This is a genomic window from Pimelobacter sp. 30-1, from assembly GCF_018831735.1.
In the GTDB taxonomy this organism is placed as follows: Bacteria; Actinomycetota; Actinomycetes; order Propionibacteriales; family Nocardioidaceae; genus Nocardioides.
This window is the reverse complement of sequence record NZ_NHTS01000006.1, coordinates 168,625-226,295: the sequence shown is the minus strand read 5'-3', so window position 1 is coordinate 226,295 and position 57,671 is coordinate 168,625. Positions and strand designations below refer to the sequence as shown.

At 72.3% G+C, this 57,671-nt stretch carries 50 protein-coding genes and 1 tRNA gene (2 of these 51 only partly in view); 42 read left to right on the top strand and 9 right to left on the bottom strand.

What is annotated here, in order from left to right:
* Both hisF and CCO04_RS15980 read left to right on the top strand, forming a co-directional pair.
* Positions 1-433 carry the 3' portion of an imidazole glycerol phosphate synthase subunit HisF gene (hisF, locus tag CCO04_RS15985; protein ID WP_215815130.1) on the top strand. 350 nt of this gene lie to the left of the window's left edge, so the window shows 433 of its 783 coding nt (coding positions 351-783); its start codon lies off the left edge, out of view; it ends in the stop codon at positions 431-433.
* A 4-nt stretch (positions 434-437) separates the two neighbouring features.
* Positions 438-812 carry a hypothetical protein gene (locus CCO04_RS15980; protein WP_215815129.1) on the top strand — a complete coding sequence of 125 codons (375 nt, stop codon included), beginning with the start codon at positions 438-440 and terminating at the stop codon, positions 810-812.
* A 7-nt stretch (positions 813-819) separates the two neighbouring features.
* Here CCO04_RS15980 and CCO04_RS15975 read toward each other — a convergent pair whose 3' ends face one another.
* Positions 820-1,185 (bottom strand): MmcQ/YjbR family DNA-binding protein, encoded by a 366-nt coding sequence (locus CCO04_RS15975; RefSeq protein WP_215815128.1) that lies wholly within the window; start codon positions 1,183-1,185, stop codon positions 820-822.
* Between the two features lie 23 nt (positions 1,186-1,208).
* On the opposite strand from CCO04_RS15975, the gene CCO04_RS15970 reads away from it, so the two are divergent.
* From CCO04_RS15970 to CCO04_RS15940, 7 genes are all read left to right on the top strand, one after another.
* Positions 1,209-2,072, top strand: a complete 864-nt coding sequence (locus tag CCO04_RS15970; protein WP_215815127.1) for a hypothetical protein — start codon at positions 1,209-1,211, stop codon at positions 2,070-2,072.
* A 95-nt stretch (positions 2,073-2,167) separates the two neighbouring features.
* Positions 2,168-3,949: an ABC transporter ATP-binding protein gene (locus tag CCO04_RS15965; RefSeq protein ID WP_215815126.1), complete on the top strand. Its 1,782-nt coding sequence runs from the start codon at positions 2,168-2,170 to the stop codon at positions 3,947-3,949.
* Positions 3,946-5,763, top strand: coding sequence for an ABC transporter ATP-binding protein (locus tag CCO04_RS15960; protein WP_215815125.1), 1,818 nt, complete (start codon positions 3,946-3,948; stop codon positions 5,761-5,763). Before CCO04_RS15965 ends, CCO04_RS15960 begins: the two co-directional genes overlap by 4 nt.
* Complete coding sequence (hisI, locus tag CCO04_RS15955; RefSeq protein WP_215815124.1) at positions 5,763-6,110, top strand: phosphoribosyl-AMP cyclohydrolase; 348 nt, start codon at positions 5,763-5,765, stop codon at positions 6,108-6,110. The genes CCO04_RS15960 and hisI overlap by 1 nt, the downstream gene beginning before the upstream one ends.
* Positions 6,103-6,711, top strand: a complete 609-nt coding sequence (locus CCO04_RS15950; RefSeq protein WP_215815123.1) for a Trp biosynthesis-associated membrane protein — start codon at positions 6,103-6,105, stop codon at positions 6,709-6,711. Before hisI ends, CCO04_RS15950 begins: the two co-directional genes overlap by 8 nt.
* A 224-nt stretch (positions 6,712-6,935) precedes the next feature.
* Positions 6,936-7,136 carry an HGxxPAAW family protein gene (locus CCO04_RS15945; RefSeq protein ID WP_215815122.1) on the top strand — a complete coding sequence of 67 codons (201 nt, stop codon included), beginning with the start codon at positions 6,936-6,938 and terminating at the stop codon, positions 7,134-7,136.
* A gap of 19 nt (positions 7,137-7,155) precedes the next feature.
* Positions 7,156-7,593, top strand: a complete 438-nt coding sequence (locus tag CCO04_RS15940) for a DUF2752 domain-containing protein (protein WP_215815121.1) — start codon at positions 7,156-7,158, stop codon at positions 7,591-7,593.
* 79 nt (positions 7,594-7,672) lie between these two features.
* Here CCO04_RS15940 and CCO04_RS15935 read toward each other — a convergent pair whose 3' ends face one another.
* On the bottom strand, positions 7,673-8,008 hold the full coding sequence (locus CCO04_RS15935) for a DUF4190 domain-containing protein (RefSeq protein WP_215815120.1): 336 nt from the start codon (positions 8,006-8,008) through the stop codon (positions 7,673-7,675).
* A gap of 152 nt (positions 8,009-8,160) precedes the next feature.
* On the opposite strand from CCO04_RS15935, the gene trpC reads away from it, so the two are divergent.
* The 17 genes from trpC to pyk all read left to right on the top strand — a co-directional run bounded on the left by trpC (position 8,161) and on the right by pyk (position 32,397).
* Entirely contained in the window at positions 8,161-8,967 is an 807-nt protein-coding gene (gene trpC, locus CCO04_RS15930; RefSeq protein WP_215815119.1) for an indole-3-glycerol phosphate synthase TrpC, read from the top strand.
* A complete protein-coding gene (trpB, locus tag CCO04_RS15925; protein WP_215815118.1) occupies positions 8,964-10,178 on the top strand; it encodes a tryptophan synthase subunit beta in 1,215 nt (404 codons plus the stop codon). Before trpC ends, trpB begins: the two co-directional genes overlap by 4 nt.
* On the top strand, positions 10,175-10,972 hold the full coding sequence (gene trpA / locus CCO04_RS15920) for a tryptophan synthase subunit alpha (protein ID WP_215815117.1): 798 nt from the start codon (positions 10,175-10,177) through the stop codon (positions 10,970-10,972). The genes trpB and trpA overlap by 4 nt, the downstream gene beginning before the upstream one ends.
* Entirely contained in the window at positions 10,965-11,579 is a 615-nt protein-coding gene (locus tag CCO04_RS15915; protein WP_215815116.1) for an SCO family protein, read from the top strand. Before trpA ends, CCO04_RS15915 begins: the two co-directional genes overlap by 8 nt.
* Before the next feature lie 4 nt (positions 11,580-11,583).
* Entirely contained in the window at positions 11,584-12,603 is a 1,020-nt protein-coding gene (lgt, locus tag CCO04_RS15910; RefSeq protein WP_308281267.1) for a prolipoprotein diacylglyceryl transferase, read from the top strand.
* A 96-nt stretch (positions 12,604-12,699) separates the two neighbouring features.
* Positions 12,700-13,770, top strand: coding sequence for a phosphate ABC transporter permease subunit PstC (pstC, locus tag CCO04_RS15905; protein WP_215815115.1), 1,071 nt, complete (start codon positions 12,700-12,702; stop codon positions 13,768-13,770).
* Complete coding sequence (pstA, locus tag CCO04_RS15900) at positions 13,767-14,879, top strand: phosphate ABC transporter permease PstA (RefSeq protein ID WP_308281265.1); 1,113 nt, start codon at positions 13,767-13,769, stop codon at positions 14,877-14,879. The genes pstC and pstA overlap by 4 nt, the downstream gene beginning before the upstream one ends.
* A complete protein-coding gene (locus tag CCO04_RS15895) occupies positions 14,876-16,540 on the top strand; it encodes a substrate-binding domain-containing protein (protein WP_215815114.1) in 1,665 nt (554 codons plus the stop codon). The genes pstA and CCO04_RS15895 overlap by 4 nt, the downstream gene beginning before the upstream one ends.
* Positions 16,537-19,326, top strand: coding sequence for a hypothetical protein (locus CCO04_RS15890; protein WP_215815113.1), 2,790 nt, complete (start codon positions 16,537-16,539; stop codon positions 19,324-19,326). Before CCO04_RS15895 ends, CCO04_RS15890 begins: the two co-directional genes overlap by 4 nt.
* Positions 19,323-20,234 carry a sortase gene (locus CCO04_RS15885; protein ID WP_215815112.1) on the top strand — a complete coding sequence of 304 codons (912 nt, stop codon included), beginning with the start codon at positions 19,323-19,325 and terminating at the stop codon, positions 20,232-20,234. The genes CCO04_RS15890 and CCO04_RS15885 overlap by 4 nt, the downstream gene beginning before the upstream one ends.
* A 157-nt stretch (positions 20,235-20,391) precedes the next feature.
* Entirely contained in the window at positions 20,392-21,684 is a 1,293-nt protein-coding gene (locus CCO04_RS15880; RefSeq protein ID WP_215815111.1) for a substrate-binding domain-containing protein, read from the top strand.
* Between the two features lie 29 nt (positions 21,685-21,713).
* Positions 21,714-22,322, top strand: coding sequence for a hypothetical protein (locus tag CCO04_RS15875; protein ID WP_215815110.1), 609 nt, complete (start codon positions 21,714-21,716; stop codon positions 22,320-22,322).
* A gap of 34 nt (positions 22,323-22,356) precedes the next feature.
* Complete coding sequence (locus CCO04_RS15870; RefSeq protein WP_215815109.1) at positions 22,357-23,559, top strand: Ig-like domain-containing protein; 1,203 nt, start codon at positions 22,357-22,359, stop codon at positions 23,557-23,559.
* A 115-nt stretch (positions 23,560-23,674) separates the two neighbouring features.
* Positions 23,675-24,496, top strand: coding sequence for a phosphate ABC transporter ATP-binding protein (locus tag CCO04_RS15865; RefSeq protein WP_215815628.1), 822 nt, complete (start codon positions 23,675-23,677; stop codon positions 24,494-24,496).
* A gap of 222 nt (positions 24,497-24,718) precedes the next feature.
* Positions 24,719-29,293, top strand: coding sequence for a glutamate synthase large subunit (gene gltB / locus CCO04_RS15860; RefSeq protein ID WP_215815108.1), 4,575 nt, complete (start codon positions 24,719-24,721; stop codon positions 29,291-29,293).
* A gap of 62 nt (positions 29,294-29,355) precedes the next feature.
* A complete protein-coding gene (locus CCO04_RS15855) occupies positions 29,356-30,825 on the top strand; it encodes a glutamate synthase subunit beta (RefSeq protein ID WP_215815107.1) in 1,470 nt (489 codons plus the stop codon).
* A 108-nt stretch (positions 30,826-30,933) separates the two neighbouring features.
* Positions 30,934-32,397, top strand: coding sequence for a pyruvate kinase (pyk, locus tag CCO04_RS15850; protein ID WP_215815106.1), 1,464 nt, complete (start codon positions 30,934-30,936; stop codon positions 32,395-32,397).
* A 14-nt stretch (positions 32,398-32,411) separates the two neighbouring features.
* Here the strand turns inward: pyk and CCO04_RS15845 are convergent.
* Positions 32,412-32,484, bottom strand: a tRNA-Leu gene (locus tag CCO04_RS15845).
* A 73-nt stretch (positions 32,485-32,557) separates the two neighbouring features.
* On the opposite strand from CCO04_RS15845, the gene CCO04_RS15840 reads away from it, so the two are divergent.
* The 6 genes from CCO04_RS15840 (at position 32,558) to CCO04_RS15815 (ending at position 38,264) form a co-directional block, all read left to right on the top strand.
* Positions 32,558-33,187 carry an ANTAR domain-containing response regulator gene (locus CCO04_RS15840; protein ID WP_215815105.1) on the top strand — a complete coding sequence of 210 codons (630 nt, stop codon included), beginning with the start codon at positions 32,558-32,560 and terminating at the stop codon, positions 33,185-33,187.
* Between the two features lie 298 nt (positions 33,188-33,485).
* Positions 33,486-34,568, top strand: coding sequence for a branched-chain amino acid ABC transporter substrate-binding protein (locus CCO04_RS15835; RefSeq protein ID WP_215815104.1), 1,083 nt, complete (start codon positions 33,486-33,488; stop codon positions 34,566-34,568).
* Positions 34,569-34,657: 89 nt separating this feature from the next.
* Positions 34,658-35,647, top strand: a complete 990-nt coding sequence (locus CCO04_RS15830) for a branched-chain amino acid ABC transporter permease (RefSeq protein WP_215815103.1) — start codon at positions 34,658-34,660, stop codon at positions 35,645-35,647.
* Positions 35,644-36,783 (top strand): branched-chain amino acid ABC transporter permease, encoded by a 1,140-nt coding sequence (locus CCO04_RS15825; RefSeq protein ID WP_215815102.1) that lies wholly within the window; start codon positions 35,644-35,646, stop codon positions 36,781-36,783. The genes CCO04_RS15830 and CCO04_RS15825 overlap by 4 nt, the downstream gene beginning before the upstream one ends.
* The gene (locus CCO04_RS15820) at positions 36,776-37,555 is read left to right on the top strand and encodes an ABC transporter ATP-binding protein (RefSeq protein ID WP_215815101.1); all 780 of its coding nucleotides are present in this window, start codon (positions 36,776-36,778) and stop codon (positions 37,553-37,555) included. The genes CCO04_RS15825 and CCO04_RS15820 overlap by 8 nt, the downstream gene beginning before the upstream one ends.
* The gene (locus tag CCO04_RS15815) at positions 37,545-38,264 is read left to right on the top strand and encodes an ABC transporter ATP-binding protein (RefSeq protein WP_215815100.1); all 720 of its coding nucleotides are present in this window, start codon (positions 37,545-37,547) and stop codon (positions 38,262-38,264) included. The genes CCO04_RS15820 and CCO04_RS15815 overlap by 11 nt, the downstream gene beginning before the upstream one ends.
* A gap of 76 nt (positions 38,265-38,340) precedes the next feature.
* On the opposite strand, the gene CCO04_RS15810 is transcribed toward CCO04_RS15815, so the two are convergent.
* From CCO04_RS15810 to CCO04_RS15795, 4 genes are all read right to left on the bottom strand, one after another.
* The gene (locus CCO04_RS15810) at positions 38,341-39,117 is read right to left on the bottom strand and encodes an amino acid ABC transporter ATP-binding protein (RefSeq protein ID WP_215815099.1); all 777 of its coding nucleotides are present in this window, start codon (positions 39,115-39,117) and stop codon (positions 38,341-38,343) included.
* The gene (locus CCO04_RS15805) at positions 39,114-39,920 is read right to left on the bottom strand and encodes an amino acid ABC transporter permease (RefSeq protein ID WP_308281260.1); all 807 of its coding nucleotides are present in this window, start codon (positions 39,918-39,920) and stop codon (positions 39,114-39,116) included. Before CCO04_RS15805 ends, CCO04_RS15810 begins: the two co-directional genes overlap by 4 nt.
* A gap of 30 nt (positions 39,921-39,950) precedes the next feature.
* Positions 39,951-40,745 (bottom strand): ABC transporter substrate-binding protein, encoded by a 795-nt coding sequence (locus CCO04_RS15800; RefSeq protein WP_215815098.1) that lies wholly within the window; start codon positions 40,743-40,745, stop codon positions 39,951-39,953.
* Positions 40,746-40,824: 79 nt separating this feature from the next.
* Positions 40,825-41,571, bottom strand: a complete 747-nt coding sequence (locus tag CCO04_RS15795; protein WP_215815097.1) for a DUF554 domain-containing protein — start codon at positions 41,569-41,571, stop codon at positions 40,825-40,827.
* A 149-nt stretch (positions 41,572-41,720) separates the two neighbouring features.
* Between CCO04_RS15795 and CCO04_RS15790 the strand changes: the two genes are divergently transcribed.
* A complete protein-coding gene (locus CCO04_RS15790; protein ID WP_215815096.1) occupies positions 41,721-42,284 on the top strand; it encodes a GNAT family N-acetyltransferase in 564 nt (187 codons plus the stop codon).
* Between the two features lie 10 nt (positions 42,285-42,294).
* Here CCO04_RS15790 and CCO04_RS15785 read toward each other — a convergent pair whose 3' ends face one another.
* A complete protein-coding gene (locus CCO04_RS15785; RefSeq protein ID WP_215815095.1) occupies positions 42,295-42,720 on the bottom strand; it encodes a PaaI family thioesterase in 426 nt (141 codons plus the stop codon).
* Between the two features lie 63 nt (positions 42,721-42,783).
* Here CCO04_RS15785 and polA point away from each other — a divergent pair, with 63 nt between their 5' ends.
* Complete coding sequence (gene polA / locus CCO04_RS15780; protein WP_215815094.1) at positions 42,784-45,483, top strand: DNA polymerase I; 2,700 nt, start codon at positions 42,784-42,786, stop codon at positions 45,481-45,483.
* 30 nt (positions 45,484-45,513) lie between these two features.
* Entirely contained in the window at positions 45,514-45,897 is a 384-nt protein-coding gene (locus CCO04_RS15775) for a hypothetical protein (protein WP_215815093.1), read from the top strand.
* A 9-nt stretch (positions 45,898-45,906) separates the two neighbouring features.
* On the opposite strand, the gene CCO04_RS15770 is transcribed toward CCO04_RS15775, so the two are convergent.
* The gene (locus CCO04_RS15770) at positions 45,907-47,172 is read right to left on the bottom strand and encodes an oligosaccharide flippase family protein (RefSeq protein ID WP_257750566.1); all 1,266 of its coding nucleotides are present in this window, start codon (positions 47,170-47,172) and stop codon (positions 45,907-45,909) included.
* 100 nt (positions 47,173-47,272) lie between these two features.
* Here CCO04_RS15770 and CCO04_RS15765 point away from each other — a divergent pair, with 100 nt between their 5' ends.
* The 7 genes from CCO04_RS15765 to CCO04_RS15740 form a co-directional block, all read left to right on the top strand.
* A complete protein-coding gene (locus CCO04_RS15765; RefSeq protein WP_215815092.1) occupies positions 47,273-51,316 on the top strand; it encodes an alpha-(1->3)-arabinofuranosyltransferase family protein in 4,044 nt (1,347 codons plus the stop codon).
* On the top strand, positions 51,313-53,079 hold the full coding sequence (locus CCO04_RS15760) for a hypothetical protein (RefSeq protein WP_215815091.1): 1,767 nt from the start codon (positions 51,313-51,315) through the stop codon (positions 53,077-53,079). Before CCO04_RS15765 ends, CCO04_RS15760 begins: the two co-directional genes overlap by 4 nt.
* Positions 53,076-54,761, top strand: coding sequence for a hypothetical protein (locus CCO04_RS15755; RefSeq protein WP_215815090.1), 1,686 nt, complete (start codon positions 53,076-53,078; stop codon positions 54,759-54,761). Before CCO04_RS15760 ends, CCO04_RS15755 begins: the two co-directional genes overlap by 4 nt.
* 36 nt (positions 54,762-54,797) lie before the next feature.
* Entirely contained in the window at positions 54,798-54,932 is a 135-nt protein-coding gene (locus tag CCO04_RS29255) for a hypothetical protein (protein WP_256448555.1), read from the top strand.
* A 95-nt stretch (positions 54,933-55,027) separates the two neighbouring features.
* Entirely contained in the window at positions 55,028-55,816 is a 789-nt protein-coding gene (locus tag CCO04_RS15750) for a glycosyltransferase (protein WP_215815089.1), read from the top strand.
* Positions 55,813-57,036 carry a glycosyltransferase family 4 protein gene (locus tag CCO04_RS15745; RefSeq protein ID WP_215815088.1) on the top strand — a complete coding sequence of 408 codons (1,224 nt, stop codon included), beginning with the start codon at positions 55,813-55,815 and terminating at the stop codon, positions 57,034-57,036. The genes CCO04_RS15750 and CCO04_RS15745 overlap by 4 nt, the downstream gene beginning before the upstream one ends.
* Positions 57,037-57,071: 35 nt before the next feature.
* A protein-coding gene (locus CCO04_RS15740) for a DUF3068 domain-containing protein (protein WP_215815087.1) crosses the window boundary here: on the top strand, positions 57,072-57,671 show its 5' portion. It continues 381 nt past the right edge of the window; only the first 600 of its 981 coding nucleotides appear in the window; its start codon is at positions 57,072-57,074; its stop codon lies off the right edge, out of view.

Here is a 57,671-nt window from a genome sequence, read left to right as displayed (position 1 = left end):
CGCCGACCGCTTCGGCAACCAGGTGCTCGTCCTGTCCGTCGACGCCCGGCGGGTGCCGGCCGGCTCCGAGGTCCGCACCGACTCGGGCTTCGAGGTGACCACCCACGGCGGGCGCCAGTCCGCCGGGGTCGACGCGATCGCCTGGGCGGTCCGCGCGGCCGAGCTCGGCGCCGGCGAGATCCTGCTCAACGCCATGGACGCCGACGGCACCACCGACGGCTTCGACCTCGAGCTCATCCGCAAGGTCCGCGCCGAGGTCTCCATCCCGGTCATCGCCTCGGGCGGCGCGGGCGCGGTCGAGCACTTCCCGCCCGCGGTCGAGGCCGGCGCGGACGCCGTCCTGGCGGCGACCGTCTTCCACTTCGGCACCCTGCGCATCGCCGACGTCAAGGCGTCGCTGAGCGGGGCCGGCCTGCCGGTCCGGGCAGGATGACCCGATGAGCTACGAGGTCTACGACCCCAGCGGCAGCCCGGCCGCGACCGACGCGCCCGCGGCGATCGCCGAGGGTCTCGGCGAGAACGGCCCCTGGCGGGTCGCCATCGAGTACTCCAACCAGGGCCAGGCCAAGCCGCCGACCCTGGTCCAGATCGGCCGCACCGCCCACGCCGACCGCGCCCAGGCGCTGCTGGCCGCGCGGCGTGCGGCGTTCGAGTTCGACCCGCCGGACCCGTGGGCACCCCAGGGGCGCGAGGTCTTCCGGGACGGGCCCGACGGCTTCCTGGTGGTCATCCAGGGCGCGACGACGACCTTCCACATGCGGGTGCGGATCGTCGCCCAGATCGCCGCGCCGGCACCGGCCGCGGGCGCCTAAGGCCCGCTCAGGCGTCCCAGCCGTCGGGCCGCAGCGACTTCGGCAGCTTGGCCACGACGGCGCGGTAGGACTCGTCGACCGCCTCGAGCAGCTCGTCGTCGGGGATCGCGCCGGTGAGCGCGAGGGTGTTCCAGCCGGAGCGCCCGATGTAGGCCATCACCGTGGCGTCCTCGGGATAGCGGTGGAGCCACTCGTCGGCGACCTCGCGGGTGGCGCCGGCCTTGACGCCGACGCTGCCGGGACCGAGGAAGGCGAAGATCTTGCCGCGCTCGGCCGGGCCCACCTTGATCACGGGCAGCTCGTGGTCCCAGGGGTTGTCGGCCCAGGCCCCGGGGCGGGCCAGGCAGTGGGCCTGCAGGTCGGCGACGTCCACGCGCCGAGGCTACGCTCATCGGCGTGACCCGGCTCGAAGGTGCGGACGGTGACGTGCTCGCCGTCGCCCGGGAGGCGGTCCGGGTGCTGCGCGAGGACCGGGCCACGCGCCGGGCGCTGTTCCCCCGGCTCGCCCGCCTGCACCACGAGCGCCGCGCGCTCCAGGACCTGCCGGAGCTGCCGCGCACGCCGCTCGCCGCGCGGGTCGGCACGGTCCTGTGGTGGCTGCTGCACGCCGCCGGGCTGACCGCCGTGCTCACCAGCGCGGTGATGCTCGGTCCTTCGGGACGCCGCAACGCCTACCTCGGCGCGGACGACGCCCTCGCGGTCGCGCTGCCCGCGGGGGTGGTCGCCCTGGTGCTGCTGGCCGGGCTGCTCGTCCTCCCGGTCCCCGCGGGGGAGACCCCGCGCTCGGCCGTGGGGCTGGCCGTCATCACCGGGCTCGTCGTGGCCGGCCTGGTCGGCTACCGGCTCGTCGCCGGGACCTCGGACAGCCGTGGGTTCTCCGGCGACCAGGTGCGCTCGTGGACGCCGTGGGCCCTGGCGGGCCTGGCCGGGCTCGTCCTGCTCGTGGTCCGCCTGGAGCGCGCCCGGCGCCGTACGCCGCCCCGGGCCGTGCGCCGCGACCCGGCCCAGGCCCGGCGGCACCTGCGCCGCCAGGCGGACCGGCTCGCTGGGACGCCCACCCCGGCGGGGACCACCGCCGCGTGGGAGCGCCGGCTGACCCGCCTGGAGGAGCGCGGTGTGCCGGCCACGACCATCGCCCAGGCCCGGTCGCTCTCGCCCGCCGCATGGCTGGCGTGGACCTTCGACGACCCGCGCCTCGACGTGTCCGGCGTCCTCGCCGGCACCGAGGGCGGCCGACCGCCTGTCGGCGCCGCGGAATAGTCTCCGCACGACCGGGGGTTGTGCCTGGTTGCGCCCCTGCCCACGCGAGGCGCGGGTGTGCGGGTGCGGTGCGGTGGAGCGGAGAGCAGGAGCGGGTGGCGAGCGAGAGCAGCAGCGGCACAGGGACGACATCGGCAGGGTTCGGTGTCCTCTGGGTCGCGATCAAGCGCGAGCCCTGGATCTTCACGGCGTCCACGGTCGGCAGCGTGCTCTTCGGAGCGCTCACCGTCGCCGACGCGTGGGTGCTGGGATGGGCGACGGACCACGTCGTGCTCCCCGCCTTCCGCGACGGCGAGATCGGCTCCGGCCTGCTCTGGGCGGTGCTCGGGCTGTTCATCGGCGTCGCGATCCTGCGCGCGGTCGGCATCGTCGCGCGCCGCCTGGGCGCGGGCGTCATGCAGTACCGCATGCAGGCGCACAGCCGCCGCGCGGTCACGCGCCAGTACCTGCGGCTGCCGATGGCCTGGCACCAGAAGCACCCCACCGGTGAGCTCCTCTCCAACGCCAACGCCGACGTCGAAGCGGCCTGGGGCCCGATCGCGCCGCTGCCGATGGCGGTCGGCACCGTCGCGATGATGGTCATCGCCGTCGTCCAGATGCTCCTCACCGACCTGGTCCTGGCCGCGGTCGGGCTGCTCGTCTTCCCGCTCGTGATCGGCGTCAACGTCGTCTACCAACGCCTCGCCCAGGGCTGGGCCACCCGGGCCCAGGAGCTGCGCGCCGAGCTCTCCGAGATCGCCCACGAGTCCTTCGACGGCGCGCTCGTCGTCAAGACCCTCGGGCGCGAGCCCGAGGAGACCGCGCGGTTCAAGGCCAAGGCCGAGCAGCTGCGCGAGGCCAACATCCGGGTCGGCCGGATCCGCGCCGCCTTCGACCCGACGCTCGCCGCGCTGCCCAACCTCGCGGTGCTCGTCGTCCTGGTCGCCGGCGTCCACCGCGTCGTGTCCGGCGCGACCGTGGCCGGCGACGTCGTGACGGTGGCCTACCTGCTGACCGTCGTGTCGTTCCCGATCCGCTCCATCGGCTGGCTGCTGGGCGACTTCCCGCGCAGCGTGGTCGGCTACCGCCGGGTGGCCGCCGTCCTCGGCGCCACCGGCGCCATGGAGTACGGCGACGCGCCCGCCCCCCGCGCCCCCGGAGGCGCCCGGCTCGAGGTCGAGCGCGCCGCGTTCGCCTACGACGCCGACCGCACCCTGCTGCGCGACCTGTCCTTCGACGTCGAGCCCGGCCGCACGGTCGCGCTCGTCGGCGCGACGGCGTCCGGCAAGAGCACCCTCACCACGCTGCTCTCGCGCCTGGTCGACGTCGACGAGGGCGCGATCCGGGTCGACGGCACCGACCTGCGCGAGCTGCGCCACGGCGCGCTGGCCCAGGTGCTCGCCGTGGTCCCGCAGACGGCGTTCCTCTTCGACGACACCGTGCGCGGCAATGTCACCCTCGGCGCGGACGTCGGCGACGACGACGTGTGGGCGGCGCTGCGCACGGCCCAGGCCGACGGCTTCGTCGCGGCCCTGCCCGACGGCCTCGACACCCGCCTCGGCGAGCGCGGCACCTCGCTCTCCGGCGGCCAGCGCCAGCGGCTCTCGCTCGCCCGCGCGCTCGTCCGGCGCCCGCGGCTCCTCGTCCTCGACGACGCCACCTCGGCCGTCGACCCCGAGGTCGAGGCCCGCATCCTGGCCGGCCTGGGCGAGGGCGACACGACGCTGGTCGTCGTCGCCTACCGCAAGGCGACGATCGGCCTGGCCGACGAGGTGCTCTTCCTGGTCGACGGCCGGATCGCCGACCGCGGCCCGCACGACGAGCTGGTCGCGCGCAACGCCGACTACGCCCACCTCGTCAACGCCTACGAGACCGAGGCCGCCGAGGTGACCCGATGAGCACCACCCTGCGCGCCCCCGAGCAGACGCGGCTCAGCACCGGTGACGAGATCGGCGCCTGGGAGACCATCCGCCGCGGCATCCGGCACTCGCCCGAGCTCACCGAGGGCATCGGCTGGACGCTGACCCTCGCGGTCATCGCCTCGGTCGGCCAGGTGGTCGTCCCGATCGCGGTCCAGCAGACGATCGACAAGGGGCTGCACGGTCCCGACGGGCCGGACGTGTCGTTCACGACCTGGCTCGCGCTCGCGGCGGGGCTGGCGATCGTGGCGACCAGCTGGGCGTCGTACGCGATGACGGCGCGGCTGTTCTCGACCGCCGAGCGCGGCCTGGCCACGCTGCGGGTCAAGGCGTTCCGCCACGTCCACGACCTCCCGCTGCTCACCCAGAACACCGAGCGCCGCGGCGCCCTGGTCTCGCGGGTGACCAGCGACGTCGACCAGGTCAGCCAGTTCCTCGTGTTCGGCGGCCTGTTGTTCGTGGTCAGCATCGGCCAGATGCTCATCGCGACCGTGGTGATGGTGGTCTACAGCTGGCAGCTCACGATCGTGGTCTGGGTCTGCTTCGCGCCGCTGTTCCTGAGCCTGCGCTACTTCCAGCGCAAGCTGGCCGCCGCCTACGGCACCGTACGACGCCAGGTCGGCCTGCTGCTCTCGGCCGTCTCCGAGCCGGTGGTGGGCGCGACCGTGGTCAAGGCCTACGCCATCGAGGACCGCACCCAGGAGCGCATCGACACCGCGATCGCCGTGCACAAGGCGGCGAGCACGCGGGCCCAGGGGTTCACGGCCTTCTCGTTCAGCCTCGGCGGCATCTCGGCCGGCTTCGCCAACGCGGGCGTGCTCATCGTCGGCATCTGGCTGGGCCAGGGCTTCGCCTGGGGCGACGGGATCACCGCCGGCGAGGTGCTGGCGTTCGCCTTCCTGGTCACCCTGTTCGTCGGCCCGGTCCAGATGGGCACCCAGATCCTCACCGACGCCCAGAACGCCATCGCCGGCTGGCGCCGCGTGATCGGCATCCTCGACACCCCGGCCGACCTGGTCGACCCGGGCCCCGACGGCAAGACGCTGCCCCGGGGCGCGATCGACGTCCGCTTCGAGGGGGTCGGCTTCGCCTACCCCGGTGGCGCGGAGGTCCTCTCCGACATCGACCTGGTGATCCCGGCCGGCCAGCGGGTCGCGGTCGTCGGCGAGACCGGCTCGGGCAAGTCCACCGTCGCCAAGCTGCTCACCCGCCTGATGGACCCCGACCGCGGCCGGGTCCTGCTCGACGGGATCGACCTGCGCGAGGTCGCCGAGAGCGCCCTGCGCAGCAGCGTGGTGCTCGTGCCCCAGGAGGGCTTCCTCTTCGACGACACCCTGGCCGCGAACGTCCGCTACGGCCGGCTCGGCGCGAGCGAGGCCGAGATCCTCGCCGCCGCCGACACGATCGGCCTCGGCGACTGGGTGGCCGGCCTGCCCGACGGCGTCGCGACCCGCGTGGGCCAGCGCGGCGAGTCGCTCTCGGCGGGGGAGCGCCAGCTCGTCGCGCTGCTGCGCGCCCAGCTCGCCGACCCCGACCTGCTCGTGCTCGACGAGGCCACCAGCGCCGTCGACCCCGCCCTGGAGACCCGGATCGCCCGGGCCCTGGAGCGCCTGATGAGCGGGCGCACCTCGGTCACCATCGCGCACCGGCTCTCCACCGCCGAGGCCGCCGACGTGGTGGTCGTCGTCGACCGGGGCCGGATCGTCCAGCACGGGCCGCACGCCGCGCTCGTGGCCCAGCCGGACACCCCTTACGCGAGGCTGCACGCCTCGTGGGTGGCCCAGCACGGATAATGGAGCCCGTGAGCCTTCCCTCCGCCGTTGCCGACCGCCTCAAGCGCACCTCCGACGGGCTGGTGCCCGCGATCGTGCAGCAGCACGACACCGGCGAGGTGCTGATGCTGGCCTGGATGGACGACGAGGCGCTGCACCGCACGCTCAGCACCGGGCGGGCGACGTACTGGAGCCGGTCGCGCCAGGAGTACTGGGTCAAGGGCGAGACCTCGGGCAACCCCCAGCAGGTCAAGGAGGTCCGCCTCGACTGCGACGGCGACACCCTGCTGGTCAAGGTCGACCAGGTCGGCGTCGCCTGCCACACCGGGGCGCGCACCTGCTTCGACGAGGGCCTCATCGATGGCTGAGTCCCGCGCCCGTCGCGCCTTCGGCCCCGTCGTCCTCCTCGGCCTGGTCGGCAGCGGCGCCGCCGCCATCGGCGGCCACAAGGAGATGCTCACCATCCCCGAGGCCACGCTCCGCGCGGCCGGCGGCATCGCCCCCAGCGTGGCCGACCGCTCGGTCGAGTTCCCGCTCGCGGGCGCCCTGGCCCTCGTCGCCCTGGCCTGCTGGGGCGTGCTGCTCGTGACCCGCGGCTGGGTACGCCGCGTGGTCGCCGCGCTCGGCCTCCTCGCGGCCGCCGGCATCTTCGCCGTGGTCGTGGTCGGCGGCTTCGTCCAGGACGACCAGGCCTCCACCGACCTCGCCGCCCGCCTCGGCCTCGACGGCTCCGCCGTGGACGCCGGCCGTACCTCCTGGCTCTGGGTCGCCCTGCTCGGCGCTCTCGTCGCGCTCGTCGCGGCCGGCCTCGCGGTGCGCCTGGTGCCCTCGTGGCCCGAGATGGGCAGCCGCTACGACGCCCCGACCTCGGGCGCCGCCACGACCGCGGCCGGCAAGGAGCCGGAGGAGCAGTCGAACCTCGACCTGTGGAAGTCCCTGGACGAGGGGGGCGACCCTACGGCCGACTGAGGGGCCGCGTGGGGAGGACATGCCGGCGGTGCGCCGCCCCAGCACGCACCTGAGCACCTTCTCCTCGGTCGACGGGCCTCCGGCCCGCCTCCCTCGTCGGCGGCACTCATGCACGCACCGGGACGACGCACCGCACGACAGCCCCTCCCCACGCGGCCCCTGCCGGAGCCGTAGCCCTAGAATCGGACCCGCACGACCCGACCGACTCATCGAGGAGCACTTCCATGGCCGACAACCACGGCAACACCCCTGCTGCCTGGACCGCCGTCCTTGTCTCGCTGGTCGGCTTCGTCGTGGGCGCGATCGGCATGTCCATCACGCCGCTGAGCTGGCCGCTCTTCTGGATCGGCACCGCGGTCGTGCTCGCCGGCGGCGTCGTCTTCGTGGTTATGGCCAAGATGGGCTTCCACGAGGCGGGCCACTGAGCCAGGGCGCTCCTCGGAGATGACCCTCACGGCCGCACCCGCTCCCACCGGCGCTCCTTCGCGCCGGCGGCGGATGCTGCCGCCGCTGCTCGTGGCCGGCGGGATCACCGCGGCCACGGTGGCCCTGCACTTCCGTGACCCGCACGACCAGGGCACCTGGGGCATGTGCCCGACCGCGGCGCTGGGCTTCTCCTGCCCCGGCTGCGGTGGCCTGCGCGCGGTCAACGACCTCAGCAACCTGCGGCTGGCCGATGCGGCGTCGAGCAACCTGCTCTTCCTGGCCGTGATCCCCCTGTTCGCGTGGGTGTTCTGGCGCTGGAGCGCCGGACGCTGGACCGGTCGCGCCTGGGACCCCGACAGCGGCCGGGTCGCCCGGGTCAGCGCGGTGGTGATCGTGGTGATGGTGGTCTTCACCGTCCTGCGCAACACGCCCTACGGCGCCTGGCTCGCCCCCTGATCCTCTGGCCCCCTGACGCACCGACGCCCCCTGTCCCGACCGGGACAGGGGGCGTCGGCGTTGCGTACGGCGGGCTCGGTCAGCTGTTGCCGAGCGCGATGATGAAGATGATGCCGTAGACCACGATGCCGACGACCATGAGGATCGAGGCGATCATGCCGCAGATCCGGCCGGCGTTGACCGTGCCGCGGTTGTTGTAGGCGCTGGGGTTGGCGTCGATCTCGGCGATCGCCTTGTTGCCCATGACCCAGGCGGCGATGCCGAGCGGGCCACAGCAGACCAGGCCGAGGATGCCGAGGATCAGGATGGTGGTGCCCTGGGGGTGGTCTCCGCCACCGCCATAGCCACCGGCGCCGTACCCACCGGGCGCGGGCGGCGGGGGAGTGCCGTAGTTGGGCGGCTCGTTGTAGCTCACGTCGGTTCCTCCTGCGTGTTTCAGATGTCATTCGGCCGGCCGAGTTCCGGGCGGTGTGTGGAACCCTAACCGTCGCGTGCCACACTCGACACCACCGCCGGCGCTTTGCCGCCGTCGGACCCTGCCCGCAAGAGAGACGTGACGGAGGCGCAATGTCGGCCCCCCAGGCTTCCCAGCCCACGGTGCTCGACGGGATCGTCGCCGGAGTGCTCGAGGATCTCGCCGTGCGTCAGGCCACCACCTCGGAGGCGGACCTGCGTGCCGCCCTGGCGGACGTCGATCCGCCCCGGGACCCGATGCCGCACTTCCGCGGGGCCGGGTCGAGCGTGATCGCCGAGGTCAAGCGCAAGAGCCCGAGCAAGGGCGCGCTGGCCGAGATCCCCGATCCTGCCGCCCTGGCCGCTGAGTACGCCGCCGGCGGGGCCGGCGCGATCAGCGTGCTCACCGAGCAGCGCCGGTTCGGGGGCAGCCTCGACGACCTGCGCACGGTGCGCGCGACGGTCGGCGTACCGGTGCTGCGCAAGGACTTCATCGTCACCGAGTACCAGCTGCTCGAGGCCCGTGCGGCCGGCGCCGACCTGGCGCTGCTCATGGCGGTCTCGCTGCCGGGTGCCCGGTTGGCCCAGCTGCACGACTACGCCCGCGAGCTGGGGCTGACCGTGCTGATGGAGGTCCACGACGAGGAGGAGACCGCTCGTGCGGTCGAGGTGGGCGCCGAGCTGATCGGTGTCAACGCGCGCAACCTCAAGACGCTCGAGATCGACCTCGACGTCTTCGGCCGGCTCGCGCCCCTCATCCCCGACGACCGGGTCAAGGTCGCCGAGTCCGGCATCTTCGGACCACGAGACGTCGAGCGGTTCGTCGCCGAGGGTGCCAGCGTGGTGCTCGTCGGTGAGGCGCTCGTCAAGGACGGCGCTCCGCGCGAGGCGGTCGCCGCGATGACAGGAATCACCCGATGAGCAAGTTCGACGCCGACCCGCTCGGCTGGTTCGGTGGAGCGGGCGCCTTCGGCGGCCGCTTCATGCCGGAGGCGCTGATCGCAGCGCTCGACGAGCTCGACGTGGCCTGGCGCGAGGCGATGGCCGACCCGGCGTTCACGGGTGAGTTCGAGCGGCTGCTCGTCGACTACGCGGGTGTGCCGAGCATGCTCTACGACGCCACCCGGCTCTCCGAGCACGCCGGCGCCCGGATCCTGCTCAAGCGCGAGGACCTCAACCACACCGGCGCCCACAAGATCCGCAACGTGCTCGGCCAGGCCCTGCTCACCCAGCGGATGGGCAAGACCCGGGTCATCGCCGAGACCGGCGCGGGCCAGCACGGCGTCGCCAGCGCGACCGCCGCGGCCTACCTCGGGCTCGACTGCACCGTCTACATGGGCGAGGTCGACACCGAGCGCCAGGCGCTCAACGTGGCCCGCATGCAGCTCCTCGGCGCCGAGGTGATCCCGGTCAAGAGCGGCTCGCGCACGCTCAAGGACGCCATCAACGAGGCGCTGCGCGACTGGGTCGCCAGCGTCGACGAGACCGCCTACCTCTTCGGTACGGCGGCCGGCCCGCACCCGTTCCCGAGCCTGGTGCTGAGCTTCGTGCGCGGCATCGGCGACGAGGCGCGCCAGCAGTGCCTCGACCAGTACGGCGCCCTCCCGGACGCCGTCGCCGCCTGCGTGGGCGGCGGGTCCAACGCGATCGGCCTGTTCGCCGGCTTCGTCGACGACCCCGAGGTCGACATCTACGGCTTCGAGGCCGGCGGTGACGGCGTCGAGACCGGCCGGCACGCCGCGACGATCTTCGCGGGTTCCATCGGCGTCCTGCACGGGGCGCGCACGTTCGTGCTCCAGGACGAGGACGGCCAGACCGTCGAGTCGCACTCGATCTCGGCGGGCCTGGACTACCCGGGGGTCGGGCCGCAGCACTCCGCGCTGGCCGCGGGTGGGCGGGCGACGTACCTGCCGGTGACCGACGCCGAGGCGATGGAGGCGATGGCGCTGCTGGCCCGGACCGAGGGGATCATCCCCGCGATCGAGTCCGCGCACGCCGTCGCCGGCGCGCTGCGGGTCGCCCGGGAGCGCCCGGGCCAGACGATCCTGGTCAACCTCTCGGGGCGAGGCGACAAGGACATGGGCACCGCGATGGAGTGGTTCCACCTGGGCGAGGCGGGGGAGAAGAAGTGACCGTCAGCAGCACCGCGTTCGACCGGGCGCGGGCCGAGGGGCGCGCCGCGCTGGTCGGCTACCTGCCGGCGGGCTTCCCCGACGTCGAGGGCAGCATCGCCGCGCTCACCGTGATGGTCGAGTCCGGCTGCGACGTGATCGAGATCGGGCTGCCCTACAGCGACCCGGTGATGGACGGTCCGACCATCCAGGCCGCCGCCCAGCAGGCGCTCGACGCCGGTGTCCGCACCGCCGACGTGCTCCGCGTCGTCGAGGCGGTCGCCGCGACCGGCACGCCCACGCTCGTGATGACCTACTGGAACCCGGTCGAGAAGTACGGCGTCGAGCGGTTCGCGCGCGACCTGGCCGGCGCCGGCGGCGCGGGCCTGATCACGCCCGACCTGACCCCCGACTTCGCGCCCGAGTGGATCGCCGCCGCCGACGCGCACGACCTCGACAAGGTCTTCCTCGTCGCGCCCTCCTCGACCGACGAGCGGATCGCAATGACCACGGCCGCCTCGCGCGGCTTCGTCTACGCCACCGGCATCATGGGCGTGACCGGCACCAAGCAGGCGACCGCCGAGGGCGTGGCCCCGCTGATCGCGCGGACCAAGGCGACCACCGACCTGCCGGTCGGCGTGGGCGTCGGGGTCAGCTCCGGTGCCCAGGCGGCCGCGCTGGCGGCGTACGCCGACGGGGTGATCGTGGGCTCCGCCTTCGTGCGCACGCTGCTCGACCACCCCGGCGACCGCGCCGCCGGTCTCGCCGCGCTGCGGTCCCTGACCGAGGAGCTCGCCGGGGGCGTGCGTGCGTAGCCCGTTCACCCGGGGCGGCGCGCTGACCGCGCTGCTCGTCGTCCTCGGCCTCGGGCTGGCCGCCTGCGCCGGCAGCGACCCGGCGAAGTTCACCGGGAGCCGGCTCGACAACCCCTACACCGCGCCGGACATCGCGCTCAGCGACACCGCGGGCCACGACTACTCGCTGGCCGCGACGGACAAGCCGATGACGCTGGTCTTCTTCGGCTACACCCACTGCGCGGACTACTGCCCGATGGTGATGAACAACATCGCCGCCGCGCTCAACCGGCTCGACGACGCCGACCGGGCCAAGGTCGACGTCGCCTTCGTGACCACCGACCCCAGCCGGGACACCGCCAAGGCGCTGCGCAAGTACCTCGACGGCTACAACAAGTCGTTCATCGGCCTGACCGGGGACCTCGACACGATCATCGCCGTCGGCAAGCCGCTGGCGGTCTACGTCAACGACGGCAAGAAGCTGCCCTCCGGCGGCTACGACCTGGGCGGGCACTCGACGTTCACCCTGGCCATCGACCACGGCGGCAAGGCCGTCGCCCTGTGGAACCAGGAGACCTCCAGCACGGAGTTCGCCGCGGACATCCACACCCTGCTGACCGAGGACTGAGTCCGTGACCCCAGGAGCCGACGTGCTGCCCCAGATCATCGCCGCCAGCATCCCGAGCCCGGCCAACGGCGTGTGGCACATCGGTGCCTTCCCCCTGCGCGGCTACGCGCTGTGCATCATCCTCGGCATCGTCGTGGCCATCTGGATCGGCGAGAAGCGCTGGAAGGCCCGCGGCGGCACGATCGGCGAGGTCCAGGACATCGCCATCTGGGCGGTGCCCTTCGGCATCGTCGGCGCCCGGCTCTACCACGTCGCCACCGACTGGGAGAAGTACTTCGGCGAGGGCGGCAGCCCGATCGACGCCCTCTACGTGTGGCACGGCGGCCTCGGCATCTGGGGCGGCGTCGGCCTCGGCGCGCTCGGTGCCTGGATCGGCGCGCGCCGCAAGGGCATCAAGCTGCTCCCGCTGCTCGACGCGCTGGCGCCCGGCGTCCTGGTCGGCCAGGCGATCGGCCGCTGGGGCAACTGGTTCAACCAGGAGCTCTACGGCCGCCCGACCGACCTGCCGTGGGGCCTGAAGATCGACAGCGACCACTTCAGCGCTGCCTACAAGGCCAGCTCGGACTACCAGGACCGGCTCGCCGCCAGCGGCGGCGTGGTGCCGGACTTCGTCACCTTCCACCCGACCTTCCTCTACGAGTGCCTGTGGAACCTGGCCGCCTTCGCGCTCATCATCTGGCTCGACCGCCGCTTCCGCCTGGGCCACGGCCGGGTGATGGCCGTCTACGTCATGGCCTACACCCTGGGCCGCGGCTGGATCGAGGACCTGCGGATCGACGACGTCCAGCTCAACGACGTGCTCGGCCTGCGGTTCAACGTGTGGACCTCGATCGTGCTCTTCGTGATCGCCGCCGCCTACTACGTCTGGGCGACCAAGAACCGGCCCGGCCGCGAGGAGAGCGTGTACGTCGACGGGCGGGTGCCCGGCGACGAGCCCGAGGCGCCCGACGCGGTCGAGGAGCCCGACGCGGTCGAGGAGCCCGAGGCGGCCGAGGAGCCCGAGAACGGCTCGTCCACGATCTGATCTCAATTTAACAACTTAATACAGCCGATCTACTAGACTTAGCGTCACGAGTTGGATCGGCCATCGGGGGCCCCGAGCGGGTAGGGGTGCCCCGTCATGCCGTACAACGCCACGTCGCCACCGGCGGCGACCTCGCCGGACGAGCCGTGGGACGGCGGTGACCACGCTGAGCACGGCGAGCAGGACGTGCCGCGCACGCTGGCGGTCCGCTACTCGCTCCAGGACCGGACCTTCCTGCACGTCGTGCGGGTGCTCGCGTTCCTGGTCCTGGTGATCACCGGGAGCATCGGGGTCTTCCTGGGCTACCAGTCGATCCCGACGCTCCAGCACTACGGGCTCTCGTTCTTCACCGAGTACCGCTGGCTGCCGAGCCAGGACATCGTCGGCATCGCCGCGGTGCTGCTCGGCACGATCCAGGTCGCGGTCATCGCGCTGCTGCTGGCGTTCCCGCTCTCGCTGCTGACCGCGCTGTTCATCACCGACTGGGCACCGTCGTGGGCGCGTCCGCTGCTGGTGCGGATGGTCGACCTGATGGCTGCGGTGCCGGGGATCGTGTTCGGCCTGTGGGTGCTCATCGTCATCCAGCCGCACGCGACGCGGGTGACCCACTGGATCAGCAGGTACTTCGACTGGATCCCGTTCTTCCACGTGCGCACCGACGTGGACTACCCGATCTGGAACCAGGCGCCCGGCTACCCGGCGTACGCCGGATCGGCCGCGATCGCCGCGCTGGCGGTGGCGATGATGATCTTCCCGATGGCGACCTCGGTGATGCGCGAGGTGTTCTCCGAGGCGCCGGTGGGGGAGAAGGAGGCGGCGCTCGCGCTCGGCGCGACGCGCTGGTCGATGGTGCGCACGGTCGTGCTGCCGTTCGGCCGCGGCGGCATCATCGGCGGCACGATGCTCGCGCTGGGCCGCGCGCTCGGCGAGACGATCTCGGTGGTGATGGTCATCTCGCAAGCCTTCGAGATCAAGCCCTACGTGCTGGAGTCCGGGACGGCGACCATCTCGGCGCTCATCGCCTCCGGCTTCAAGGAGGCCTCGCCGGCGCAGCTCTCGGCGCTGCTGACCGCGGGCTTCGTGCTCTTCGTGATGACCCTGGTCGTCAACAGCCTGGCCGCGGTCGTCGTGGCCCGCTCGCGCGGGGGCGGGGTGACCGAGCTGTGAGCGTCACCTCGCCCCCCGCGCCGCGCCACCTCGCCGAGCCGGCTCCGGAGCCGCCGCCCGCTCCGGTCGAGGAGACCCTGCGCGCCGCCGGGCACCGCACCCGCGAGGATGTGCTGACCCTGCTCGGCGCCCTGGTCGGCTCGACCGCGACCACCTGGCTGCTCTACACCCGGATCCTGCCGTTCTCGGGGGCGGTCGGCTTCGTCGTCGTCTGGTACGCCGTGTTCGTCGCCTTCTACGCCGCGCTGACCGCGCTCACCCAGCCGCGCCGGATCGTCATCGACCGGGTGGTCGCGGCGATCGTGATGGCGGCGCCCGCCCTGGTCGGCCTGGCGCTGCTGAGCACCGTGGTCACCACGGTGTGGAAGGGGATGCCGGCGCTGACCCACCTCAACTTCTTCACCGACGACATGGCCGGGGTCAAGGCCGAGGACCCGTTCACCAAGGGCGGGATCGCGCACGCGATCCTCGGCACCGTCATCGAGGTCTGCATCGCGGTCGTGATCGCGATGCCCCTCGGCCTGGCCACGGCGATCTACATCTCCGAGGTCGGCGGCAAGGGTGCGGCGCTGGTGCGCACCGTCGTCGAGGCGATGACCGCGCTGCCCTCGATCGTGGCGGGCCTGTTCATCTACACGGTCTGGATCGTCAACCTCGGCATGGAGACCAGCGGCCTGGCCGCCTCGCTCGCGCTGGCCGTGATGGCGCTGCCGATCATGGCGCGGGCCAGCGAGGTGGTGCTCCGGGTGGTCCCCAACGGGCTGCGCGAGGCGTCGTACGCGCTGGGTGCGGGGCGCTGGCAGACCGTCTGGAAGGTCGTCCTGCCCACGGCCCGCCCGGGCCTGGCCACCGCGCTGACCCTCGGCGTGGCCCGTGCGGTCGGCGAGACCTCGCCGCTGCTGCTCACCTCGGGTGCCTCGACGTTCTTCAACGCCGACCCGACGCACAACCCGATGAACTCGCTGCCGCTGTTCGTCTACGCCGCCGTCAGCACCGGCAGCCCGCAGATGGAGGACCGCGCGTACGCCGGTGCCGCCGTCCTGCTCGCCGTCGTCCTCTCGCTGTTCCTGCTCGCTCGCCTGGCTGCCAGGGGAAGGAAGAACCGATGATCCCGCTCCTGCGCAAGGGCACCCGCCCGATCGTGCTGCTGCTCTGCGGCTACCTCGCCCTGCTCTCCGGGCCGGGGGCGGCGAGCGCGACCGCGTCGACGTACGCCCTGATCCAGGGCTCGGGCTCGTCCTGGGCGGCCAACGCGGTCAACCAGTGGGTCGCCGAGGTGGACGCCAAGGACCTCAAGGTCGTCTACACCGCCAACGGCGCGGCCCAGGGCCGCAAGGACTACGCCAACAAGTCCACCGACTTCGGCGTGACCGACTCGCCCTACCGCGGCAAGGACCCGTCGACCGGCGCGGTCGACTCGTCGCTGGGCCGCTCGTTCGCCTACCTGCCGGTCGTCGCGGGCGGCACGGCGTTCCCCTACAACATCCAGGTCGGCGGCAAGCCCGTGCGCAACCTGCGGCTGTCGGGGGAGACGCTGGCCAAGATCTTCACCAACCAGATCACCAACTGGAACGACGCCGCGGTCACCGCCGACAACAACGGCAAGGCGCTGCCGTCGATCCCGATCATCCCCGTGGTGCGGGCCGACGGCGCGGGCGTGACCAACCAGTTCAGCACCTGGATGACCAGCCAGTACGCCGGCCTGTGGCGCGACTGCAACGGCGGCAAGGCCGCCCCCACCGACTACTTCCCGCTCAACTGCGGTGAGGCGCGCGGCCAGCAGCGCGCCCAGACCGGCTCGGACGGCGTGATGAACTTCCTCAAGTCCAAGGGCTCGGTCGGTGCGATCGCGATGGAGGAGTACTCCTACCCGCTCGCCGCGGACTACCCGGTCGCCAAGCTGCTCAACAAGGCCGGCTACTACACGCTCCCGACGCAGTACAACGTCGCGGTCGCGCTCACCAAGGCCGAGATCAACGACAACCCCCAGGACCCGAACTACCTGACCCAGAAGCTCGACCGGGTCTACGTCAACCCGGACAAGCGGACCTACGTGCTCTCGTCCTACGTCTACGCGATCATCCCGACCGCGGCGAGCGACTCCCGGATGACCACGGCCAAGCGGCAGGCGCTCGTGGACTTCCTCAAGCACGCGATCTGCGTGGGCCAGTCGGCCATCGGGCCGATCGGCTACTCGCCGCTGCCGGTCAACCTGGTCCAGGCGAGCTTCACCCAGGTCAACAAGCTCAAGCTGGCCGACCCGAAGGTGCAGTTCGACGCCTCGATCATCAAGAACGTCAAGGACTGCCACAACCCGACCTTCGTGCCGGGCAAGCCGTCGGAGAACTACCTCGCCAAGATCGCGCCGATGCCGGCCGACTGCGACCGGCCCGGTCAGGGCCCGTGCGCCGAGGGTGTCGGCTCGTTCAACCTCAACCCCGGCGACAAGGGCGGCAAGGGCACGGGCACCCCGACCCCCGGCGCCGGCACCGGTACGCCGGGCGCGGGCTCGGGAGCCCCCGCCGTCGACACCGACGGCGACGGCGTCCCCGACGCCGCCGCACCGGCCGGCGCGCCCGCGGCCGACGGCGGCACCGGCACCGGTACGACGAGCGACGGCATCTCCGTCGTCGCCACGACCCTCGACCCCGACGCCCGCTCGGGCCCGCCCACGGTGCTGGCCGCGCTCGTGCTCGGCCTGTTCGGCGGCGTCCTGATCATCCCGCCGGTGGTGGCCCAGGCCGTCGCCCGCCGGAAGCGGACCCGATGAGCGCCGGGCGTCGCCGCGCGGGGCGGCTGCTGTTCGCGCTCGCGCTGGTGCTCGGCGGGCTGGCGGTCGTGCTGCCGACCGGCACCGGCACGGCCGGCGCCGCTGCCGACGGGCTGACCCGGTCGGTGACCGCCGAGCGCTACGCGATCGATGCCGACGGCACCCGCACCCGGATCAGCCGTAACCAGGTCAAGCTCCACGTCTCGCAGGCGAGCGACCTGCGCGGGCGCCAGGAGATCAAGGTGACCTGGGAGGGCGCGATCCCGACCGGTGCCGTGGTCGCCGACCCGAACTCCTCGGAGGGCCGCAACCAGGAGTACCCCTTCGTGCTGCTCCAGTGCCGCGGTGTCGACGCCGCGAAGGCGCCGAAGGGGCAGGCCCGGCTCACCCCGGAGACGTGCTGGACCCAGACCTCGCCCGAGCGCTACCTCGCCGCCGCCTCCAGCACGCCGTCGTGGCGCTTCGACGCCTACGCCGCCGCGGGCGAGCGCCGCGCCGTCGTGGGGGAGCCCGCGGACCTGCCCGAGAGCTGCGCCAAGCTCGCCCAGCCGACCACCGCGCACTGGCTGCCGTTCCGCGCCGCGGGCGGGACGACGTACTACGGCGGGCCGGACCCGGATGCCGGCTGCACGCCGACCGCGCCCGAGTCGGACTCCGCCGAGCGCGGCGGCGTCCCGAGCAACACGACGTACGGCATCACCGGAACCGACGGCAAGGGCGTCGCCGACTTCGCGGTGTGGACCAAGGCCGAGAACGCCTCGCTGGGCTGCTCGGCGACGGTGGCCTGCGCGCTGGTCGCGGTGCCGATCGTCGGGGTCAGCTGCGACGCCTTCGGCACCACCCTGCCCGCCGGGCAGCCGCAGACCACCAAGGCCGGGGTGCCGCTGACCGAGGCCCAGCTGACCTCGGCGGACACCACCTGCCGCCGGACCGGCAGCTACGCGGGCGGCGAGCCTGCGACCACCCGCAGCTCGGACCAGGCCGTGCGCGGCAACCTGTGGTGGTCGGAGTCCAACTGGCGCAACCGGATCTCGGTGCCGCTGTCCTTCGCGCCCACCGCCGAGGTGTGCCCGTCGGAGTCGGCCGAGACCCCGCTCGAGCTCATGGGCTCGGTGACGCTCAACGAGCTGACCGCGTCCTGGCGCCCGAAGTTCTGCACGACCAAGTCGCTCTACTCCTTCACCCACGTGCAGCAGGCCGAGTCGCTCGCGCGCAGCCTGCTCGAGCGCGGCGAGATCTCCGGTGCGTTCAGCTCGGCACCGCAGGCGGGCGGCTACAAGCGGCCGGTCGCGCAGGCGCCCGTCGCGTTCGGTGGGTTCGCGATCGCGTTCACCATCGACGGGGACGACAAGCAGCGCAAGGAGAGCCTGCGGCTCGACGCGCGGCTGGTCGCCAAGCTGCTGAGCGCGTCGTACCCGGCGACGTCGTTCGTGCGCGGCGGCCATGCGGGACTGGGCGACAACCCCTACAACCTCACCGTCGACCCGGAGTTCCGGGCGCTCAACCCGGGCATCCCGGAGAGCACGACGCTGGAGTCGGCGGCCGCGCTGCAGGTCTTCTCGTCCAACTCCGACCTGGTGTGGGCGCTGACCCGCTGGATCGACGCCGATCCCGAGGCGCGGGCCTGGCTCGACGGCACGCCCGACCCGTGGGGGATGAAGGTCAACCCGGCCTACCAGGGGCTCGAGCTGCCGGTGGAGAGCTGGCCGCTGCTCGACGAGTACGTCGCGCCGCAGTGGTACATCGACCAGAACGCCTGCTACCGCAACAGCCCCACGCCCTACCTGCAGCTGGTGGCGAACCCGCTGTCCGGCCTGGCCGCGGTCAGCCTCAACCTGCAGTTCGCCAGCTCGGCGGTCGCGACCGTGTGCCGCTACGACGGCTTCGACCACACCACGCTGCCCCTGCGGACCGAGGGCCGTCAGGCCGTCGGCCACCGCTTCGTGCTCGGCCTGGTCTCGCTCTCGGCGGCCCGGCGCTACAACCTGCGCACCGCCGACCTGCAGACCGCGTCCACCGTCGCACCCGGCGCGACCTTCACCGACGCCGCGGGCCGCAGCTTCGCCAGCCCCGACTCGGCCGGGCTCGAGGCCGCCGTCGCCCTGCTGAAGCCGGACGCCGACGCGGGCACCTGGGTGCTCGACCCGGCCGGGCTCGCCCGGGGTGCGGGCACCAAGGCCTACCCGGGCGCGCTGCCGGTCTACGCGGTGTTCCCGACCAGCGGCGTCGCGTCCGCGGTGGCCGGCAAGCTGGCCCGCTTCCTCTGCTACGCCGGGGGATCCGGGCAGCAGCCCGGGCAGGCCAACGGTGCGCTGCCGCCCGGCTACCTGCCGCTGACCGAGGCCAACGGGTTCGGCGCCGAGCGGACCTACCTGGCCAACGCCGTCGTCGCCGTCCGCACCCAGAAGGGCGCCGTGCCGCGCCTGGACGCCGACCCGGCGACCTCGCCGAGCCTGGCCAAGGCATGCGACTTCTCCTCCGCCGCGGTGCCGGCGCCGAAGCCGAGCACCACGCCCGGCGGTCCTGACGCCGCGCCGCCCGTCGTACCTCCGTCGGCGGCGCCGTCCGCCGACGGTGCCGGTGCGGCGCCGAGCGCGGCCCCGGTGGTCGAGGCGCAGCTCACGCCGACCGCGGGGGAGCAGTCGGCGCTGGGTCGCGTGGGCCTGCCGACGCTGGTGCTGCTGGCCGCCCTGAGCGCGCTGGCGGGCGGGGTGCTGCGCTGGCTCGACCTGCTCCGCACCGGCCTCGCCGCGGCCTGGAGCCTGCGTCCGCGGAGGTCGCGATGAGCACCGCGCGCACCGAGGTCCACGACGGGGTGGTCGACGCCTCCCCGCCGCCGGGTGGGGGCGGCGAGGAGCACATCCGGATCGCCGGCGGCCGGGCCCTCCTGGGGCTCTCGCTGCTGCTCGGCTGGTCCCTGCTGTACCTGCTGGTTCTGAGCGACTTCGAGCAGAACCACGCACAGAACGTGCTGTACGGCGAGCTCCGCACCCAGCTCGCCGAAGGCACGGCACCGACGGGCGCGCCGGTGGATGCCGGCGCGCCCGTCGCGCTGCTCACCATCCCCTCGCTCGGCGTGGACCCCGTGGTCGTCGTCGAGGGGACCCGCTCGCGCCAGCTGCAGAGCGGTCCGGGCCACCGCCCCGGCACCGTGCTGCCCGGGCAGAGCGGGGTCAGCGTGGTCGCCGGGCGCGCGGTGTCGTACGGCCGGCCGTTCGCGCGGCTGCCGGAGATCCGGCCCGGTGCGCTGGTCGCGGTGACCACCGCCCAGGGCCGCTTCGAATACCGCGTCACCGGGCTGCGCCGGGCCGGTGATCCCGCTCCCGCCGCCCCGGCGGCCGGCGCCGGGCGGCTCACGCTGGTGACCGCGGCCGGCGAGGGCTCCCGGCTCGCCCGGCTCCAGCCCTCCGCCACCCTGTACGTCGACGCGGAGCTGCCGTCCGGAGCGGCCGCCGCCGGGCCGCGCTCGGCCCCCGACCCCGAGCCCGAGCTGCTGGAGCCGCACGTCGACCGCGGCACCCTCGCCGAGCTCGCCCTGGCGCTCCTGCTGCTGACCGCCACCCTGGCCGGCTTCGTGGCGGCCTGGAGCCGCTGGTCGCGCCGGGCGGCCTGGATCGCGGGTGCTCCCGCGGTCGTCGCCGCGCTCTGGCTCACCTCGTCGATCGGAGCCCGCTTGCTGCCCGCCCTGCTCTGAGTGCCGGGTGGGCCTTCCACCCCGCCTCCCTTTCCCTGCCACCACGGCCCCAGGGTCTCGGATCCCGAGATCCGGGCCGGTCGCCGAGGGCCGTGGCCCTAACGTCCTCGGCACGCTCGGGAGTATCTCTACTGGATTACTACAGATAGGTAGCACGATGCTTTCTCGTCGGAAGACCGCTTCCGTGGCGTTCGTCGGCCTGGTCACCACGGCCGGGCTCACGCTCTCGCTCACGCCGGCCCAGGCCGATCCCGCCCCGCAGCCCCACGACGTCGTCGCGACGGGGTCGGACATCATCCAGAACTCGTTCAACTTCCTCGCCGACGGCTACCACGAGCTGCCCGGCTACAACACCGCCGGCAACCGCTACCGGTTCGTCAACTTCGACTCCTCGGGCGACGCCCAGGGCCGCAGCGCCTACACCGACCCGCGCCAGCTGCCGACGATCACCGGCAACGGCACCATCGGCGAGAACGGCGTGAAGTACATCAAGCAGGGCGACGTCAAGCTGCTCAACCCGACCGTCGGCCTGCGCGCCGGCCAGGACCTCGTGGTCCGGCCGACCGGCGGTGGCGGCGGTGGCCGTGACGCGATCATCAACGACGACCAGGGCTGGATCGACGTGGGCCGCAGCCCCGACCCGCTCAACGCCGATCACCAGACGCAGATCCAGAACAAGCAGGGCACCAAGCTCTACCGCGTCCAGATCGCGACCGACCGCCAGCTGATCGCGACCGCGACGACCACCAACGCGCCCTCGACGCTCAGCGCCGAGGCGATCCTCAAGATCTACACCGGGCAGTGGACGACCTGGGGCCAGATCCCCGGCTACGACGGTCCCGCGCCGTCCGAGACGATCGTCCCGCTCACGCTGCCCTCCGACGCCGGCATGTGGAACACGTTCCTCGCCAACGTCAAGCGGCAGAATCCCGGCAACGGCACCTTCGACGGGCGCGGCAACCCCAACTCGTTCAACGTCCAGCAGAACGACCCGACGGCGATCGTGAACCTGCCCGAGGCCCAGCGCAAGAACGCCATCGTGCCGTTCCCGCGCGGTCGCTACCGGACGCTCAACAAGGGCTACTACACGCAGACCTTCGACGGGCAGAAGACCAACAACTACAACACCGAGACCGGCCACCGCACCGCCGCCGACGCGAGCGGCATCAAGCTCCTCGACGGCAGCAGCACCGCGGACAACAACACGCCGGCCGCCCCCTACGGCGGCAACTTCGCCTACAACGCGCTGGTCCGCGAGTCCGACCTGACCTCGAACGAGCCGTGGCAGCCGGGCTCCACGCTCAACTGGGTGGAGGCGCTGTTCTACAACCCCGACGGGCCGCTGCCGTTCGTGCGCACCCCCGCCGGTGAGGCCCTGCTCGAGGCGGCCGGCGTCACGCCGGACTACCACGTGTACGGCACCGACAACGCCGAGATCGCCGTCGACTGATCCCCTCGGGGACCCAGGAACCCACTGTCATGGCCACGATCACCCTGCCCCGCTCGCGGGCCCGGCTCGGCCTCGGCGTGCTCGCCGTCGCCCTGGCCGTCGTCGCCGGCGTCCTCGTCTGGCGGCTCACCGCCCAGCCCGAGGCGCCGTACGCCGACCCGGCGTCGACCGGCGCGCTCACCCTCTGCTCCGCACGCGGCGAGGCGGTGTCCGGCGGCAAGACCGCTGACCGCCCGTTCGCCGGGTTCGTGCTGGGGGAGAGCGCGCTGCCCGACGGCGCCGACCCGACCGGTGCGGTGGCGACGCTCTACGCCTACCAGCCCCGCGAGGGGGTCTCGCCGGCCGAGTTCAGCGGGACGGCGATCACCGCCGCGACGCCGTACGCCGACCCGGCGCGGCCCGCGGCCGCGGTGACCGACCAGGCGTGGTCCCTCGGTGACTTCGTCACCGCCTTCCCGGCCGGCTTCGACGGCTACGTCCAGCTGCGGCTCGTGCTCGGCACGCCAGCGCTCGGCACCGTGCCCGACCACTACGACACCGCCGACATCAAGGTCGACGGCGACACGTGGGAGCTGGTCCGGGGCGGGCACGCGTCGTGCCGGGACGCCGCCGAGGCCGTCACGACCGGTGGTTCCTGACCCCGACGGGTCAGCACAGACCTAGGAGACAAGCATGAAGACCAACCACACGAAGAGGTGGAGCGCCGTCATCGCCCTGGCGCTGGCCGCCTCCGGCGTCGGCGGCCTCGCCGTCGCGGCGCCGACCTTCACCGGCGATCCGACCACCCTGGCCTGGTACAGCGCCGGCCAGGCCGGCGTCGACGACCCGGCGCGCAGCGACGTCGCCCTCCACCTGTACGACGGCGCCGGCGCCCCGGTCACCTCGGGCACCGTCACCGGCGGCCTGCCCGCGTTCGCGGCCGCCGACAGTGCCGTGCGCGCCGACGACACCCACGCCTCGCTGTTCGTCCACGCCGCCCAGTCGGGCAGCGCGGCCGGCGCGTGGCCGGGCGTCCAGGCCACCGGCACCGACCGCTACACCGGCGCCGGCGCGGTCACCGCGCCCGCGCCGCTGGTCGGGCGACCCTACGTCCGCACCGCCGGCGGCTACGGCCTCGCCGACCTCACTGCGAGCTTCGCGGCGGCGGGGCAGGGGACCTTCGTCGCCGTCTACGAGCTGCGCCTGCGCACGAGCTCGGCGACCAAGGGCGTGGCGGACCGCTACGCCTCGGCGTTCGTCAAGGTCACCGGCAACGACTGGAGCATCGTCGCGGGGCCCGAGGCCGGGGGACCGGTCGCGACCCAGACGTCGGCCACGGCGCCGGCCACGTCGTCGTACGGGAAGGCGTTCACGGTGCGTGCGACCGTCACCGGCGTCACCGCCGCGGGCGGCACCGTCACGGTCAAGAAGGGCGCGACGGTGCTGGCCACCAAGGCGCTCGACGCCGACGGCGTGATCGACATCCCGGTCGGGGGCCTCGTGCTCGCGCCCGGCACGCACGCGCTCACCGTCGCCTTCGGCGGCACCGCCGCCGCACAGCCCAGCCAGGGCAGCCGCAGCATCAAGGTCGTCGCCGCGACGTCGACGACCAAGGGCAAGCTCGCCGCGGCGAAGATCAAGAAGACCAAGGCGCCCAAGATCACCGCCCAGGTGACCGCCCCCGGCGTCCCGGCCGCCGCGCTGACCGGCAGCTTCACCGTCTACGACGGCAGCAAGGCGATCAAGAAGGTCACGCTCGCCGCCGCCAACGGCGGCAAGCTCACCATCACGCTGCCCAAGCGCAAGAAGGGGACCCACAAGATCAAGGTCGTCTTCAGCGGCAACGCCAAGGTCGCCACGAGCACCAGCCCCGGCTACAAGCTGGTCGTGAAGTAGCAGCGCAGCACCCCGCCGGTGCCGGGGAGCGGCCGCTCCCCGGCGCCGGCGCCCCGTACGAAGGAGAGCCACCGTGTCCGATTCCACGCTCGTCATCCCGGCCGTCCGCGAGGACCTGCCGCCCCCGCCGCCCCCTCCGGGACCGCCCGGCGCGCAGGCACGTCCGGGCCGGCTGGAGGCGGACGCCGTCTCGGCGTGGTTCGGCCAGCGCAAGGTCCTCGACCGGGTCTCGATCGACATCCCCTCCGGGCAGGTGACCGCGCTCATCGGCCCTTCCGGCTGCGGCAAGTCGACCTTCCTGCGGATCCTCAACCGGATGCACGAGCTGGTCCCCGGCGCGGCGCTGGCGGGGGAGGTGCGCCTCGACGGCGAGGACATCTACGACCCCGACCGGCGCCTGACCGACGCGCGCCGCGCGATCGGCATGGTCTTCCAGAAGCCGAACCCGTTCCCGGCCATGTCGATCCAGGACAACGTGCTCGCCGGGCTGAGCCTGGTCGGCTCGCGGCTGCGCAAGTCCGAGCGCGAGGACCTGGTCGAGGAGTCGCTGACCCGGGCCGGGCTGTGGCTCGAGGTCCGCGACCGGCTCCGCCAGCCCGGCTCGGCGCTCTCCGGCGGCCAGCAGCAGCGGCTGTGCATCGCCCGCTCGCTCGCGGTCCGCCCGCGCGTGCTGCTGATGGACGAGCCCTGCTCGGCCCTCGACCCGACCTCGACGCGGGTCGTGGAGGAGACGATCCGCGAGATCGGGAGCCAGGTGACGATCGTGATCGTCACCCACAACATGCAGCAGGCGGCGCGGGTCTCCGACCGCTGCGCCTTCTTCCTGGCCGCCCACGGCACGCCGGGCGTGATCGTGGAGCAGGGGCCCACCTCGGTGATCTTCGACGACCCGCAGGACCCGCGCACCGCCGACTACGTCAACGGGCGATTCGGCTGAGCCAAGGCCGGTCCGCCGATGATTCTTCGGGCCTGGTGCGGGATGTGACAGAAGATGCGTCCATGAGGGACGACGATTGAACACACAGCGTTGACGCGGTGGTAACCTGAGAGCTCCGCCGCGTGGGCCAGTGCCGTCCCTTGCGCCCCACCTTCTGTTGCACCGACTCGCTCACCTCCGGGTGGCGACGACGTGGCAGACGTAGTCGACGGGAGAACCCCTGTGCCCTCTTCGCACGCGTTCCCGCCGCCGGAGGGTCTCTACGACCCGCGACACGAGCACGACGCCTGTGGCGTCGCCTTCGTTGCGACCCTGACCGGTGAGGCCAGCCACGACATCGTGGTGAAGGCCCTGACGGCCCTCCGCAACCTGGACCACCGCGGTGCCGCGGGGGCCGAGCCCAACTCCGGCGATGGTGCCGGAATCCTCCTGCAGGTGCCCGACGCCTTCCTGCGCGCGGTCACGGCGGAGGCGGGGCTGACCCTGCCCGCCGCCGGGACCTACGCCGTCGGTACGGCGTTCCTGCCCGGCGACGAGGAGCAGGTCGCCAAGACCCGCGGCCGGATCGAGGAGATCGCCGCCGAGGAGGGCCTCACGGTCCTCGGCTGGCGCGAGGTCCCGGTCACGCCGGACATCCTGGGCACGATGGCCCGCAGCGTCATGCCGACGTTCAGCCAGGTCTTCGTCCGGGCCAACCCGTTCGGCGCCGAGCCGGTCACCGGGATGGACCTGGAGCGCCTGGCGTTCTGCCTGCGCAAGCGCGCCGAGCGCGAGACCGACGTGTACTTCCCGTCGCTCTCCTCGCGCACGCTGGCCTACAAGGGCATGCTGACCACCGACCAGCTCGACAACTTCTACCCCGACCTGGTCGACGAGCGGATGGCCTCGGCCATCGGCGTGGTCCACTCGCGGTTCTCGACGAACACGTTCCCGAGCTGGCCGCTGTCCCACCCGTTCCGGTTCATCGCCCACAACGGCGAGATCAACACGGTCATGGGCAACCGCAACTGGATGCGGGCGCGCGAGGCGCTGCTCGCCTCCGACGCGATCCCCGGCGACCTCGACCGGCTGTTCCCGATCTGCACCCCGGGCGCGTCCGACTCGGCGTCCTTCGACGAGGTCCTCGAGCTGCTGCACATGGGCGGGCGCAGCCTGCCCCACGCGGTGCTGATGATGATCCCCGAGGCGTGGGAGAACCACGCCGAGATGCCCGCGCTGCGGCGCGACTTCTACCGCTTCCACTCCACGATGATGGAGCCCTGGGACGGTCCGGCGTGCGTCGTCTTCACCGACGGCACCCAGATCGGCGCGGTCCTCGACCGCAACGGCCTGCGCCCGGCCCGCTACTGGGTCACCGAGGACGGTCTCGTCGTCCTCGCCTCCGAGGTCGGCGTGCTCGACCTCGACCCGGCCACGGTCGTCCGCAAGGGCCGCCTCCAGCCGGGCCGGATGTTCCTGGTCGACACCGAGGAGCACCGGATCATCGAGGACGAGGAGGTCAAGGACCAGCTCGCCGCCGAGAACCCCTACGGCGAGTGGCTCCACGGCGGCCTGATCCAGCTCGACGACATCGAGGACCGTGAGCACATCGTGCACACGCACGCCTCGGTCACCCGCCGCCAGCAGATCTTCGGCTACACCGAGGAGGAGCTGCGGGTCATCCTCACGCCGATGGCCAACACCGGCGGCGAGGCGCTCGGCTCGATGGGCACCGACACGCCCATCGCGGCGCTGAGCGAGAAGCCGCGGCTGCTGTTCGACTACTTCAGCCAGCTCTTCGCCCAGGTCACCAACCCGCCGCTGGACGCCATCCGCGAGGAGCTCGTCACCTCGCTCTACGGCTCCATCGGACCGGAGTCCAACCTGCTCGAGCCGACCCCGGCCTCGTGTCGCCAGATCGTGCTGCCGTTCCCGGTCATCGACAACGACGACCTGGCCAAGATCCGCCACATCAACCGCGAGGGCGACCACCCGGGCTTCATCACCCACGTCTCCCGCGGCCTGTACGACGTCCACGGCGGCGGCGCCGCGATGGCGGCCCGCATCGACGAGATCTGCGCCGAGGTCTCGGCCGCGATCGCCGACGGTGCGCGCATCATCGTGCTCTCCGACCGGCACTCGACGGCCGACCTCGCGCCGATCCCGTCGCTGCTGCTGACCGGCGCGGTCCACCACCACCTGGTACGCGAGAAGACCCGCACCCAGGTCGGCCTCCTCATCGAGGCCGGCGACGTCCGCGAGGTGCACCACGTGGCGCTCCTCGTCGGTTACGGCGCGGCGGCGGTCAACCCGTACCTCGCCATGGAGACCGTCGAGGACCTGGCGCGCGAGGGCTACTACGTCAAGGCCGAGCCCGAGCAGGCCGTCAAGAACCTGATCAAGGCGCTCGGCAAGGGCGTGGTGAAGGTGATGTCCAAGATCGGTGTCAGCACCGTGGCGTCCTACACCGGCGCCCAGATCTTCGAGTGCATCGGTCTGTCCCAGACGGTCGTCGACAAGTACTTCACCGGCACCACCTCCAAGCTGGGCGGCATCGAGCTCGACGTCATCGCCCAGGAGGTCGCCGCCCGGCACGCCAAGGCCTACCCGCCGGCCGGCATCGCGCCCGCGCACCGCGAGCTCGAGATCGGTGGCGAGTACCAGTGGCGCCGCGAGGGCGAGCCGCACCTGTTCAACCCCGAGACGGTGTTCCGGCTCCAGCACTCCACGCGGACCGGTCGCTACGACATCTTCAAGCAGTACACGGCGGCGGTGGACGAGCAGTCCGAGAAGCTGATGACGCTGCGCGGGCTGTTCCGGTTCAAGGACGCCGGGGACTTCGGCCGCGCGCCGATCTCCATCGACGAGGTCGAGCCGGTCTCGGCGATCGTCAAGCGCTTCTCCACCGGCGCGATGTCCTACGGCTCGATCTCCCGCGAGGCGCACGAGACGCTGGCCATCGCCATGAACCGGCTGGGCGCCAAGTCCAACACCGGTGAGGGTGGTGAGGACGCCGACCGTCTCCACGACCCCGAGCGGCGCAGCTCGATCAAGCAGGTCGCCTCGGGTCGCTTCGGCGTCACCTCGGAGTACCTCACCAACGCCGACGACATCCAGATCAAGATGGCCCAGGGCGCCAAGCCCGGTGAGGGCGGCCAGCTGCCCGGCAACAAGGTCTACCCCTGGGTGGCCAAGACCCGGCACTCCACGCCGGGCGTGGGCCTGATCAGCCCGCCGCCGCACCACGACATCTACTCGATCGAGGACCTGGCTCAGCTGATCCACGACCTCAAGAACGCCAACCCGTCGGCCCGCGTCCACGTGAAGCTGGTCTCCGAGGTCGGTGTCGGCACGGTCGCCGCGGGTGTCTCCAAGGCCCACGCGGACGTCGTCCTGGTGTCGGGTCACGACGGTGGCACGGGCGCGTCCCCGCTGACCTCGCTCAAGCACGCCGGCGGTCCCTGGGAGCTCGGCCTGGCCGAGACCCAGCAGACCCTGCTGCTCAACGGCCTGCGCGACCGGATCGTCGTCCAGACCGACGGTCAGCTCAAGACCGGCCGCGACGTCGTCATCGCCGCGCTGCTCGGTGCCGAGGAGTTCGGCTTCGCCACGGCTCCGCTGGTGGTCTCGGGCTGCATCCTGATGCGGGTCTGCCACCTCGACACCTGCCCGGTGGGCGTGGCCACGCAGAACCCGGCCCTGCGCTCGCGGTTCAGCGGCAAGGCCGAGTACGTCGTAAACTTCTTCGAGTTCATCGCCGAGGAGGTCCGCGAGCTGCTCGCCGAGCTCGGTTTCCGCTCGATCGAGGAGGCCGTGGGCCAGGTCCAGGCGCTCGACACCGTCGAGGCCGTCGGCCACTGGAAGGCCAAGGGTCTCGACCTGGCGCCGATCCTGCACCAGGTCGACATCGCGGGCACGCACTTCCCCGACCAGGACGTGCGCAACACCGGCACCCAGGACCACGGCCTGGACAAGTCGCTCGACGTCACCGAGATCCTGCCGCTCGCGGCCTCGGCGATCGAGACCGGCGAGCCGGTCCGGGCCCAGCTGGCCATCCGCAACGTCAACCGCACCGTCGGCACGATCCTGGGCCACCACGTCACCAAGAAGCACGGTGGTGCGGGCCTGCCCGACGGCACGATCGACCTGACGTTCGTCGGCTCCGCGGGTCAGTCCCTCGGCGCCTTCGTGCCCCGGGGCGTCACGCTGCGGCTCGAGGGCGATGCCAACGACTACGTCGGCAAGGGCCTGTCCGGCGGCCGGATCGCGATCCGCCCCGACCGGGCGGCGACGTTCCGCGCCGACGAGCACATCATCGCCGGCAACACCATCGCCTACGGCGCGACCTCGGGTGAGATCTTCATCCGCGGCGGCGTGGGGGAGCGGTGCTGCGTGCGCAACTCCGGCGCGACCGTCGTCACCGAGGGTGTCGGCGACCACGGCTGCGAGTACATGACCGGCGGACGCGTCGTCGTCCTCGGCAAGACCGGCCGCAACTTCGCGGCCGGTATGTCCGGTGGCATCGCGTGGGTGCTCGACCTCAAGGACTTCCGGGTCAACGGCGAGCTCGTCGACCTCCGTCCGGTCAGCGCCGACTACGCCGCCGAGCTCGAGAGCATCGTGCGCAAGCACTTCGAGGAGACCGGTTCCGAGGTCGCCGAGGAGCTGCTGGCCGACTGGGAGGCCGCACTGCCGCGGTTCACCGAGGTCATGCCGCGCGACTACGCGAAGGTCCTGGCGGTCCAGGCCCAGGCGGAGGCCGACGGCCTCGACGCCGAGGCTGCCGCCAACAAGGTGATGGAGGTCCTTCATGGCTGACGTCCGAAGCGACAATGGCTTCTCCCGCGAAGGTCGTCAGGCCGTGAAGAAGGGAGCGCAGGATGGCTGACCCGAAGGGATTCCTGAAGAACACCCGCGAGGTCGCCGGACGTCGTCCGGTCGAGGAGCGGGTGGGCGACTGGGACGAGGTCTACCCGGGAGGGATCGGCCGCGCGCTGCTCCCGATCATCAACGTCCAGGCCAGCCGCTGCATGGACTGCGGCATCCCGTTCTGCCACCAGGGCTGCCCGCTGGGCAACATCATCCCGGAGTGGAACGACCTGGTCTGGCGTGACGACTGGGAGGGCGCGATCGAGCGCCTGCACGCGACCAACAACTTCCCGGAGTTCACCGGTCGCCTCTGCCCGGCCCCGTGCGAGACCGCCTGCGTGCTGGGGATCAACCAGCCCGCGGTGACGATCAAGAACATCGAGGTCTCGATCATCGACAAGGCCTACGACTCGGGCTTCGTGCGGCCGCAGCCGCCGGAGTGGCTGACCGGCAAGACCGTGGCCGTCGTCGGCTCCGGTCCGGCCGGCCTGGCCGCCGCCCAGCAGCTCACCCGCGCCGGTCACACGGTCGCGGTCTACGAGCGGGCCGACCAGCCCGGTGGCCTGCTGCGCTACGGCATCCCCGAGTTCAAGATGGAGAAGAAGCACCTCGAGCGGCGTCTGGAGCAGATGCGCCGCGAGGGGACCGTCTTCCGCTCCGGCGTCACCGTCGGCGAGGGCAAGCTCAACGGCCAGGCCCTCAAGGACCGCTACGACGCGGTGGTGCTCGCCATCGGCTCGACCGTGCCGCGCGACCTGCCGGTGCCCGGGCGCGAGCTCAACGGCATCCACCAGGCGATGGACTTCCTGCCGCAGGCCAACCGGGTGGCGCTCGGCGAGGAGGTCGAGGGCCAGATCCGCGCCGACGGCAAGCACGTCGTCATCATCGGTGGCGGTGACACCGGCGCCGACTGCCTCGGCACCTCGATCCGCCAGGGCGCGGCCTCGATCACGCAGCTGGAGATCATGCCCCAGCCGACCGAGGACCGTCCGAACGGGCAGCCGTGGCCGACGTACCCGATGATCTACCGGGTCTCCTCGGCCCACGAGGAGGGCGGCGAGCGGGTCTACGCCGTCTCGACCAAGGAGTTCCTCGGCGACGACGACGGCAACGTCCGCGCGCTGCGGCTGGTCGAGGTCGCCTTCGAGGGCGGCAAGCTCGTCGAGCACGAGGGCACCGAGCGGGAGATCCCGGCCGAGCTGGTCCTGTTCGCGATGGGCTTCGTCGGTCCCGAGCAGCCCGGCGTGGTCGAGCAGCTCGGCCTCGACCTGGACGAGCGCGGCAACATCAAGCGCGACAACGACTACGCGACCAACGTCGAGGGCGTCTTCACCGCCGGCGACGCGGGCCGCGGCCAGTCGCTGATCGTGTGGGCGATCGCCGAGGGACGGGCCGCCGCCGCCGCGGTGGACACCTACCTGACCGGCAGCACCCAGCTGCCCGCGCCCATCCCGCCGACCGCGCGTCCGCTGGTGGTCTGAGACCCAGGTCACCGACCGAGCACCGCAACCCCGCATCGGCGCAGGCTTCATCCGGAGTTTGCGCCGATGCGGCGTTTTCGGCGGACGTGTCACCGATAGGGTTGGATCGTGCGAAGAGCAAAGATCGTGTGCACCCTGGGTCCGGCCACCAGCTCGGAGCGTCGGATCCGTGAGTTGGTCTATGCCGGCATGGACCTCGCTCGCCTCAACATGAGCCACGGCACCCACGAGCAGCACGCCGAGGCCTACCGCCTCGTGCGCGAGGCCTCCGACGCCGCCGGTCGCGGGGTCGGCGTGCTCGCCGACCTCCAGGGCCCCAAGATCCGGCTCGAGACCTTCTCGGCCGGCCCGGCCACGCTGACCCGCGGTCGGCGCTGGACGATCACCACCCGCGACGTCGACGGCAACGACGAGATCAGCGGGACGACGTACAAGGGGCTGCCGGGCGACGTCGCCCCCGGCGACCCGATCCTCATCGACGACGGCAAGGTCCGCCTGCGCGTCGTCGAGGTCACCGACACCGACGTGGTCACCGAGGTGCTCGTCGGCGGCAAGGTGAGCAACCACAAGGGCATCAACCTGCCCGGCGTGGCCGTCTCCGTGCCCGCGCTCTCCGACAAGGACACCGCCGACCTGCGCTTCGCGCTGCGCCTCGGCGTCGACTTCATCGCCCTCAGCTTCGTGCGCAACGCCGCCGACGCCGAGGACGTGCGGGTGATCATGCGCGAGGAGGGCGTCATGCTCCCCGTCATCGCCAAGATCGAGAAGCCCCAGGCCATCGAGAACCTCGACGAGGTCGTCGCGGCGTTCGACGCGTTCATGGTCGCCCGCGGCGACCTCGGCGTCGAGTGCCCCCTCGAGGAGGTGCCCTTCTTGCAGAAGAAGGTCATCGTCGCCGCCCGCCGCAACGCCAAGCCCGTCATCGTGGCCACCCAGATGCTCGAGTCGATGGTCGCCAACCCCGCGCCCACCCGCGCCGAGGCCAGCGACGTCGCCAACGCCGTCCTCGACGGCGCCGACGCCGTCATGCTCTCCGGCGAGACCAGCGTCGGCGAGCACCCGGTCCACACCGTCGAGACGATGGCCCGGATCATCTCCGCCACCGAGGCCCACGCCCTCGTCGACGACACCTTCAGCCGCTTCGGCCGCATCGAGTGGGACCCCCACACCACCTCCGGCGTCATCACCAAGGCCGCCGAGGAGGTCGCCCAGCGCGTCGGCGCCAAGTACGTCGTCGCCTTCACCCAGTCCGGCGACTCCGCGCGCCGCATCGCCCGGCTGCGCAGCCCCATCCCCGTCCTCGCCTTCACCCCCGAGGCCCGGGTGCGCTCCCAGCTCGCCGTCAGCTGGGGCGTCGAGGCCTTCAAGACCCTGCCCGTCGAGCACACCGACGAGATGGTCCGCCAGGTCGACGAGGAGCTGCTCAAGATCGGCCGGGTCAAGGAGGGCGACCGCGTCGTCATCATCGCCGGCAGCCCGCCGGGGATCCCCGGCTCGACCAACGCGCTGCGGGTGCACCGGATGGGCGACGCCATCAATGAGGTCGCGCCGGCGTACCGGCGGCGGGGCTGAGCGACCTGCTCGCGTGCCCCGGGTGGGATTCGAACCCACACTGGATGGTGTTTGAGACCACTGCCTCTGCCGTTGGGCTACCGGGGCGGAAAGCGCCGCGGGCAACCGTAGCCGAGACGCACCGTGCGCCCCACACCGCCCGGCCCGATAACCTGACGCCGTGACCGAGAGCGCCGAGACCGCCCCGACCGCGCAGCCGACGCCCCGCACCGTGGTGATCGCCGAGGACGAGACCCTCATCCGGATGGACCTCGCCGAGATGCTCGTCGAGGAGGGCTACGACGTCGTCGGCCAGGCCGGTGACGGCCAGCGGGCCATCGAGCTGGCCGAGGAGCTGCGCCCCGACCTGGTCATCCTCGACGTCAAGATGCCGGTCCTCGACGGCATCGCCGCCGCCGAGGCCATCGCCAGCCGGCGCATCGCCCCGGTCGTGATGCTGACGGCGTTCTCCCAGCGCGACCTGGTCGAGCGGGCCCGCGAGGCCGGCGCGATGTCGTACCTGGTCAAGCCGTTCTCGCAGAGCGACCTCGTGCCCGCCATCGAGATGGCGCTGAGCCGGTTCGCCGAGATCGTCCAGCTCGAGAGCGAGGTCACCGACCTCAAGGAGCGCCTGGCCACCCGCAAGGCCGTCGACCGGGCCAAGGGGATCCTCCAGGAGGAGCTGTCCCTGAGCGAGTCCGAGGCGTTCCGCTGGATCCAGAAGACCGCGATGGACCTGCGCATGTCGATGCGCGAGGTCGCCGAGGGCGTGGTGACCCACGGCGTGCCCGGGCAGAGCGCCCAGGGCTGACCCCCTCCGGCCGGATCTCCGGCCCTCTCCGCCCCGGCTGACATCACGTTGCGTCGGGGTGACGTCGCGCCGCAAATCATCCTATGTTCGCGTCGCTCAGGTAACAGATTCGTCATGATTTGTGATCTGGACCACCTTGTTGCTTCCAACGGGCGGTGCCGCCGGTGTAGGTTCCCGCGGCAGAACAACTCTGGGGGCAGCCCGCGGCTGCCCGTCGGCTCGACTAGGAAGCGGGACTGTCTTGAGGCGAAACAAGGTATTCGGCATCGGCGCTGCAGCGCTGGCTCTCGGGTTGGCCATGACGGCTTGTGGGACGACCAAGGAGGACGGCAAGGGCGGCGGCAGCGACGCGGCCTGCGACCTGAAGCTCGCCTTCTTCGGCCCCGAGACCGGCGACGCCGCCGGCCTCGGAAAGCCGATCATCCAGGGCGCCAAGCTCGCGGTCGACCAGTACAACGCCGACGCCGACTGCAAGGTCGAGCTGGTGAAGTACGACTCGCAGGGCAGCCCGGACGCCGCGCCGGGTCTGGCGCGCGACGTGGCCGGAGACGAGAGCATCATCGGTGTGGTGGGTCCCGCCTTCTCGGGTGAGTCCGCCGCTGCCGGCCCGATCTTCGCCGACGTGGGCGTGCCGACGATCACGCCGTCGGCGACCAACCCGACGCTCGCCGACAACGGCTGGGACACCTTCCACCGGGCGCTCGGCAACGACGCGACGCAGGGTCCGGCCGCTGCGCGCTACATCAAGGACACGCTCAAGGCCTCCTCGGTCTTCGTGATCGACGACGCCTCCGAGTACGGCGCCGGCCTGGCCGGCATCGTCGAGAAGGACCTCGGCGACGCGGTCAAGGGCACCGACACCATCCAGCAGAAGCAGACCGACTTCTCGGCCACGGTCACCAAGGTGACCTCGGCGAAGCCGGACGCCGTCTTCTTCGGTGGCTACTACGCCGAGGCGACGCTGCTCATCGGTCAGCTGCGCGACGGCGGTTGGGACGGCACGTTCGTCGTGGCCGACGGTGTGAAGGACCCGGCCTTCCTCGACGCGAAGGCCGCTGCCGAGGGCACCATCATCACCTGCCCCTGCATCCCGGACACCGACCCGGCCGTGGCGCAGTTCGCCAAGGACTACGAGGCGGAGTTCGGCGAGGCGCCGGGCACCTACGCCGCCGAGTCGTACGACGCCGCGAACATCTTCCTCGACGGCATCGGTGACGGCATCGACACCCGCGCGGACATGCTCAAGTTCGTCAACGACTACGACAAGAAGGGCATCACCAAGCAGCTGAAGTTCGACGACAAGGGCGAGCCGGCCGACGTGCACGTGTACGCGTACACGGTCAAGGACGGCGCCATCGTCCCCGAGGGCGAGATCAAGTGATCGAGCGCTGATTCGTCCGACATGACAAAGACGCGGCCGGGGACGCAGTTCCCGGCCGCGTCCTTGTCCAGAACTGGGGGCAACAAGCCTTGAACTTCGACTTCTTCTTCAGCAACCTTCCCGAGCTCACCATCACCGGGCTCGCATTTGGTGCCATCTACGCGCTGATCGCGCTCGGCTACACGATGGTTTACGGCGTTCTGCAGCTCATCAACTTCGCGCACTCCGAAGTCTTCATGTACGGCACGTTCGCGACCCTGTGGGTGGTCATGGCCCTCGGGGCGGCGGACGCCGACGGGGTCCAGGTGATCGCGATCCTCATCGCCGCGCTGCTCGCGGCGATGGCGATGTCGGCCCTGATCGCGCTCGCGCTCGAGCGAGTGGCCTACCGGCCGCTCATCAAGCGGGACGCGCCCCGGCTCATCGCCCTGATCTCGGCGATCGGTGCGTCCTTCGTCCTGGCCGAGCTGATGGGCCTGCGCGACCGGATCGCGGGCTGGGTGGGCCTCGAGGACAACCTGTCCGAGTACGTCCGCAAGGCCAAGATCAACAACAGCATGGCCGGTGCGATCGAGAAGCCGCGCTTCGACGTGGGTGGGGTCTCGATCTCCAGCATCGACGTGATCGTGATCGTCGCCGCCATCGGCATGATGATCCTCCTGGACCAGTTCGTCCGCCGGTCCCGGCTCGGCAAGGGCATCCGGGCCACGGCCCAGGACCCCGAGACGGCGGCGCTCATGGGCGTCAACCCGACCCGGACCATCCAGTACACGTTCCTCATCGGTGGCCTGATGGCCGGTGTGGCGGCCTTCCTCTACATGCTCAAGCTCGACGCGACCAACTACCAGGTCGGCTTCCTGCTCGGCGTCAAGGCGTTCACGGCGGCGGTCCTCGGCGGCATCGGCAACCTGCGGGGCGCGCTCCTGGGCGGCCTCGTGCTCGGCGTCGCGGAGAACTGGGGCCAGGCGCTCCTGGGCAGCGAGTGGCGTGACGTCATCGCGTTCGTGCTCCTGGTGTTGATCCTTCTCGTCCGGCCCACCGGCCTCTTGGGCGAGTCGCTCGGAAAGGCGCGCGCATGAACACCGGTCTGAAGGCCAAGGTGACCTCGCTCCCGAAGCCGGTCAAGATCCTCGTCTGGGTCCTGCTGGCCCTGCTCGCCTACGCGCTGCCGCTGCTCGAGCCGCCGATCCTGTCGACGCCGGACTCGGACTTCGCGAGCGTGCTCTTCACCGTCAGCATCTACTGCCTGGTGGCGCTGGGCCTCAACATCGTCGTCGGGTACGCCGGCCTGCTCGACCTGGGCTATGTCGGCTTCTACGCGATCGGTGCCTACACGGTGGCGATCCTGACGTCCTTCCACGCGAGCTGGCCGCTGCTGCTGGCCATCCCGGTGGGCGTGGTGGCCGCGATGGTCTCGGGCATCATCCTGGGTGCCCCGACCCTGCGGGTGCGTGGTGACTACCTCGCCATCGTGACCCTCGGGTTCGGCGAGATCATCCGCCTCGTCGTCCTCAACACCGAGTGGCTGGGCGCGTCCAAGGGCATCAACAACATCGGCCGGCCGCCCAACATCGGCAACGAGGAGACCGGCCTGTTCGAGCTGCCGCACCTCTTCTGGGGCAACGGCACGGTGCTCGTCGACACCAAGGACACGACCAAGTTCCTGATCTTCGGCTACGCCGACGCGGTGCCCTTCTACTGGATGGGCCTCACGGCGGTCATCGTGGTGCTGATCGCGGACCGGCTGATCAAGAACAGCCGGGTCGGCCGGGCCTGGGAGGCGACCCGTGAGGACGAGGACGCCGCCGAGCTGATGGGCGTTCCGACGTTCAAGTTCAAGCTGCTCGCCTTCGCCACCGGCGCCTTCGTCGGTGGTCTGGCCGGCGGGTTGTTCGCGAGCCAGCAGAGCTTCATCAACCCGCAGTCCTTCCTGCTGCTCTTCTCGATCCTCTACCTCGCCGCGGTCGTCGTGGGTGGACAGGGCAACCGTTGGGGCGTGCTGGTCGGCGCCTTCCTGGTGGCCTACCTGCCCGAGCGCTTCCGCGGGTTCGAGGAGTTCCGGGTCCTGGCCTTCGGCCTGGCGCTCGTGCTGCTCGCGACCTTGCGGCCGCAGGGTCTGCTGCCGCCACGTCGTACGGTGCGGGCCAAACAGCTGGAGCAGGAGCTCGACGAGCTCGAAGAGGGCGCCGGAGGAGAGGAGACCGCTCGTGCCTGAGGCCATTCTCGAGGTCCAGAACCTCACCTTGAAGTTCGGCGGCCTGACCGCGCTGGACGACGTCAGCTTCCACATCAACGAGGGCGAGATCCTCGGCCTGATCGGGCCCAACGGCGCCGGCAAGACGACGTGCTTCAACGCCGTCACCGGCGTCTACCGGCCCACGTCGGGAGGGATCCTCTTCCAAGGGGGCTCGATCGTCGGGCTCAAGAAGCACAAGATCACCCAGCGGGGGATCGCGCGCACGTTCCAGAACATCCGGCTGTTCCCGACGATGACGGCCCTGGAGAACGTGCTGGTCGGTGCTGATGCGCAGCACAGCACGGGCATGCTCACCGCGTTGTTCCGGTTGCCCAAGCACCGGCGCGAGGAGCGCGAGGGGCACGACCGGGCGATGGAGCTGCTGCGCTTCATGGGCATCCACCGCAAGGCCGACGAGCTCGCCGCCAACCTCTCGTACGGCGACCAGCGGCGGCTCGAGATCGCCCGCGCGATGGCCACCAACCCCAAGCTCATCTGCCTCGACGAGCCCGCGGCCGGCTTCAACCCGGCCGAGAAGGTCGAGCTGATGAACCTCATCCGCAAGGTCCGCGACCGGGGCTACACCGTGCTCCTCATCGAGCACGACATGAAGCTCGTCATGGGAGTGACCGACCGGATCGTCGTGCTGGAGTTCGGCAGCAAGATCGCCGAGGGAAGTCCCGCCGAGATCCGTGACAACCCCGCGGTGATCGCCGCCTACCTGGGAGTGGACGAGGAAGATGCTTCTTGAGGTCGAGGGCCTGTGTGTGAACTACGGACACATCGAGGCCATCCGTGACATCAGCTTCTCCGTCCCCGAGGGCACGGTCACCACGTTGATCGGTGCCAACGGGGCCGGGAAGACCACCACGCTGAAGACGATCTCCGGCCTGCGCAAGGTCCGCGCCGGCACGGTCAGGTTCGACGGGAAGGACATCAACGACGTCCCGCCGTACGACCGGGTCAAGCTCGGGATCGGGCAGTCCCCGGAGGGCCGGCGGTGCTTCGTCGGCATGACCGTCCGGGAGAACCTGGAGATGGGGGCGTTCACCCGGCGCGACCGCAAGTCCGCGGCCTACCGCGAGGACATCGACCGGGTGCTCACCCTGTTCCCGCGGCTCGCCGAGCGGATCGACCAGATCTCGGGGACGATGTCGGGCGGTGAGCAGCAGATGCTGGCGATCGGGCGGGCGCTGATGTCCCGTCCGCGGCTGCTGCTGCTCGACGAGCCGTCGATGGGCCTGGCGCCCAAGCTGATCCAGCAGATCTTCACGATCGTCACCGAGATCAACGAGCAGGGCACGACCGTGCTCCTCGTCGAGCAGAACGCCGCCCAGGCGCTCAAGCGCTCGCACGACGCGCACGTGCTGGAGACCGGCGAGATCAAGCGTTCCGGCACCGGTGCCGAGCTCGCGGTCGACCCGGCGGTCAAGGCCGCCTACCTGGGCGGTGACGTCTAGGCGCGCGGTACGGCGTACACACGAAGGGCCCCGGCACAGCGCCGGGGCCCTTCGTCGTGCGTTCGCCTGAGTGCCGCTAGAGCACCTTGGACAGGAACGACTGCGTGCGCTCGTGCTGGGGGTTGCCCAGGACGTCGGCGGGCCGGCCCTCCTCGACGACGACGCCGCCGTCCATGAAGACCAGGTGGTCGCCGACCTCGCGGGCGAAGCCCATCTCGTGGGTGACGACCATCATCGTCATGCCCTCCTGGGCGAGGTCCTTCATCACCGCGAGGACGTCGCCGACGAGCTCGGGGTCGAGGGCGCTGGTGGGCTCGTCGAAGAGCATCATGTCGGGGTTCATCGACAGGGCCCGGGCGATGGCGACGCGCTGCTGCTGGCCGCCGGAGAGGTGCGCCGGGTAGGCGGAGGCCTTCTCGGACAGACCGACCTTGGCGAGGTTCTGGCGGGCGATCTCGACCGCCTCGTCCTTGCTGCGGCGCCGGACGTTGCGCTGGGCGAGGGTCAGGTTCTTGAGCACCGACAGGTGGGGGAACAGGTTGAACTGCTGGAACACCATGCCGATCCGGGAGCGGATGTCGTCGAGGTCGACGCGGCGGTCGCAGATGTCGATGCCCTCGATGAGGATCTCGCCGGAGGTGGGCTCCTCGAGCCGGTTGACGCAGCGCAGCAGCGTCGACTTGCCCGAGCCCGAGGGGCCGATCACGCACACCACCTGGCCGGGGTCGACCTGGAAGTCGATGCCCTGGAGCACCTCGTGCTTGCCGTAGTGCTTGTGCAGGCCGCGCACCTCGATCGCGGGGACCGGGGCGCCGGGCTCGGAGGCCTTGGTGGGCCAGGTCTGCTCGGTCATCGGACCGCCTTCCTCTGCCGGCGCTCGAGCCAGGCGACGAGCTGGGTGAGCGGCAGCGTGATGACCAGGTAGAGGATCGCCGCCTGGATCAGGCTGGTCGCGGTGCCGGTCGAGGGACCGCTGGTCAGGAAGTCCTTGGCCACCGAGGTGAGCTCGCGCTGGCTGGCCGCGGCACCGAGCAGGAACAGCAGCGCGGTGTCCTTGATGAGCAGCACGAACTCGTTGGTCAGCGGGGGGATGACGATCCGGAACGCCTGGGGGAGGACCACCCGGAAGGTGGTCGCTCCGGTGCGCATCCCCAGCGAGCGGGCGGCCTCGGTCTGGCCCTTGGGCACGGCCTGGATGCCGGCCCGCAGGGTCTCGGCCATGTAGGCCCCGGCGACCAGGATCAGGCCGATCAGGCCCGCTCCGACCAGACCACCGGGCGGCGTCCAGCCAAAGGCGATCGGCAGGCCGAAGGCCATGAACATCATGACGACCAGCGCCGGCAGTCCCCGGAAGAACTCGATGTAGGCCGTGGCCAGCCACCGGTAGGGCGCCACCGGCGAGAGCCGCATCAGCGCCAGCGTCAGGCCGAGGGCCAGACCGCCGCCGAAGGCGATCGCGGTGTACTTCACCGTGTTGACCAGACCGGTGGTGATCAGGTCCTGCCAGTTGCCGTCGGCCCACGAGATGCCGTCGGCGTTCCAGAAGTTCTCGTGGATCTTGGTCCAGTCAGCCACCACCGCCAGCGTGACGATGGCCGCCGCGAGCAGGACGTACATCAGGACCTGGATCAGCGCGGCGCGCTGTCGACGGGTCACCCCACCCCCCCTTCGTGAAGACCGTGCGTACTACGGCTGGTTCTCGGTGGAGAAGTACTTGGCGTAGATCGTGTCGTAGGTCCCGTCCTTGCGCATCTCCTCGAGCGCGCCGTCGACGTCCTTGACGAGCTGGCTGTTGCCCTTCTTCATGGCGAAGCCGTACTCCTCGCTGGTGTCGTAGGTCTCGACGATCTTGAACTTGCCGTCCCGGGTGTGGTCGAGGTTGACCGGCAGGTCCTGGAGCAGCGCCTCGACCTGGCCGGCCTTGATCGCCTGGAACATCTCCGCGTCGCTGGGGAACGTGATGATGTCGGCGTCCTTGGCGTTCTCCTCGGTGTAGGTCTTGCCCGTGGTGCCCTGCTGGACACCGACCTTGACGCCCTTGAGGTCGCCGATCGCGGCGATCTTGCTGTCGGCCGGCACGAGGAGCGACTGCTTGGAGTCGTAGTAGCCGTCGGAGAAGTCGAGGTTCTTCTTGCGGTCGTCGGTGATGGTCATGGCCGACGCTGCGAGGTCGCACTGGCCGGCGGCGAGCGCCTGGCCGCTCTGGAGGGCGTCGAACGAGGAGTCCTGGATCTTGAGCTTGAGGTCGAGGCGCTTGGCGACCTCGGAGACGATGTCGACGTCGAAGCCCTTGAAGCCGGTGGGACTGGACTTGTCGAAGTCCTCGAACGGCGGGTAGGGCACGTCGGAGCAGACGGTGAGCGTGCCCTTGGTGACGATGTCCGCACCGCTGGCGGACTTGCTGTCCTCGGAGCCGCAGGCGCCGAGGGCGAAGGTGGCGAGGCAGGCCACGCCGATGGTGAGGATCCGAGTACGTCGCATGGCGGCACTGTAGGCCTATCGGGCCCCCTTGCACGAGGACCTCGGTCCCGGTACGCCGCTTCGGCGCGTCGCGCCGGATTCAGCGCAGCGCGGTGACGGCCGCGGTCAGCAGGGGCGCGACCGCGAGTGCGGGCAGGAGGTCGGCGACGGCGACCGGCTTGAGCGCCAGCAGGCGCAGCGCGACGCCGACCAGCAGCAGCCCTCCGGTCGCCGTCAGGGCGGCGAGCTCGGCCTCGGGCAGGACGTCGCCGAGGGCGAGACCGGCGAGGGTGAGCGAGCCCTGGACGGCGACCAGGGTGAGCACGCTCGCGGCCACGCCCCAGCCGAACGCCGCAGCGAACGCGATCGCGGCGAAGCCGTCGAGGGCGGACTTGAGGTAGAGCTCGTCGGCGCCCTTGCCGAGCCCGTCGTTGAGCGAGCCCAGGATCGTCAGCGGCCCGGTGCAGAAGATCAGCGACGAGATGACGAAGCCCTCGACGAAGCGCTGCCGCTCCGCGCTGCCGGTCTCGCCGGCCAAGCGGCCCTGCAGCCACGCGCCGAGCCCCTCGACCCGCTGCTCCAGGCGCAGCAGCGAGCCCAGGATCCCGCCGAGCAGGACCGCGCCGAGCACGATGAGCAGCGGCGCGCTGTCGCCGACGGCGGCTGACAGGTCGGGGTCGAGCACGGCCATCGCCGACGTACCGGCGATGAGCAGCGTGACCAGGCCCAGGCCGTCGGTCACCAGGTCGCGCGTGCGCTGGGGGAGCCGGTCGCCCGCGAGGCGTCCGAGGGCGGCGCCGAGCAGCACGGCGGCGGCGTTGACGGCGGTTCCGGTGCCGGGGATCACGGGCCTGCTCCTTCTTGGGGGATCGGGCTGTCGCGGCCGTGCCGGTGAGCGTAGTGTTGCGCCCCGGACCGGCCCACCGGTGCGGTCCGATGGATGAGTCTCGGGAGGGGAGGCACGATCCGATGACGCGTACATCATTGACGACGCGCGTGGCCACGCGTGACGACGCGCCTGCCCTGGCGGAGCTCTGGAGCGACGCCGTACGACGTGCCGACCGCTCCGAGCAGGTCGCCGACATCGAGCTGGTGATCAAGGCCGCCGGGATGTCGCCCGAGCAGCGCGTCGTCGTCGTCGAGTACGACGGCCAGGTCGCCGGCGCCGTCTATCTCCGGATCACCACGCTCTCCCCGCTCAACCTCGAGCCCTGCGTCCAGTCCATCCAGCCGCGGGTCTTCGACCGCTGCCGGCGCCACGGCGCCGGGCACGCGCTGATGGAGGCCGCGACGGCCTTCGCCGAGGAGCACGGCATCCTGCACGTGGTCACCGCGGTGCCCAACAGCTCGCGCGAGGCCAACCGGTTCATGGCCCGCCTGGGCCTGGCCCCTGTCGTGATGTACCGGATCGCGCCGACCTCGCTGCTGCGCAGCCGGGTCTCGCCGCAGCGCCAGCAGACCGGCGTCGAGGGCACCCGGAACCGGGTGCTCGCCGCCCGCCGCTCGCTGCGTCGTACCCGGGCCGAGCGGCTGGGCCTGCCCGACCCCGAGCAGGCCTGAGCCGCGAGCCTCAGCCCTGGGGGTTCGGGTCGCGCGCCAGCAACGCGCAGGTGATCCGCGAGGTGCAGACCCGGCGGCCGTCCTCGTCGCTGATCACGATCTCGTAGCTCGCCATCGACCGGCCGCGGTGCAGCGGGGTGGCGACGCCGGTGACGGTGCCCTTGGTCGCGGAGCGGTGGTGGGTGGCGTTGATGTCGACGCCGACCGCGAACCGGTCGGGGCCGGCGTTGAGCGCCGCGGCGACCGAGCCGAGCGTCTCGGCCAGCACGACGGAGGCGCCGCCGTGGAGCAGCCCGTAGGGCTGGGTGTTGCCCTCGACGGGCATCGTCGCGACCACGCGCTCGGGGGCGACCTCGACGAGCTCGATGCCCATCCGCTCGTTGAGAGCGCCCATGTTGGCGCGTGCGAACTCGGCGATCTCCTCAGCGGTGGTCATGGCTCGACGATAGCGAGCACCGTCGTGGCCGGAGCTGTCGGTACTCCTCGATAGAGTCGCCGGGTGACCGACCCGAACCGTCCGCCGCGCCTCCTGCTCCTCGACGGCCACTCCCTGGCCTACCGCGCGTTCTTCGCGCTTCCGGTCGAGAACTTCTCGACCGCGACGGGCCAGAACACCAACGCGGTCTACGGCTTCACCTCGATGCTCGTCAACGTGCTGCGCGACGAGCAGCCGACTCACGTGGCGGTCGCCTTCGACCTCTCCCGCCAGACCTTCCGGCTCGAGGAGTACTCCGAGTACAAGGCCAAGCGCAACAAGACCCCCGGCGAGTTCAGCAGCCAGCTGCCGCTCATCCAGCGGATGCTCGACACCTTCTCCATCAGGTACCTCACCGCCCCCGGCTATGAGGCCGACGACATCATCGCCACGCTGGTCACCCAGGCGCTGGCCGACGAGACGAGCGGCCTCGAGGTGCTCATCCTCACCGGTGATCGCGACTCGCTCCAGCTCGTCACCGAGCGCTCGACGGTGCTCTACCCGATGCGCGGCGTGTCCGACCTGGCCCGGATGACGCCCGCCGCCGTCGAGGAGAAGTACGGCGTCCCGCCGCACCGCTACCCCGAGCTCGCCGCGATCGTCGGCGAGACCTCCGACAACCTGCCCGGCGTCCCCGGCGTCGGCGCGGGCTTCGCCGCCCGCTGGATCAACACCTACGACGGTCTCGACAACGTGATCGCCCAGGCCGACAAGATCACCGGCAAGAAGGGCGAGGCGTTCCGCGAGCACCTCGGCGACGTCATCCGCAACCGCCGGCTCAACGCGCTGGTGCGCGACCTCGACCTCGGCGTCGCCATCGACGACCTCGCGCTGACCGAGTGGGACCGCCCGGCGGCGCTCGAGCTGCTCGACGAGCTGGAGTTCCGCGGCGAGCTGCGCACCCGGATCATGGACGTCGTCGCCCCCGGCGAGGACCTCCCGGTCGAGGCCGGCGTCGAGCTCGACGGCACGACGCTCGCGCCCGACGCCGTGGCCGCCTGGCTCGACGCGGTCGGTACGGCGAGCGTCGGCCTGAGCGTGCGTGGCTCGTGGGGGAGCGGCACCGGCCGGGTGAGCGGGCTCGCGTTCGCGCTCGCCGACGGCACCGCCGCCTACGTCGACGTCGAGGCGATGAGCCAGGCCGACGACACCGCGGTGGCCGCCTGGCTCGCCGACCCGGAGCGGCCCAAGGTGCTCCACGACGCCAAGGGCCCGCTGCTCGCGCTCGCCGCCCAGGGCTGGACCCTGGCCGGCGTGGTCGAGGACACCGCCCTCGCCGCCTACCTCGTCGCGCCCGACCAGCGCTCCTACGACCTGGCCGACCTGACCCTGCGCTACCTGCACCGCGAGCTCACCGCCGACGGCGACCCCGACCAGGGCGAGCTGCTCTTCGACGAGGGCGGCGACCAGGGCGGCGTCGCCAGCAGCGCGATGGTCCAGGCCCGCGCCGCGCTCGACCTGTCCGCCGAGCTGGCCGACGAGGTCGAGAAGGCCGGCGGGCGCCAGCTGCTCACCGACGTCGAGATGCCGCTGGTGGGCGTGCTCGCCGGGCTGGAGCAGACCGGCATCGCGGTCGACACCGACCACCTCGAGGGACTCGAGGCGCACTTCGGCGAGGAGGTGCGCAAGGAGGCCGAGGCGGCGTACGCCGTGATCGGCAAGGAGATCAACCTCGGCTCGCCCAAGCAGCTCCAGGTCGTGCTCTTCGACGAGCTCAACATGCCCAAGACCAAGCGCACCAAGACCGGCTACACCACCGACGCCGACGCGCTCCAGAGCCTGTTCGTCCAGACCGAGCACCCGTTCCTGCTCCACCTGCTGCGCCACCGCGAGGTCATCCGGCTGCGCCAGACCATCGAGGGCCTGCTCAAGACGGTCCAGCCCGACGGCCGCATCCACACGACGTTCCACCAGACGATCGCCGCCACCGGCCGGCTCTCCAGCACCGAGCCCAACCTCCAGAACATCCCGGTCCGCACCGAGGAGGGCCGCCGGATCCGCGAGAGCTTCGTCGTCGGCGCGGGCTACGACGCCCTCATGACCGCGGACTACAGCCAGATCGAGATGCGGATCATGGCCCACCTCTCCGAGGACGAGCTCCTCATCGAGGCCTTCCGCTCCGGTCGCGACTTCCACGCCGAGACCGCCTCGCGGGTCTTCGACGTCGCGCCCGACGAGGTCACCCCCGAGATGCGGGCCAAGATCAAGGCGATGAACTACGGCCTCGCCTACGGCCTGTCCGCCTTCGGCCTCTCCCAGCAGCTCGGCATCGAGCCCGGCGAGGCCCGCGGCCTGATGGACGACTACTTCGAGACCTTCGGCGGCATCCGCGACTACCTCGGCGGCGTCGTCGACGAGGCCCGCCGGACCGGCTTCACCGAGACGATCATGGGCCGGCGCCGCTACCTGCCCGACCTGACCAGCGACAACCGGATGCGCCGCGAGTCCGCCGAGCGGATGGCCCTCAACGCCCCCATCCAGGGCTCGGCCGCCGACCTGATCAAGGTCGCCATGCTCCGCACCGACGCCGCACTGCGCGCGGCCGGGCTCACCTCACGGATGCTGCTCCAGGTCCACGACGAGCTCGTGTTCGAGGTCGCCGCCGGCGAGGCCGAGACCCTCGAGGCACTGGTCCGCGAGCAGATGGCCGGCGCGGCCGAGCTGACCGTCCCGCTCGACGTCTCCGTCGGCACGGGCCGCAGCTGGCACGAGGCGGCACACTGACCGGGTGACCCCTGCTCGGAGGAGGCCCCGATGAGAACCGCCCTGCCCCTGCTCGCCGTCGCCCTCGCGGCGGCGCTCACCGCCTGCGGCGGTGCGCCCGACGACGCGAGCGCGGAGGACTTCTGCGCCGCCTGGACCGAGGGGAGCGGCGGCTCCGCCGACGGGCTCCACGACCGGGCGGCGGCGCTCGAGGACGCCGGGACGCCCGCGGACGTCTCCGCCGCGGCCCGGTCCGGCTACGAGATCTTCGTCGAGCAGGTGAAGCAGGTCGACGACGCCGACGTCGCCGCGCTCGACCAGGCCGCGGCCACCCCGGCGGGTCTCGCCGAGGTCTACGGGATCAGCGAGGACGAGGCGACCGACGTGGTCGCCTTCTTCGACTACGCCAACACGACCTGCGCGCCGGGCGACTGAGCGGCCGGCTCAGGCGACGGGCGCCGGGGCGGCCTCGGCGTCCGAACGGTGCCGCACCATCTGCAGCACGACCAGGACGAGCAGCACCGCCGCGTCGACGCAGGCGACCGTGGTGGCCAGGGCGATGACGCTGGTCGCGAGCGAGCCGAGGGCGACCAGGGCGATGACGCCCGCGGCGACGAGGTACTTGGTCGCCGCGCCGCGCCGGGCGAGGCCGGCGTAGACCAGCAGCTGGAGCAGGGCGAGCAGGGCGCCGAGCACGGCGAAGAGCCAGAGGTCGTCCTGGACGCCGGCGTACTCCTTGCCACCGATGAAGACCAGCGCGATGTCGGAGAGCACGTACGTCGCGCCGATGCACGCGGCGCCGAGGGCGGAGAGGAAGACGAGGCCCTTGATCACGGCCCCGCGGCTCTCGCCGTCGGTGGACATCGAGGGGAAGAGGATCACCACCGCGAACTGCGGCAGGAAGAGCACCGCCTTGGTGACGATGAGGCCACCGGCGTAGAGGCCGGCGTCGTGCTCGCCGAGACCGCTGCGGGCCACGACGACGTCGAGGTTCGACAGCGCGACGAAGGCCAGCAGGGCCACCGAGCTGCCGACGGTCTCGCGCAGGACGTCGCGGCGGATGGTGTGCTCGGCGGCGGCACCGCCCTCGCGGCGGGGGTGCCGGCCCAGCGCCCAGGAACCGATCGCGACGGGCACCCAGGCGGCGATGAGGACGCCGAGCATGGCGCTCGTCTCGGTGCGCCAGGCGAAGAGGAAGGCGGCGCCGATGAGCACCCGCGGGATGCCGACACCGAGGTAGACCAGGCTCAGCGGCAGCCAGCGCCGCTCGCCCTGGAGGACGCCGGCCTGGGCCCCCATGATCGTCGTCGGCACCACGGTCAGCCCCAGCAGCAGCGCCGGCAGCAGCCCGTCGAGGCGGAGCACCTTCCAGACCAGCGGCGAGGCGGCCACGGCGAGCGCGCCCACGACGAAGGCCGCCCGCCAGGCCGTCTTGAGCACGGCCGCCTCGATCACCGCGACGTCGTGCGGGTCGGCGGAGATCCGCCGGGCGCAGGTGGCCTGCAGGCCCAGCTGGACCACCGACAGCACCATGAGCAGGGCCATCATGCCGGCCACGGCGCCGTACTGGCCGGGGCCGAGCAGGCGGGCCGAGACGATCTGGAAGGCGTAGGTGCCGACGTTCATCGCCGCGATCGCGATCGCGATGCCGGCGCTGCTGCGGAGCAGGCGGATCAGCCGCGACTCGGCGGGGCGGGTGGTCGTCGTCACCAGAGCAGGTTAGGGGGTCGGAGTGCCCAGGGCGGAAGTCAGGCCTGCACGCCGCCCACGGGTCTCCTACAGTGACACCCGCGCTTCGGGAGGAGGTGGCATGGCCGAGAGACCTGGGTCGACGGTGCGGGGAGCGGGCGTCGCGGTGACGCTGTACGCGCTCGTCGTGGTCCTGATGCTGCTCCAGCAGCCCGGCGCGACGACGTACGACACCCGGGCCGAGCTGACCCAGCGCCCGGGGGACTTCCTCGCCGGCGCGTTCCGGCTGTGGCACCCGGAGTCGAACTTCGGCGAGTTCCAGAACCAGGCGTACGGCTACCTCTTCCCCCAGGGCACCTGGTTCTGGCTGAGCGACCTGCTCGGCGTCCCGGACTGGATCGGCCAGCGACTCTGGTCGGCGCTCATCATCATCGTGGCGTGCGAGGGCGCCCGCCGGCTGGCGCGCGCGATCGGCCTGGCGGACCTGCCGGCGCTCCTCGCCGGTGCGGTCTTCGCGCTCTCGCCGCGGCTGCTTGGCACGGTCACGGTCCAGACCGCCGAGTCCCTGCCGGGGGCGGTGATGCCGTGGCTCGTGCTCGCGGTCGTCCTCCACCTGCGCGGCCGGCTCAGCGGCCGGCAGGCGGCCCTGCTCAGTGGCGCCGCCGTCGTGTGCATGGGCGGGGTCAACGCGGTCGAGACGGCGGCCTGCCTCCCGCTGGCCGTGATCCTCGTCGTCTGGGGCGCCCGCCGCCGGATGACCACCTGGCGGTTCGCCGCCTGGTGGGGAGGTGCGGTCGCCGCGGGCTGCCTGTGGTGGACGCTGCCGCTCCTGGTCCTCGCCCGCTTCGCCCCGCCGTTCTTCGAGTACGTCGAGTCCGCCCGGGACACCACCTCGCTGATCGGCTGGTCCGAGGCGTCGCGCGGGGACTCGTCGTGGCTCGGCTACCTGCTCGCGGGGGACCGGCCCTGGTGGCCGGCCGCCTTCGACCTGGCGACCGATCCGCTGCTGGTCGTGGTGGCCGCGCTGGTGGCCGGCGTGGGTCTCGCCGGTCTCGCGCTCATGGACACCCCGGTACGACGACCGCTGGTCCTCGCCCTCCTCCTCGGGCTCGGCTGCCTCACGATCGCCCACGGGGGTCCGGCCGGCACGCCGCTGGCCGACGCGATGCGGGCGCTGCTCGACGGCCCGCTCCAGATCTTCCGCAACGTCCACAAGATCGACCCGGTCGTGCGCCTCCCGCTCGCCCTCGGCTTCGGTACGGCGGTCGCGGTGCTCGTCGAGCGCGTCGTGGCCGCCCGGCCGCGGCTCGAGCCGGGCCGCGGCGCGCTGCTGCTCGCGCCTCTGCTCCTGGTCGCGCTGCTCGGGCAGCCGTTCCTCGGCAGCGCCACGCGCACGCCCGGCTGGACCGAGATCGCCGAGCCCTGGCAGCAGGCGCGCGACTACCTCGTCGCCCAGCGCCGTGACGAGGACCCGGCCCAGGGTGACCGTACCCTCGTCGTCCCCGGCTCGAGCTTCGCGCAGCAGGCGTGGGGCTGGACGCTCGACGAGCCGTTGGCGATCCTCGGCGGCGTCGACGTGGTGAGCCGTACCCAGGTGCCGCTGGTGCCGGGGGAGTCGATCCGCTACCTCTCGGCCCTCGACCAGGCGATCGCGACCGGCCGGGTGACGCCGGCGCTGGTCGACGAGCTGGCGCGCGTGGGCATCGGTCACGTCGTGCTGCGCCGGGACCTGCTGCGCGGGATCACCCGCTCGCCGCACCCGGGTGGCGCGGCGGTGTCCCTGGCGCACGCCGGCCTGGAGTCGGTGGCCCGCTTCGGCGAGACCGACACCGGCGAGCCGGAGGTCGAGGTGTTCCAGGTGCCGCGACGGCTGCCGCTGGTCCGCGCGACCGCGGTCGACGACGTGCGGACCGTGCGGGGTGCGCCGGAGAGCGTGCTGCTCGGCCAGAGCACCGGCGTCATCGAGGCGGACCAGCCGACCGTGCTCGAGGGCGAGGCCGGCTGGAAGCGCCCGGCCGACGTGGTCACCGACAGCAACCAGCGCCGCGAGCGCGCGTTCGGCAACAACGACGAGGGGCTGTCGGCGCTGATGACCGCGACCGAGCCCTGGCGGGTGGACCGGGCCGCCCACGACTTCCCGGCGGGACCCGACGAGCCCCCGGTCGTCGCGCGCTACGACGGCCTGACCGGTGTCGAGGCGTCGTCGGCGCAGGGCTATGCCGACAACTTCGGGCCGGTCACGCCGGCCTCCGGGCCCTATGCCGCGATCGACGGCGACATCGACACCCGCTGGATCAGCTCGGCCGCGACCGAGCCGGGCCGGCAGTGGATCAGGCTGGACCTCGACGGACCCCGGGCGGTGCACACGGTGACGATCACGCCGGTCGCCGCCGACAGGCAGGTCGTGCCCATCCGCACGCTCGAGGTGGTGGCCGGCGAGCAGCGCGTCCGCGCCCGGGTCGGGGCGTCGGGTGCCCCCGTCGTCGTCCGGCTCGACGGCCGGCCGGTCCGGAGCATCGAGGTCCGGGTCGTCGCCGCCGCGACCGCCGCGCGGACCGCCCGGATCGGCATCCGCGAGCTCGCGGTCGACGGGCTCCAGCCGCGGCGCACGTTCGCGCTGCCCGGTGAGGTGGGCGCCGGCGCCTCCGTGGCCTTCGGTGCGACGCCCAGCCGGAGAGCCTGCTTCATCACCCTCACCACGCCCGACTGCGACGTCACCCGGATCCGGCAGCCCGAGGAGGGCGGCGGGCTCGACCGCAGCTTCGAGGCCGCCGGGGCGGGCGGCGTACGGATCACGGGCCACGTCGTGGCGCGCAGCACCCCGGAGACCGCGCGACTGCTCGACCAGGTCGAGCGCCGCCCCCCGGTGGGAGCCACCTCCGTCTACGGCAACGACCCGAAGGTCGCCCCCCGGTTCGCGTACGACGGCCAGCCCACCACCGCATGGGTCTCGGACGACGGCGACCTCTACCCGACGCTGACGTTCAGCTGGCGCCGGCTCCGGACCATCACCTCGATCGCCGTGCGTGGTGGCTCCGACCAGGCCCCGGTCGCCGCGGTCCTCTCCTCCGGCAAGCGGGTCCAGCGGGTCCGGCTCGGTGGCGACGGTCCCGTCGACATCAAGCCCCTGCGCACCCGCAACCTGCAGATCCGCTTCGAGAAGGCTCCTGGCGCCGGGCGGGTCGTCGTACCCGAGATCGAGCTGGGCGGCGTCCGTCTCACCCGGCCGGTGCTCGCCGACACGCCGACCGGTGCGGTGTGCGGCTACGGCCCCAACATCCGCCTGGGCGGGCGGACCGTCCCGACCCGGGTCTCCGGCACCATGGCCGACCTGATCAACGGGACGCCGCTGCGCTTCGAGTCCTGCGGCGAGAGCGCGAGCGTGCCGCTCGGGTCGGGTCCCCAACGGCTGCAGATCGAGCCGACCGCCGAGTTCGAGCTGCTCGACGCGGCCGTCGTCCCGGACGCGTCCGTGTCCTCGGCGCCGACCACCCGGACGGTCGGCATCGAGCGCTGGGGAGATGCCCGCCGCAGCGTCACGGTCGGCGGGGGACCGGCCGCACTGCTCTCCCTGCCCGAGAACTTCAACCCCGGCTGGATCGCCGAGCTCGACGGCGAGGAGCTGACCCCGATCCGGGTCGACGGCTGGCAGCAGGGCTGGCTCCTCCCGGCGGGCACGGGCACCGCACGGGTCGAGCTCCGTTACGGCCCCGAGCGCACCTACGACGTGGTCCTTCCCCTCGGCCTGGCCGTCAGCGGCGGCACGCTGCTCGCCGGAGCGCTCTGCCTCGGCTGGCTGCTGCTCCGCCGGCGACGCGCACCGCTGCCCGACCTCGCTCCCTGGCCTCGCGACGTCCTCGGGACCCGCGCGCCCTGGTGGGCCGCCGCCCTGGCGGCGACCCTGGTGCTGCTCGGTCCGGTCGCCGGGCTCGGCCTGCTCGCGGGCACCTGGTTCCGCCGGTCCTGGACCCGGTCCCGGGCGGTGATCGCCGTCGCGGTGCTGCTCGCCGCGTCCGGCGGCCTGGACGCCCTGGGAGGTGGCCGCTTCGTCGCCGGTACGGCGGACGTCGCCGCCGCGCTCGCGGTGGGCCTGCTCGCCGGGCTCACGCTGGGCCGCCCGGCGCGTCGTCGTCCCCACCAACATGTCGCGGAGGGCAGCCGATGAGTGCCTGGAAGGGGCGCCAGGGCCTGGCCGCGCTCGGCGTGCTGCTGTCGATGGTCGTCGGGCGGGCGGTGCTGCTCGGCGGGTCGTGGTTCAACCAGGACGACTTCTACCTCTCCGGTCGCGCCTACGACGCCGACCTCACGCTGGGCTTCCTGGTCCGTGACACGGCGGGCCACGTCAACCCGCTGCAGCAGCTGACCTACTGGCTGGTGGCGCACGGCGCGCCGTACAGCTGGGCGACGGTGGCCGTCTTCGTCCTGGCCCTCCAGACCGCCGCGGCGGTCGTCCTGTGGCTGCTGCTGACCCGGTTGCTGGGGGAGCGGTGGAGCCGGGTGGTGCTGCTCGCGGTGTTCGCCTGGGCGCCGCTGACCCTGGCGACCACGCTGTGGTGGAGCGCGGCGATGGGCCTGTGGCCCCACGTGCTCTGCTCGCTGCTCGCCGCCTACCTGCTGGTCCGCTGGCGCCAGGGCGACGCCCGGCCGGTGTGGGCGGTGGTCGCGATCGTCGCCACGACCGCGGTCGGCCTGCTCTGGCACGAGCGCGCGGTGCTCATCCCACCCGTCCTGTACGGCGTCGCGGTGGCCCTCGCCGACGAGGCGACCGGCTGGCGGCGGCTGTGGGCCGCGCTGAAGCGCTTCCGCTGGCTGTGGCTGGCCGAGGTGCTGCTGCTGGTCGGCTTCCTGGTCGGCCACGGCCTCCTGACCGACGTCGAGGGGGGCGAGAGCACCTGGAAGCAGCGGCTCGAGGTGAGCGGCTCGTTCCTCGGCCGCAACGTGGTGCCGGGCATCGTCGGCGGCCCCTGGGCCGGTGAGCTCGAGGGTGGCGCGGTGCGGCCGGCGCTGTGGGTGGTGATCGCCTCGGCGATCCTCGCCCTCGTCGGGGTCTGGTTGCTGCTCCGGCGCGGCGGCCCGGCCCGCCGCTGGGGGCTCGCGCTGCTCGTCGGCTACGTCGCCGCCGACCTGCTGCTCCTGCTGTCGGGCCGGGCGGGCTTCGGCTCGATCATCGGCCTCGACCCGCGCTACTCCTCCGACACGATCCATGCTGCGGTCCTCTGCGTCGCGCTCTGCCTGCGCGGATCGCCGCCGTGGCTGGGCCTGCGCTTCCTGTCCGGCGCGTCCGCACGGGTCCGCTCCCTGGCCCTCGCCGGCCTCGTCGGCGCCTACGGTGTCGCCTCGGTCGCCGGTACCGCGCTGCTCGTGCCGCAGTTCCAGAACACCGAGGACAAGGCGTTCGTCGCCACGCTGCGCGCCGACTTCGCCGCCGACCCGACGGTCGTGCTCTTCGACCGGCTGGCGCCCGCCGACGTCGTGCTGCCGCTGGTGGGGAGCGACTCGCAGCTCTCCCGGATCCTCGCGCCGCTGCCCGAGCACCTCCGGTTCGACGAGCCCTCGGCCCGGCTGCGCCAGGTCGCCGACGACGGCACGCTGCTGCCGATGGAGCTGGCCGGAGCGATCCCCGCGGAGCCGGGACCCGACGACGAGTGCGGCTACCCGGTGCGCACGCTCACCCGGGAGGCGCCGTTCGTCGTCCCGCTCGACGGACGGGTGGTCGTCCGGGTCTCCTACTTCTCCGCGCAGGAGTCGACCGTCGTGGTGGGCGCGGGGGACTGGCACACCGAGTTCCTGGCCACGCGCGGGCCGAACGAGATGTGGCTGGTGCTCCCCGAGCTGCCGGGCACCGTCGAGGGGCTGAGGCTGCGCGGCGACGGGCGGTCGACGGTCTGCGTCACCGACATCGAGGCCGGCCTCCCGGAACAGCCGTGAAGCGCTCCGACCTCGCCGTCACCACCGCGGTCACCCTGGTGATCCTGGGCCCGCTCCTGCTCGGCGGCGGCTACTGGCTGGTCGGCGACATGGTCTTCGTGCCCCACCAGCCCTGGAAGCCCGCCTGGCTGGGCCTGGACGGCGCGCTGCCGCGTGCGGTCCCCATGGACGCGCTGGTCTCGCTGGCCACCCACGTCGTGCCGGGCAGCGTCGTCCAGCGGCTGCTGCTGGTCGGCGGGTTCCTGGCCGGTGGGCTCGGCGTCGCGCGGCTGGTCGCCGGGCAGCGCTGGTGGGCCAGGGCGGCCGCGATCACGCTGTTCTGCTGGAACCCGTGGGTCTACGAGCGCCTGCTCATGGGCCAGTGGGCGATCCTGCTGGGCTACCTGCTGCTGCCGTGGGTCGCGGGGGCCGCGCTCCGGCTCCGGGCCGATCGCCGGGACTGGGCGCCCGCCGCGGTCGTGCTCGTGCTCTCCGCGGCCTGCAGCTGGTCGAGCGGGCTCATGGCGGTCGGGGTGCTGGGCGTGCTGGCCCTCGGCCGCGACCTGGGCGGCTGGCTGCGGGTGGCCGGGCTCGGCCTGGTCGCCAACCTCACCTGGCTGGTGCCGGCGCTGACCGCCGACACCGCGCGGGTGAGCACCGACGGGGTCTTCGCCGGGTTCGCGGCGCGCGCCGAGTCCGCCGCCGGTACGGCGGCCAGCGTGCTCTCGCTCGGCGGCACCTGGAAGACGTCGGTCGTGCCACCCGAGCGCACCAGCGCGCTGCTGGTGCTGCTGTCCTGCCTGCTCACCGTGGCCGCGGTCGCCGGGCTGCGCCGTGCGGGTCCCGGGCGCGGCCGCTGGCTCGCGCTCGGCGCCGCCGCGGTCGTGCTGGCCCTGCTGCCCACCCTGCCCGGAGGCGCGGACCTGCTCGACCGCGCCGCCGACCCGGTGCCGGGCCTGGCGCTGCTGCGCGACTCCCAGCGGCTCCTGGCCCCGCTCGGGCTGGTGCTGGCCGTCGGCGCCGCGTACGCCGCCACGGCGCTGCGCGAGCGGATCCGGCCCGGCACGCAGGCGCTGTGGAGCGGCGTCGCGCTGCTCGTGGTGGCCCCGCTCCTGCTGCTGCCCAGCCTGGCCTGGGGGGCCGCCGGTGAGCTGCAGCGCTCGTCGTACCCGGCGGCCTGGGACGAGATCGCCGACCGCATCGACGGCGGCGACACCACGGTCGTGCTGCCGTGGTCAGGCTCCTACCGCGGCTTCGACTGGAACCACCGCCGTGCCGTGCTCGATCCCGCGCCCCGCATCCTGCCGGGCGAGGTCGTCGTCGACGACCGGGTGCTGCTGACCGACCGGGTGATCGCGCCCGAGGACCCGCGGGTGGTCGCGGTGACGCTCGCGCTGGCCGACGAGGACCCGGCGGGCGCCCTGCGGGCCATCGGCGTGCGCTGGGTGCTCGTCGAGCGCGGGATGGGGACGATCGAGGTGCCCGCGGGCGCGATCGTGCTCGACCGCGACGGGCTCACCCTGGTCGATCTGGCCGCCGGCGGCGAGGTCGTGGCCGACCCGGGAACGGGCGTGGGGACGCTCCGGCGGATCTTCGTCGTCCTTGGTCACGGTTTGGCGATTCTTTTGCTTTTCGCCGGTTGCGCAGGGATACTCCGGTCTGGGAGTAACGAGCATCACATTCATGAAAGTCATGGGGAGTGAATGCTCTGTGCCGGTCTTTGGGAGGGGATCTGCGCAATGAACACGATTATCGCTACCGTCGTCGGGGCTCTCGCCTCGACCGTCATGCTCGTCGCCGGCGTCAACGCCGCCCAGGGTGAGCACAAGACCGTCAGCAACGACAAGCTGTACAGCTACTCGGACAGCAAGTAGGTCTCTCGCCGCGTCCCGCCTAGCGGGTTGCGCGGTCTCCGTCACGTGTCCCGTTCGCCGGGACGCGTGCTGAGCAGACGGCTTGGGAGGGTCCGATGCTGCAGATCGTCATTCCGGCGTACAACGAAGAAGGCCGGCTGCCGCGCACCCTGCGCGACCTGCGCCGCCACGTGGCGGCCCGTCGTGGGGTGCTCGGCCGAGTAGAGGTGCTCGTCGTCGACAACGCGAGCACCGACCGCACCGCGGAGGTCGCCCGTGCGGCCGACTCACCCGCGCTGCCGGTACGGGTGCTGCGCTGCGCGCGCCGCGGCAAGGGTGCCGCGGTCCGTGCCGGGCTGCTCGCCACCGACGCCGACCTCGTGTGCTTCATGGACGCCGACGGCGCCACGGGGCTCGACGCGGTCGAGGAGGCCTGGCGGCGGCTGCTGCTCGGCGCCGACGTCGTGATCGGCTCGCGCGCGCTGGCCGACAGCGACACCGAGGCCCGGCACTGCCGGACCCGCTCGGCGGGCGCCGCGGCGTACCGCCGGCTGGCCGGGCGCCTCGTGCCCGGCGTCGCGGACACCCAGTGCGGGTTCAAGTTCTTCCGCGGTGACCTGGTCCGGCAGGTCGTCGGCGACCTGCGGACGGGGGGCTTCTCGTTCGACGTGGAGCTGCTCGTGCTGCTGCTCGCCGCCGGCGCCCGGGTCGAGGAGATCCCGGTGACCTGGACCGACGTGCCGGGCTCGACCTTCGTGCCCGCGCGGCACGGGGCGAGCGCGTTCGTCGAGCTCGCGAGCATCGCGTGGCGCCGTCGCGGTGCCGTGCACGCGGTCCCGGCCCCGGCCGCGGCGCCGCTGGCCGTGCCGGTGCCCGTCGCGCTGCCGGTGGGTGGTCACGGATGAGCGGACCGTCCCCCCGCCTCGACGGGCGCCGGATCGTGGTCGTCAACTGGCGCGACCTCGACCACGCGCTCGCCGGCGGCGCGGAGATCTACGCCTGGCAGTACGCCCGCGCGCTGCGCGAGGCCGGTGCCGAGGTGCACTTCGTGACCGCCCGCGACGAGGGCCAGGCCGCCCGCGAGACCCGCGACGGCATCGCCGTACGACGGGGCGGCGGCGCGCTGGGCTTCTACCTGTTCGCGCTGACCTGGCTGCTGCGCCACCGGCGCCGCATCGACGCGGTGATCGACCCGGCCTGCGGGCTGCCGTCGTTCTCGCCGCTGGTGCTGCGCCGCGGGACGCCGGCGCTGCTCATCGTGCACCACGTGCACCAGGCGCAGTTCGCCGTGCACTTCCCGGCACCCGTGGCCGCCTTCGGGCGCTGGATGGAGCGGGTCGCCATGCACCGGGTCTACCGGCACCACGTGACCGCCGCGGTCTCGCCGTCCACGCGCGACGAGATGCGCCGCCAGCTCGGCTGGACCGGTGACATCCGGATCCTCGAGAACGGCGCCGACGTACCGGCCGCCGCGGACCTCGACCCGGTCGCCAAGGACGCCGACCGGATCGTCGTCCTCGGCCGGCTGGTCACCCACAAGCGGGTCGACCTCGTCCTCGAGGCGTTCGACCGGCTCCGGGAGCGTCCGGCCCTGGCCGGGCGCGACCTGCGCGTCGACGTCATCGGCAAGGGGCCCGAGCACGACCGCCTGGTCGCGCTCGTCGCCGAGCGCGGTCTCGCCGACCAGGTGACCTTCCACGGCTACCTGCCCACGGACGCCAAGGACGCCCTGCTCGCCCGCGCGGCGGTCCACGTCTGCGGATCCGACGCCGAGGGCTGGGGGCAGGCCGTGATCGACGCCGCCGCCTGGGGGGTGCCGACCGTGGCCCGCGACGTGCCCGGCCTGCGCGACTCCATCCGCCCGGGGGAGAGCGGCGTGCTGGTCCCCGACAGCGAGGACCCCGCCGTCCTCGTCCGCCGCCTGGCCGACGCCGTCGAGGGCGCGCTCCTCGACGCCGCCGACCCGGCCACCCGGGTGCTGCGCGCCGAGGCGTGCCGCGCCTGGGCCCACAAGTTCGACTGGTCGCAGATGCGACACCACGCGATCGACCTGACCGCACTGCTCCTCGGGACCGCCGACGCGCGGCCCGACCGTACCCCACGCGATGCTCGCGTGGCTGTCTGAGAGGTATCTCCGCCATGCGCAGCAAGCTCGCCCCCGTGTCCATCGGACTCGGTGTGTTCCTGATCGTCGCGGCCGCCCTGGTCCGCTTCTACGCCTACCCGGTCCTCGCCAACGTGCCGCCCGACTACAAGGGCACCACGAAGCTCGAGGCCAAGGGTGCCGAGATCTTCAACTCCAACCCCGACGTGCTCAAGTCCGAGACCTGGGACCTCGACATCACGTCCTTCACCATCGCCGACAGCGGCGTCAAGCTGCCCAGCGACGCCCCGGACGACACGGTCGTGTGGGTGAACTCCACCAGCGTCGACCGGGTCGGCGGCGAGCAGTTCCAGCGGACCCAGGAGCGCTCGCCCTTCGACGGCAAGACCGGCGAGGCCGTCGACTGCACCAAGTGCGGCTCGTGGGAGGAGGTCGCTCTGGCCAGCGACTTCCAGAAGACCGAGCGGGTCGACGTCACCCGCAAGGGCCTGGTCTACAAGTTCCCCTTCGCCACGGAGAAGAAGGACTACCCGGTCTGGGACGGCACGCTCGAGAAGTCGACCCCGGCCAAGTTCGAGGGCCAGGAGGAGATCGACGGGCTCAAGGTCTACAAGTTCGTGCAGACCATCCCCGAGACGATGGTCGAGACCCGCAGC

Coding starts and splice junctions, on each gene's coding strand:
- hisI (WP_215815124.1), top strand. CDS start 5,763: ATGGAGCCCGTGAGCCTTCCCTCCGCCGTTGCCGACCGCCTCAAGCGC.
- CCO04_RS15750 (WP_215815089.1), top strand. CDS start 55,028: ATGCTGCAGATCGTCATTCCGGCGTACAACGAAGAAGGCCGGCTGCCG.
- trpB (WP_215815118.1), top strand. CDS start 8,964: ATGAGCAAGTTCGACGCCGACCCGCTCGGCTGGTTCGGTGGAGCGGGC.
- CCO04_RS29255 (WP_256448555.1), top strand. CDS start 54,798: ATGAACACGATTATCGCTACCGTCGTCGGGGCTCTCGCCTCGACCGTC.
- CCO04_RS15810 (WP_215815099.1), bottom strand. CDS start 39,117: ATGACCGAGCAGACCTGGCCCACCAAGGCCTCCGAGCCCGGCGCCCCG.
- CCO04_RS15745 (WP_215815088.1), top strand. CDS start 55,813: ATGAGCGGACCGTCCCCCCGCCTCGACGGGCGCCGGATCGTGGTCGTC.
- CCO04_RS15890 (WP_215815113.1), top strand. CDS start 16,537: ATGAGCGCCGGGCGTCGCCGCGCGGGGCGGCTGCTGTTCGCGCTCGCG.
- CCO04_RS15950 (WP_215815123.1), top strand. CDS start 6,103: ATGGCTGAGTCCCGCGCCCGTCGCGCCTTCGGCCCCGTCGTCCTCCTC.
- CCO04_RS15775 (WP_215815093.1), top strand. CDS start 45,514: ATGAGAACCGCCCTGCCCCTGCTCGCCGTCGCCCTCGCGGCGGCGCTC.
- CCO04_RS15875 (WP_215815110.1), top strand. CDS start 21,714: ATGGCCACGATCACCCTGCCCCGCTCGCGGGCCCGGCTCGGCCTCGGC.
- CCO04_RS15760 (WP_215815091.1), top strand. CDS start 51,313: ATGAGTGCCTGGAAGGGGCGCCAGGGCCTGGCCGCGCTCGGCGTGCTG.
- CCO04_RS15855 (WP_215815107.1), top strand. CDS start 29,356: ATGGCTGACCCGAAGGGATTCCTGAAGAACACCCGCGAGGTCGCCGGA.
- CCO04_RS15940 (WP_215815121.1), top strand. CDS start 7,156: ATGACCCTCACGGCCGCACCCGCTCCCACCGGCGCTCCTTCGCGCCGG.
- CCO04_RS15945 (WP_215815122.1), top strand. CDS start 6,936: ATGGCCGACAACCACGGCAACACCCCTGCTGCCTGGACCGCCGTCCTT.
- CCO04_RS15825 (WP_215815102.1), top strand. CDS start 35,644: ATGAACACCGGTCTGAAGGCCAAGGTGACCTCGCTCCCGAAGCCGGTC.
- CCO04_RS15815 (WP_215815100.1), top strand. CDS start 37,545: ATGCTTCTTGAGGTCGAGGGCCTGTGTGTGAACTACGGACACATCGAG.
- CCO04_RS15895 (WP_215815114.1), top strand. CDS start 14,876: ATGATCCCGCTCCTGCGCAAGGGCACCCGCCCGATCGTGCTGCTGCTC.
- CCO04_RS15785 (WP_215815095.1), bottom strand. CDS start 42,720: ATGACCACCGCTGAGGAGATCGCCGAGTTCGCACGCGCCAACATGGGC.
- CCO04_RS15880 (WP_215815111.1), top strand. CDS start 20,392: ATGCTTTCTCGTCGGAAGACCGCTTCCGTGGCGTTCGTCGGCCTGGTC.
- CCO04_RS15870 (WP_215815109.1), top strand. CDS start 22,357: ATGAAGACCAACCACACGAAGAGGTGGAGCGCCGTCATCGCCCTGGCG.
- CCO04_RS15885 (WP_215815112.1), top strand. CDS start 19,323: ATGAGCACCGCGCGCACCGAGGTCCACGACGGGGTGGTCGACGCCTCC.
- CCO04_RS15800 (WP_215815098.1), bottom strand. CDS start 40,745: ATGCGACGTACTCGGATCCTCACCATCGGCGTGGCCTGCCTCGCCACC.
- pstC (WP_215815115.1), top strand. CDS start 12,700: ATGCCGTACAACGCCACGTCGCCACCGGCGGCGACCTCGCCGGACGAG.
- CCO04_RS15765 (WP_215815092.1), top strand. CDS start 47,273: ATGGCCGAGAGACCTGGGTCGACGGTGCGGGGAGCGGGCGTCGCGGTG.
- CCO04_RS15835 (WP_215815104.1), top strand. CDS start 33,486: ATGACGGCTTGTGGGACGACCAAGGAGGACGGCAAGGGCGGCGGCAGC.
- trpC (WP_215815119.1), top strand. CDS start 8,161: ATGTCGGCCCCCCAGGCTTCCCAGCCCACGGTGCTCGACGGGATCGTC.
- CCO04_RS15980 (WP_215815129.1), top strand. CDS start 438: ATGAGCTACGAGGTCTACGACCCCAGCGGCAGCCCGGCCGCGACCGAC.
- CCO04_RS15960 (WP_215815125.1), top strand. CDS start 3,946: ATGAGCACCACCCTGCGCGCCCCCGAGCAGACGCGGCTCAGCACCGGT.